The sequence below is a fragment of the Rheinheimera riviphila genome, assembly GCF_004005945.1.
Classification (GTDB): domain Bacteria; phylum Pseudomonadota; class Gammaproteobacteria; order Enterobacterales; family Alteromonadaceae; genus Pararheinheimera; species Pararheinheimera riviphila.
On the sequence record NZ_SACS01000020.1, the window covers coordinates 1 to 57,671 of the forward strand.

The 57,671-nt window shown below is 50.3% G+C and carries 49 protein-coding genes; 28 read left to right on the forward strand and 21 right to left on the reverse strand.

The window, feature by feature from the left end; genetic code table 11:
* Positions 1–622: 622 nt before the first annotated feature.
* Positions 623–1,075 (reverse strand): DUF4826 family protein, encoded by a 453-nt coding sequence (locus tag EOE67_RS16005; protein ID WP_127700346.1) that lies wholly within the window; start codon positions 1,073–1,075, stop codon positions 623–625.
* A 266-nt stretch (positions 1,076–1,341) separates the two neighbouring features.
* Here EOE67_RS16005 and EOE67_RS16010 point away from each other — a divergent pair, with 266 nt between their 5' ends.
* From EOE67_RS16010 to EOE67_RS16035, 6 genes are all read left to right on the forward strand, one after another.
* Positions 1,342–1,581, forward strand: coding sequence for a DUF2798 domain-containing protein (locus EOE67_RS16010; protein ID WP_127700347.1), 240 nt, complete (start codon positions 1,342–1,344; stop codon positions 1,579–1,581).
* Positions 1,582–1,633: 52 nt separating this feature from the next.
* Positions 1,634–2,146 carry a DUF2938 family protein gene (locus EOE67_RS16015; protein WP_127700348.1) on the forward strand — a complete coding sequence of 171 codons (513 nt, stop codon included), beginning with the start codon at positions 1,634–1,636 and terminating at the stop codon, positions 2,144–2,146.
* A 73-nt stretch (positions 2,147–2,219) separates the two neighbouring features.
* Positions 2,220–3,104 (forward strand): LysR family transcriptional regulator, encoded by an 885-nt coding sequence (locus EOE67_RS16020; protein ID WP_127700349.1) that lies wholly within the window; start codon positions 2,220–2,222, stop codon positions 3,102–3,104.
* A gap of 97 nt (positions 3,105–3,201) precedes the next feature.
* The gene (locus tag EOE67_RS16025) at positions 3,202–3,870 is read left to right on the forward strand and encodes a TetR/AcrR family transcriptional regulator (protein WP_127700350.1); all 669 of its coding nucleotides are present in this window, start codon (positions 3,202–3,204) and stop codon (positions 3,868–3,870) included.
* A 72-nt stretch (positions 3,871–3,942) separates the two neighbouring features.
* Positions 3,943–4,650 carry an SDR family oxidoreductase gene (locus EOE67_RS16030; RefSeq protein ID WP_127700351.1) on the forward strand — a complete coding sequence of 236 codons (708 nt, stop codon included), beginning with the start codon at positions 3,943–3,945 and terminating at the stop codon, positions 4,648–4,650.
* 152 nt (positions 4,651–4,802) lie between these two features.
* Complete coding sequence (locus EOE67_RS16035) at positions 4,803–5,267, forward strand: GNAT family N-acetyltransferase (protein ID WP_127700352.1); 465 nt, start codon at positions 4,803–4,805, stop codon at positions 5,265–5,267.
* Position 5,268: 1 nt separating this feature from the next.
* On the opposite strand, the gene trpD is transcribed toward EOE67_RS16035, so the two are convergent.
* The gene (gene trpD, locus EOE67_RS16040; protein WP_127700353.1) at positions 5,269–7,974 is read right to left on the reverse strand and encodes an anthranilate phosphoribosyltransferase; all 2,706 of its coding nucleotides are present in this window, start codon (positions 7,972–7,974) and stop codon (positions 5,269–5,271) included.
* Positions 7,975–8,170: 196 nt separating this feature from the next.
* On the opposite strand from trpD, the gene EOE67_RS16045 reads away from it, so the two are divergent.
* Positions 8,171–9,154, forward strand: a complete 984-nt coding sequence (locus EOE67_RS16045; protein WP_127700354.1) for an SPFH domain-containing protein — start codon at positions 8,171–8,173, stop codon at positions 9,152–9,154.
* Positions 9,155–9,278: 124 nt separating this feature from the next.
* On the forward strand, positions 9,279–9,734 hold the full coding sequence (locus EOE67_RS16050; RefSeq protein WP_206099631.1) for an NfeD family protein: 456 nt from the start codon (positions 9,279–9,281) through the stop codon (positions 9,732–9,734).
* A 179-nt stretch (positions 9,735–9,913) separates the two neighbouring features.
* Here the strand turns inward: EOE67_RS16050 and EOE67_RS16055 are convergent, their stop codons facing one another.
* On the reverse strand, positions 9,914–10,735 hold the full coding sequence (locus EOE67_RS16055) for a hypothetical protein (protein WP_127700356.1): 822 nt from the start codon (positions 10,733–10,735) through the stop codon (positions 9,914–9,916).
* 554 nt (positions 10,736–11,289) lie between these two features.
* On the opposite strand from EOE67_RS16055, the gene EOE67_RS16060 reads away from it, so the two are divergent.
* Complete coding sequence (locus EOE67_RS16060; protein WP_127700357.1) at positions 11,290–11,445, forward strand: NfeD family protein; 156 nt, start codon at positions 11,290–11,292, stop codon at positions 11,443–11,445.
* 292 nt (positions 11,446–11,737) lie between these two features.
* Here the strand turns inward: EOE67_RS16060 and gorA are convergent, their stop codons facing one another.
* Complete coding sequence (gene gorA / locus EOE67_RS16065; RefSeq protein WP_127700358.1) at positions 11,738–13,084, reverse strand: glutathione-disulfide reductase; 1,347 nt, start codon at positions 13,082–13,084, stop codon at positions 11,738–11,740.
* 191 nt (positions 13,085–13,275) lie between these two features.
* Between gorA and EOE67_RS16070 the strand changes: the two genes are divergently transcribed.
* The 3 genes from EOE67_RS16070 to EOE67_RS16080 are packed head-to-tail and all read left to right on the forward strand — an operon-like array spanning position 13,276 to position 15,946.
* Entirely contained in the window at positions 13,276–14,634 is a 1,359-nt protein-coding gene (locus tag EOE67_RS16070) for a DNA recombination protein RmuC (RefSeq protein ID WP_127700359.1), read from the forward strand.
* Positions 14,634–15,461, forward strand: coding sequence for a substrate-binding periplasmic protein (locus EOE67_RS16075; RefSeq protein ID WP_127700360.1), 828 nt, complete (start codon positions 14,634–14,636; stop codon positions 15,459–15,461). Before EOE67_RS16070 ends, EOE67_RS16075 begins: the two co-directional genes overlap by 1 nt.
* Entirely contained in the window at positions 15,458–15,946 is a 489-nt protein-coding gene (locus EOE67_RS16080) for a hypothetical protein (RefSeq protein ID WP_127700361.1), read from the forward strand. Before EOE67_RS16075 ends, EOE67_RS16080 begins: the two co-directional genes overlap by 4 nt.
* 33 nt (positions 15,947–15,979) lie before the next feature.
* Here EOE67_RS16080 and EOE67_RS16085 read toward each other — a convergent pair whose 3' ends face one another.
* The 11 genes from EOE67_RS16085 to EOE67_RS16135 all read right to left on the reverse strand — a co-directional run bounded on the left by EOE67_RS16085 (position 15,980) and on the right by EOE67_RS16135 (position 30,702).
* Positions 15,980–16,666, reverse strand: a complete 687-nt coding sequence (locus EOE67_RS16085; protein WP_127700362.1) for a hypothetical protein — start codon at positions 16,664–16,666, stop codon at positions 15,980–15,982.
* A 109-nt stretch (positions 16,667–16,775) separates the two neighbouring features.
* Positions 16,776–17,315, reverse strand: a complete 540-nt coding sequence (locus EOE67_RS16090) for a hypothetical protein (RefSeq protein WP_127700363.1) — start codon at positions 17,313–17,315, stop codon at positions 16,776–16,778.
* Between the two features lie 63 nt (positions 17,316–17,378).
* Positions 17,379–17,903: a DUF1993 domain-containing protein gene (locus tag EOE67_RS16095; protein WP_127700364.1), complete on the reverse strand. Its 525-nt coding sequence runs from the start codon at positions 17,901–17,903 to the stop codon at positions 17,379–17,381.
* A gap of 91 nt (positions 17,904–17,994) precedes the next feature.
* Positions 17,995–18,525 carry a P-loop nucleotide/nucleoside kinase family protein gene (locus EOE67_RS16100; RefSeq protein ID WP_127700365.1) on the reverse strand — a complete coding sequence of 177 codons (531 nt, stop codon included), beginning with the start codon at positions 18,523–18,525 and terminating at the stop codon, positions 17,995–17,997.
* 558 nt (positions 18,526–19,083) lie between these two features.
* Entirely contained in the window at positions 19,084–19,380 is a 297-nt protein-coding gene (locus EOE67_RS16105; RefSeq protein WP_127700366.1) for a hypothetical protein, read from the reverse strand.
* Between the two features lie 72 nt (positions 19,381–19,452).
* On the reverse strand, positions 19,453–19,770 hold the full coding sequence (locus EOE67_RS16110; protein ID WP_206099632.1) for a hypothetical protein: 318 nt from the start codon (positions 19,768–19,770) through the stop codon (positions 19,453–19,455).
* Between the two features lie 27 nt (positions 19,771–19,797).
* Entirely contained in the window at positions 19,798–20,358 is a 561-nt protein-coding gene (locus tag EOE67_RS16115; RefSeq protein WP_127700367.1) for an RDD family protein, read from the reverse strand.
* 40 nt (positions 20,359–20,398) lie between these two features.
* Positions 20,399–20,848 (reverse strand): hypothetical protein, encoded by a 450-nt coding sequence (locus EOE67_RS16120; protein WP_127700368.1) that lies wholly within the window; start codon positions 20,846–20,848, stop codon positions 20,399–20,401.
* Positions 20,849–21,207: 359 nt separating this feature from the next.
* On the reverse strand, positions 21,208–23,073 hold the full coding sequence (locus tag EOE67_RS16125; protein ID WP_127700369.1) for a response regulator: 1,866 nt from the start codon (positions 23,071–23,073) through the stop codon (positions 21,208–21,210).
* Between the two features lie 2 nt (positions 23,074–23,075).
* Entirely contained in the window at positions 23,076–24,008 is a 933-nt protein-coding gene (locus EOE67_RS16130; RefSeq protein WP_127700370.1) for a GGDEF domain-containing response regulator, read from the reverse strand.
* A 109-nt stretch (positions 24,009–24,117) separates the two neighbouring features.
* The gene (locus EOE67_RS16135) at positions 24,118–30,702 is read right to left on the reverse strand and encodes a trifunctional serine/threonine-protein kinase/ATP-binding protein/hybrid sensor histidine kinase/response regulator (RefSeq protein ID WP_127700371.1); all 6,585 of its coding nucleotides are present in this window, start codon (positions 30,700–30,702) and stop codon (positions 24,118–24,120) included.
* 338 nt (positions 30,703–31,040) lie between these two features.
* Between EOE67_RS16135 and EOE67_RS16140 the strand changes: the two genes are divergently transcribed.
* From EOE67_RS16140 to EOE67_RS16150, 3 genes are all read left to right on the forward strand, one after another.
* A complete protein-coding gene (locus tag EOE67_RS16140; RefSeq protein ID WP_127700372.1) occupies positions 31,041–33,281 on the forward strand; it encodes a TonB-dependent receptor in 2,241 nt (746 codons plus the stop codon).
* 242 nt (positions 33,282–33,523) lie between these two features.
* Complete coding sequence (locus EOE67_RS16145) at positions 33,524–34,666, forward strand: hypothetical protein (RefSeq protein ID WP_206099633.1); 1,143 nt, start codon at positions 33,524–33,526, stop codon at positions 34,664–34,666.
* Between the two features lie 144 nt (positions 34,667–34,810).
* Entirely contained in the window at positions 34,811–36,982 is a 2,172-nt protein-coding gene (locus EOE67_RS16150; protein ID WP_127700374.1) for a prolyl oligopeptidase family serine peptidase, read from the forward strand.
* Positions 36,983–37,052: 70 nt separating this feature from the next.
* Here EOE67_RS16150 and EOE67_RS16155 read toward each other — a convergent pair whose 3' ends face one another.
* Complete coding sequence (locus tag EOE67_RS16155) at positions 37,053–37,898, reverse strand: polysaccharide deacetylase family protein (protein WP_127700375.1); 846 nt, start codon at positions 37,896–37,898, stop codon at positions 37,053–37,055.
* 77 nt (positions 37,899–37,975) lie between these two features.
* Positions 37,976–39,874, reverse strand: coding sequence for a winged helix-turn-helix domain-containing protein (locus EOE67_RS16160; RefSeq protein WP_127700376.1), 1,899 nt, complete (start codon positions 39,872–39,874; stop codon positions 37,976–37,978).
* 215 nt (positions 39,875–40,089) lie between these two features.
* Between EOE67_RS16160 and EOE67_RS16165 the strand changes: the two genes are divergently transcribed.
* Both EOE67_RS16165 and EOE67_RS16170 read left to right on the forward strand, forming a co-directional pair.
* Positions 40,090–41,631 carry an amidohydrolase family protein gene (locus EOE67_RS16165; RefSeq protein WP_127700377.1) on the forward strand — a complete coding sequence of 514 codons (1,542 nt, stop codon included), beginning with the start codon at positions 40,090–40,092 and terminating at the stop codon, positions 41,629–41,631.
* 1,431 nt (positions 41,632–43,062) lie between these two features.
* Entirely contained in the window at positions 43,063–44,283 is a 1,221-nt protein-coding gene (locus tag EOE67_RS16170; RefSeq protein ID WP_127700378.1) for an HD domain-containing phosphohydrolase, read from the forward strand.
* Between the two features lie 121 nt (positions 44,284–44,404).
* On the opposite strand, the gene EOE67_RS16175 is transcribed toward EOE67_RS16170, so the two are convergent.
* Entirely contained in the window at positions 44,405–45,130 is a 726-nt protein-coding gene (locus EOE67_RS16175; protein WP_127700379.1) for a DUF445 domain-containing protein, read from the reverse strand.
* A gap of 468 nt (positions 45,131–45,598) precedes the next feature.
* Here EOE67_RS16175 and EOE67_RS16180 point away from each other — a divergent pair, with 468 nt between their 5' ends.
* Entirely contained in the window at positions 45,599–46,366 is a 768-nt protein-coding gene (locus tag EOE67_RS16180) for a hypothetical protein (protein WP_127700380.1), read from the forward strand.
* On the opposite strand, the gene EOE67_RS16185 is transcribed toward EOE67_RS16180, so the two are convergent.
* On the reverse strand, positions 46,316–48,478 hold the full coding sequence (locus tag EOE67_RS16185) for a tetratricopeptide repeat protein (protein WP_127700381.1): 2,163 nt from the start codon (positions 48,476–48,478) through the stop codon (positions 46,316–46,318). The two genes, EOE67_RS16180 and EOE67_RS16185, sit on opposite strands and share 51 nt — an antisense overlap.
* A 445-nt stretch (positions 48,479–48,923) precedes the next feature.
* Between EOE67_RS16185 and EOE67_RS16190 the strand changes: the two genes are divergently transcribed.
* Together EOE67_RS16190 and EOE67_RS16195 are read left to right on the forward strand one after the other, a co-directional pair.
* Positions 48,924–50,153 (forward strand): MFS transporter, encoded by a 1,230-nt coding sequence (locus EOE67_RS16190; RefSeq protein ID WP_127700382.1) that lies wholly within the window; start codon positions 48,924–48,926, stop codon positions 50,151–50,153.
* A 267-nt stretch (positions 50,154–50,420) separates the two neighbouring features.
* Complete coding sequence (locus EOE67_RS16195; RefSeq protein WP_127700383.1) at positions 50,421–51,446, forward strand: GNAT family N-acetyltransferase; 1,026 nt, start codon at positions 50,421–50,423, stop codon at positions 51,444–51,446.
* A gap of 18 nt (positions 51,447–51,464) precedes the next feature.
* Here the strand turns inward: EOE67_RS16195 and EOE67_RS16200 are convergent, their stop codons facing one another.
* Positions 51,465–52,490, reverse strand: a complete 1,026-nt coding sequence (locus EOE67_RS16200; protein ID WP_127700384.1) for a hypothetical protein — start codon at positions 52,488–52,490, stop codon at positions 51,465–51,467.
* Positions 52,491–52,595: 105 nt separating this feature from the next.
* Complete coding sequence (locus tag EOE67_RS16205; protein ID WP_127700385.1) at positions 52,596–53,480, reverse strand: hypothetical protein; 885 nt, start codon at positions 53,478–53,480, stop codon at positions 52,596–52,598.
* A 384-nt stretch (positions 53,481–53,864) separates the two neighbouring features.
* Here EOE67_RS16205 and EOE67_RS16210 point away from each other — a divergent pair, with 384 nt between their 5' ends.
* The 8 genes from EOE67_RS16210 to EOE67_RS16245 are packed head-to-tail and all read left to right on the forward strand — an operon-like array spanning position 53,865 to position 57,511.
* Positions 53,865–54,866: a sigma 54-interacting transcriptional regulator gene (locus tag EOE67_RS16210; protein ID WP_164852391.1), complete on the forward strand. Its 1,002-nt coding sequence runs from the start codon at positions 53,865–53,867 to the stop codon at positions 54,864–54,866.
* Entirely contained in the window at positions 54,863–55,255 is a 393-nt protein-coding gene (locus EOE67_RS16215) for a hypothetical protein (RefSeq protein ID WP_127700387.1), read from the forward strand. The genes EOE67_RS16210 and EOE67_RS16215 overlap by 4 nt, the downstream gene beginning before the upstream one ends.
* Positions 55,230–55,610: a hypothetical protein gene (locus EOE67_RS16220; RefSeq protein WP_164852393.1), complete on the forward strand. Its 381-nt coding sequence runs from the start codon at positions 55,230–55,232 to the stop codon at positions 55,608–55,610. Before EOE67_RS16215 ends, EOE67_RS16220 begins: the two co-directional genes overlap by 26 nt.
* 18 nt (positions 55,611–55,628) lie before the next feature.
* Positions 55,629–56,021 (forward strand): hypothetical protein, encoded by a 393-nt coding sequence (locus EOE67_RS16225; protein WP_127700389.1) that lies wholly within the window; start codon positions 55,629–55,631, stop codon positions 56,019–56,021.
* The gene (locus tag EOE67_RS16230) at positions 56,014–56,304 is read left to right on the forward strand and encodes a hypothetical protein (RefSeq protein WP_127700390.1); all 291 of its coding nucleotides are present in this window, start codon (positions 56,014–56,016) and stop codon (positions 56,302–56,304) included. Before EOE67_RS16225 ends, EOE67_RS16230 begins: the two co-directional genes overlap by 8 nt.
* 44 nt (positions 56,305–56,348) lie before the next feature.
* On the forward strand, positions 56,349–56,561 hold the full coding sequence (locus EOE67_RS16235; protein WP_127700391.1) for a RebB family R body protein: 213 nt from the start codon (positions 56,349–56,351) through the stop codon (positions 56,559–56,561).
* A gap of 3 nt (positions 56,562–56,564) precedes the next feature.
* On the forward strand, positions 56,565–56,906 hold the full coding sequence (locus EOE67_RS16240) for a hypothetical protein (protein ID WP_127700392.1): 342 nt from the start codon (positions 56,565–56,567) through the stop codon (positions 56,904–56,906).
* A gap of 11 nt (positions 56,907–56,917) precedes the next feature.
* Positions 56,918–57,511 (forward strand): hypothetical protein, encoded by a 594-nt coding sequence (locus EOE67_RS16245; RefSeq protein WP_127700393.1) that lies wholly within the window; start codon positions 56,918–56,920, stop codon positions 57,509–57,511.
* The last annotated feature ends 160 nt before the right edge of the window (positions 57,512–57,671 follow it).

Consider the following 57,671-nt stretch of genomic DNA (forward strand, 5'->3'; position numbering starts at 1 on the left):
CGAGTTGAGCAATGAGGCGGGGGGCTACTCTACATACGAGGTCAGATAATGCTGCCTCTAGGGCGGAACAGCCTCCCCGGTAAACTGATAAAATTATTAACTCAATAAGATTCAACATACAAGGGCGGATCAGCGCAGCGCCATCCGCCGTGGCGGCATAAAACGAATGCCTTTTGATGTATCGGGCGTTGCCGGTGGTGGATGGGGCTACGCTTATCCACCCTACGCAATTAAAGTTAAATGAGCATTCATTGAAGGCACCGCACACAAGGGCGTACTCGCCGAATACAGTACGCTGCAGGGCAATTTCCACCACCATCTTCAACAAATTTTAATCAACATTTCGGCGCACTACCGCTTGCGCGGTGAGTGACGCCCTACGGTTTTTTTATTTTTAAAACAATAGCTTAAGCGGGTTTTTGTAGGGCGTACTCGCCGAATGCAGTACGCCGCAGCGCAATATCCACCACCATCGTCAACAAATTTTAATCAACATTTCGGCGCACTATCGCTTGCGCGGTGAGTGACGCTCTACGGCATTTTTATATTTTAAAACAATAGCTTAAGCGCATTTTTGTAGGGCGGATAAGCGAAGCTCCATCCGCCGTGATGTGAGATAAAACTAATCCAGATCCCACAGCTCATCATCGGCCGCCCACAGCGTCAACAGCTGTGCCTGGCGGCTGAGTTGTTTCGCCTTCACGGCTAATTCGCCGGTAAGCTCGGGGCTACCTGACCAAGCCGTCCCTTTATTGGCCGCTGCTGCCAACGCCGTCCATTTACGGGCAAAGGCAGCCATCGCATCACGCGGTTCGGGTAAATCGCTGGCGCTGAGATGGTCAAATGGTACAGGTTGTGGTTGTACGCCGGTGCTATCACCAGCCAAAATCCAGTGCCCGACAAACCCCGGATCGTCCGGGTTTTCCACCGCCCATAATCCGACATAAGGCGCGGTATACCACTCCGGCCAGTCGCAAATCACGCCATGCGGAATTTGCTGGGTTTTGACATAACTTTCAATTGCCACAAACTGACTGTCGCACCAAGCCCAGTCTTCTGCTTCGTCCATATCCATTTTTGCGTCTCCGAATCGTTGCTGAAAATACCACGGCATGATAGTGCAGGTATAAAGTTGTTATTGTCGGTGACACAGGCCGTTACGGCAATTTTTTTAGCCAACCATCCCAACACTCATATTCACTCAAAACATCTGCCCTCAAAAAAGCTGAGGTCAGCCTTCCAAAGATGCAATTGGATCCTAAAACCATCCGGGTTCAAAATTCGCATCAAGCCGCGCGACGGGGTGAAACACTTCACCGGCGCGGTTACTGGAGTTTGCAGATGATCCCACAACGTTTTAGTCCTTATGTGTTTTCGTTTTTTATGTCGTTGCTGATGTCCGGCATCATGTCCGGTTGCATCACGGTGTTGAACCTTGGTTGGGTTGACGGCCTGCTGCATCTCTGGTTACAGGCCTGGGCGGGTGCTTTTGTGATCGCCTTTCCGACTATTGTGCTGATCACGCCTTTGGTGCGGGCATTGGTGCTGGCGGTGGTGAAACCTAATCTGGTTCAGAGTTAGGTGTGAAGCGTGTTGAGATGGCAGGATGTGACAGGAAATTTGGAGAAACAAGATGATTGATTTATCACCCATATTAGCCGCCATGGTGATTGGCGCAGGCGCTACGGCGCTACTGGATTTATGGTCGCTGCTGCTGAAAAAAGTAGGGAACATCCCATCACTAAGCTTTTGCCTGGTGGGGCGCTGGTTCAGCTTGATGCGGCATGGTCAGTTCCGGCATCCCAAAATTGGCAGCGCCCCAACGCAGCCTTTGGAGTGTGCCCTTGGCTGGACAATCCATTACCTGACAGGCATGCTGTTTGCGCTGCCGCTGGTGCTTTTAAACGGCGGCCAATGGCTGGTTGAGCCTAGTTTGCAGTGGGCGTTAGTGCTGGGGATTTGCACCGTATTATTCCCGTTTTTGTTGATGCAACCGGCTTTTGGTATGGGCATCGCAGCGGCAAAAGCACCAAAGCCCTGGTCAGCCAGAACAAAAAGCCTGCTGAGTCATACCGTGTTTGGCGGTGGTTTGTATGTGGCGGGTATGGGTTATCAATGGGCTGTGACTCAGTTCGGGTTTGCGTAAAACGGCGCACGCCACACAAGTACGAATACGAGTACCCAAATATCACTGAAGATTTCAGCAAACAGGGCAACGGATGGACATTTATCAGCTCAAAACTTTTGTCACAGTCGCACGGCAGGGCAGTATCACCCGAACCGCGGAATTGCTGTTCCTGAGCCAACCGGCGATCAGCGCCCATATCAAAACGCTGGAAGACGAGCTAGCGCTCACGCTGTTTGAACGCACGCCACGTGGCATGAGTCTGACTGCGCAAGGGCTGGCATTGTTAGCTAAAGCGGAACAACTGCTGGCATTACATCAGGAAATCAAAACCGATGCCCGGCAATTAACCGGGCAGCTCAGTGGGCGAGTCCGGTTGGGGTCGAATCGAACGCCAAGTGCGCAGGTACTGAGCAAACTGTTGGCACAACTGGCGGAAACTTGTCCGAGGCTCGAAGTGAGTCTGGAATATGGCAGTGCGGCTGAAATCATCGAAGCTATTGATAAAGGTCGGATTGACGCCGGTTTTTACACTGCCGATCCGTCGCCTGGCGGTTTAATGCAGTTGCCGGTCGATAGTTTTGGCGTGTATCTGGCGGCGCCGGTCGGTTGGGTTGATGTAACGCAGTCGCCAGACTGGCAGCAACTCAGTCAGTTGCCGTGGATTTGTCCGGCCACCAACACTTGTTGTGGTCGACTGGCCGAGCAACTGTTTACAGAACACAACTTTCGGCCGCTAAAAACCATTCATGTTGATCAGGAGCATGTCACCCGCACCTTAATTGCCGGTGGTGTCGGTTTAGGTTTGTTGCATCAACCGACGGCGTTGGATGCACAAAGCAAAAACGAATTAGTATTGCTTGGCCCGGCGTTGCAACAGGTGCAGGTCTGGTTTGGGGTATTGGCACAGCGCCAGTCAGAACCCTTATTACAAGCGGTATTAGCAACGATGCAGCAAGTAAATCCCAGCTCTTTGTAAATCAATCCACACTTTCAACTGCTGTGAAAATAAAGGTTGCTTTTTATATAAAGCTAAAATATGATGTTCATCATATTATCTGGCAAGGTAAATAGCGATGGCGATTTCAGGCAAAGCAGTTGATGCAAAAAAAGAAAGCAAAAAGGAACTGACCCATCAGCGGATCCTGGCGACTGCTGCCAAGATTATTCGTCGCGACGGCTTTGAAGCATTGGCGGTGGCTGATGTGATGAAGCAGGCCGGGTTAACTCATGGCGGTTTTTATGCGCACTTTGCCAATCGTGATGCGTTGCTGGCAGAAGCTTTGGCTTATGCCGGAACAGATAGCCAAGGCGCGATGGAGAACGGCTTAGCGCTGCAATGTTTAAGCACGACTGCGGCAAATCAGCCAGCCAGCGAGCTACAAACCTTTATTGAACTGTATCTGTCAGAGCAGCATTTATTCGCCGCCCAAAGTGGTGTCGGCTGCCCGGTCGCGGCGCTTGGTGGTGAGTTTCATCGGCTGGACGAGCATAGCCAAACCGTGGCGGCAAAAGTGGTTACAGCGCTGGTGGAGCGATTGGTGCAGCTGGGCGAGGGTAACATCAGCAAACAACAAGCATTTTTGTGCAGTAGTGCGATGGTTGGCGTGATCCAACTGGCGCGGGCGCTCGATCGCAGCGAAGCATTAGTTTATTTAGACAGCAGCCGGCAGTTATTGCTGGAACAATTTTTAACGCCAGCTGTTATGAACAGCAGCATTGAATTCCTGAACAAAACGCCCTAAACATCGACGGGTTCGCCCATTTTTTTAAACTAAAATATGATAATCGTCATATTGAATTGAAAGGATCGACCGATGAAACTTGAAAATTCCGTGGTATTTGTCACAGGCGCCAACCGTGGTTTAGGTCTGGTCTTTGCAAAACAAGCACTGGCGCAAGGTGCCCGCAAAGTGTATGCCGCAGCCCGTAACCCCGACAGCATCACGCTTCCAGGCGTGATTCCGGTGAAACTTGATGTCACCAATGCCGATGATATCGCAAGGGTGGCGCGCGATTATCCGGATGTGACCTTACTGATTAATAATGCGGGTGTCGCTGAAATGGGCCCGATGCTGGCGGCTGATGCCGAGGCGATGTTACGCCGGCAAATGGAAACCAATGTGTTTGGCCCGCTGCGGTTAAGTCAGGCCTTTGCGCCAGTGCTTGAGCAAAATGGCGGTGGTGGCATTATTAATGTGCTGTCGATTGCCAGCTGGATCACCGGGCCACTGCTGGCGACTTATTCAGTCACAAAATCAGCGGCCTGGTCGATGACCAATGCGCTGCGTCAGGAATTGCAGGCACAACAAACCCAGGTGCTGGGGCTGCATGTTGGTTTTATCGATACCGATTTAACCCAAGGCTTAGACGTGCCAAAAGTATCGCCAGAACTGGTGGTGGCTGAAACTTATGCCGGTCTGGAGCAAGGCGCGCACCAGGTACTGGCCGATGACGTCACCCGTCAGGTGCACGGTTCCTTATCGGGATATCCGGATATTTATCTGCAGGCGATTAATCATTAATTTACCGCTGGCTTGAATTGGCAGTGATTCTCAGTTGAAATACGGCGTGATGGCAGCGGATCTTTAACGAACCGCTGCTTTTTCGCTTTGCTCTGCGTATTTTATCGCAGTGTATTTGCAACAGTTTTTCCAAGCTATTTAAGGACAGCCAGATGCCCGCCGACTATCAGCAAACGAATGATCTGCCAGCCAACGATCTGCCCGCTAAGTACCAGCTCGAACTCAAAACACCTTCGGTCACCGATTATTGTCATTTACGCCTCGCCAGCGGCCTATCGGCAAAAACGATTGAGGCCGCCACTATTGGCCTTGCCGCTACATTATTTGCGGTGCAAATCACTTTGGCAGAGGAAGTGGTGGCGATGGGGCGGTTGGTTGGCGATGGTGGTTGCCATTGCCAGGTCTGTGATATTGCGGTGCTGCCGGAACATCAGGGCCAAGGTCTTGGCAAAATGGTGATGCAGGCGCTGATGGATTACATCGGGCAACAGCTGCCTGCGAGCTGTTATATCAATTTAATTGCCGACGGTGATGCCCGTTATCTTTATGAAAAATATGGTTTTACCGATGTAGCACCGGCTTCAATTGGCATGGCATTACCACTGAAAAGTCGCTGATCTAGCTATGAGTACGATAACCCGGTGCGACCAAAGGCATCGTCAGGGTGAAAGTGCTACCGACACCGGCTTGTGAACTGACGGTCAATTCGCCGCCCAGCACACCACTGGCCAGGCGTTTGCAAATAGGCAGACCAAGGCCAGTACCGTTACTCATATTGGCGCTGAAAAACGGGTCAAACACCCGGATTTGTTGGGCTGTGGTCATGCCGCAGCCGTTGTCGCTAATGCTCAGTTGCAGCTGTTTTTCTTCCACTAAAGCCTGAACAACCACCTGGCCATTGGATCTTTTGACAAACGCATGTTGGGCGCAATTTTGTAGCAACTGACCGACAATTTGCCCGACCGCTGCCGGGAAGCTATCGCAGCCAATCGGCGCCAGCAACTGGTTCTGCACGGTGAGCGATAGCGTCTCAAAAATGGGTAACATCGCCTGTACTTTTTGTTCGACAAGCTCGTTGAGCGAAAAATGGCGGCGCTGCTCGGCAATTTGTGCTGTGGCAACCTGTTTAAAATTGTTGATGAGCTGCACTGTTTGCTGCGCCGAGCGTACCGCTAGATCAAGCATTTGCGCGCTGTTTTGCAAATGCGCGGCTAAGGTGGTTCGGGACAAAATGCCACCGGCCAGCTGTCCGGCAATGGTGGCGACATCCCCTTGCAACGCCGTCGTTGCGGTCAGAATATTGCCTACCGGCGTGTTCATTTCATGGGAAATACCCGCGACAACGGTGCCCAGTGCCGATAGTTTTTCGGCTTCGATCAGCTGATTTTGCATCTGCCGTAGCTGTGTCACCGCTTGCGACAATCCCTTGGTGCGCTCGGCGACAATCAGTTCCAGTTGATCACGATGCCGGGTCAGCTCATCGGTGGTGGTTTTAAAGGCGGTGACATCGCGGGCAATCCCCATCACACCATTTAAAACGCCATGGTGATCAAAAAAAGGTGTCTGAATAATTTCGACATATTCCTGATGGCCATCACCGGCAAAGGTGATCCATTGCCACGACAACACCGCGCGCTTTTCGCGCAGCGCCAGTTCAAACGACTGAAACAACGCTGCCGCTAGTTCTGCCGGCAAAAAATCAACGTCACGCCGTCCTTTAATCAGGGCTTCCGGGGTGCCAAAAAACCGTTCAAACCGGTGATTACAATTCAGGTATCTTCCGGCTTTGTCCTGCAGCCAAATCAGATCCGGCAGGGTTTCGATCAGGGTATGCAAGCGGGCGCGTTTGTTTTGCTCTGATGCTTCCAGCCGCCGTTGAGCTGTGATGTCGCGGCTGATCAGCAGGATATTATCGCCATCGTTAATCGGGATCAGTCGCTGCGCCAGTTGTAAATCGTGCATGCGCTCTTCCCATTGCGCGATATGGGCTTGTTGTTGCACGGCCGCCAATTGCTGCCGATGCTGCAATTGCAGATCCGCCGGCAATAAAGTGCAATAAGGATGACCAAACATGTGCGCCGGTGACAATTCAAATAAGCGGCCAGCGGCGGTATTGCTAACTAACACCAAACCTTGTTGATTCAAAACCAGAATGCCGTCGGGGGCCGATTCCAGAATGCCTTGCCAGATCCGCTCGGCAGAAGGCGGCACCAGCGCCGGATCCGCTGCTGCAAGTGGCGCTACTGTGGGTGATTCCACCCCTGTTGCAACAACGTTTTTCACGGCAGGCGTCGCTGGTTGTGCTGCTAAATCGTGCGACATCATCACCAGTTCACGTAATTTGCGGGTAACTTTACCTTCGTCAATCAGCTGGGCGGCAAGTTGAATGCCCTCTGCAAAATTGGCAGCACGATGGCCCATCATCAGTGCGCCAGCGCTATTCAGTAAGACCGCATCCCGGGCCGGCCCATGTAGTTTGCCGGCGAAAATCGCCCGCAGTAATTCAGCACTCTCTAATGGCACCTGGGAGCCAATATCCGCCAGTTTGCAGCGCTGCAAACCAAAATCTTCCGGACAAATCTGATAGCGTGTTAGTTGCCCATTTTCCAGCTCCAGAATTTGCGTTGGACCGAGCAACGACAGTTCATCCACGCCATCCAAACCGTGCACGATCATCGCCCGGCTAAATTCAAGCTTATCAGCGACATAGGCCGTGGGTTCAACTAAATCCTGGCGAAATACGCCTAGCAGGTGGCGCCTGGCTTGTGCCGGATTGATCAAAGGCCCAACCAGGGTATAAAAAATAGTTTTGATGCCAAGGCTGGCTTCCACTGGTAATACCCGGCGCATTACCGGGTTAAAATCGGGTGCATGAATAAAACCGATGCCAATTTGTTCAATCATTTGTTCAATCGCGCGCGGCGCCTGTTTGAGCACCACGCCCAGCGCCTGCAACACATCGGCGCTGCCACATAAACTGCTGATTGAACGGCTACCATGTTTTGCCACCGGAATACCGGCCGCCGCACAAACAAAAGCGCTGGCGGTGGAAATATTAAAAGTGCTGAGACCACCGCCGGTGCCGCAGGTATCGAGCAAATCTTCCGGCACTTTGGGCTGGATCGGCACCGAATAATGACGCATCGCTTGAACGATGGCGGTGGTTTCGGCTGGTGTGACGCCTTTAAGTAGCAACCCCATCAGAACTGCGGCCAACTGGGTGTCGTTCAGTTCGTCGTTGGCAATGGCGCTGAGAAGTAGCGATATTTCAGCGGCGGTGAGTTCCGCTTTTACTGAAAGTTGCTGCAACAGGTGTCGAAACATGGAGGGTCCTTGTGTTTGATCAAACCGCTGATCGATAGCGGCTATCAGCCACCTCAGTATAGCCAGCGCCGTGCTGACGGATAAATATTCTGTTGCGCTGGCATTGTAAAGAAGTTGTTGAAATCAAGAGGTTTTACCGTTAGGGTGACGCTGTTATACCGATACTTTAACCCGTCCAAAAAATGAGGGACTTTAAATGGAATTTCCATTGGATTTATTGACCAGCCCGGCACTGTGGCTAACGCTGGTGTTGATTTTCACCATGAAGAAAGGCATTCACTTTGTGCCGCAAAACCGTGGTTATGTGATTTACCGCTTTGGTAAATACACCAAAACTTTAAGTTCCGGCCTGAATTTTATTGTGCCTTATATCGAGTCGATTGAAGCAGACCGCAATTTGAAAGAACAAACGCTGGTCATCCCACAACAATCGGCCATCACCAAAGACAATATCGCGTTGATGATCGACGGCGTGTTGTTTATCAAAGTGATTGATGCCGCGGCAGCAACCAACAATATTACCGATTACAAACTGGCCTGTACGCAGCTGGCGATGACGTCGATGCGTAACGCCATCGGCTCGATGGAACTGGATGACTGTTTCCAGAATCGGGCGGCGATTAACGCCAAAATTCAGGAAGCGATGCAAGAAGCGACGCAGCCTTGGGGTTTAATCGTGCTGCGTTTTGAATTGCTGGAAATTTCTATTCCGCCTTCAATCAAAGAAGACATGGAAAAACAAATGACCGCTGAGCGGCAAAAACGCTCGGCCATTCTGACCGCTGAAGGTGTGAAGATTGCGGCGATCACCACGGCTGAAGGTCAGAAACAAGCCAGGGTTTTGGATGCAGAAGCGGCGAAATCGGAACAGGTTTTAGCGGCCGAAGCCAGCAAAGAAGCACAAATTCTGGAAGCGACCGGTAAAGCCGAAGCGATCCGGTTAGTGGCAATTGCCGAAGCGGAAGCTTTGACCACCATTGGCGCATCAGCAGCCACCAGCGAAGGCCAGAAAGCCGTCGCCTTGACGCTGGCACAGGGCGCGATTGAAGCGCATAAAGCCATTGCTCAGGAAGGCACGATCGTGCTGACCGATGGCAAAACCGGCGACAATATTGCCAATACAGTCGCGCAGGCGATGGCGGTGTCAACGGCAGTGAATCAATCGGCTTCACGTCAGTAAGTAATTGTTTGTCAAAGCTTTATAGTGAGTTAAATCGATGATTGGTTACTGTGGTGGAACATCTTCGCCACAGTGACTACTTCGACCGCCCAACCAACAGAGTGACACCAGCATGAACAGCATCATGGAATACTTTTCGCAGCATCACGACCAGTTGTTGTACGCCATTGCCGCCATTAGTTTGTTATTAGAGCTTGGCGTATTAGGCATGAGCGGCCCGTTGTTATTTTTTGCTTTTAGTTGCCTGATCACGGGGTTGTTAGTCAGCGCTGGCCTCATCAGCGGCTGGGAAACCGAACTGTTGCTGGTTGGCGTGTTGTCGTTCGCCAGCGCAGTATTGCTGTGGAAGCCCTTTAAAAACTATCAAAATGCCAAAGAAGCCCCTAATACCAGCAGCGACATGATTGGCCGCCAGCTATTGGTTTCAACGGCTATCAGTCAGGATGCCGGTAGCGTCGCTTATTCAGGTATCGAATGGCAAGCAAGATTAGCTGCTGGCGAAACTGGCAATATAGCTGCTGGCACCCGCGCAGAAGTGGTGGCTGTGGATGGGTCTTTGTTGTTGGTGAAGGCGGTTTAATTCAAGGTTGCAACGAACAGTAGGGCGTCACTCACCGCGTAAGCGGTAGTGCGCCGGAGTTGTCCATATCGGTTGCTCTAGAGTGATTCTTACAAACGGCGGACCCGGTGAGTCCGCCCTACTTTTTCACATATAATCAGATATTTACCGTAGGGCGTCACTCACCGCGTAAGTCTTGGCTAACAATCAGATTGGTAAGATCCAGACCATACGCCATTACTGTAGACATCCCAGGTGCATTGCACAGGCAGACCGCCATGGTTGCCTCCCGTTCCAGGCTCACCCGGTTCACCATAGCCACCACCAGGGGCAGTTGTTGAAGGTCGGATATCCACCAGCTTTTTTAGCTCTTCATGCACACATTTACTGACTGAAAGAGGCGTGCTTGCTTTGGTATTGATAATAAAGCGCAGCGCTACACCTTCAATTACAGTTGCATTATCCTCTACAGATGCTACGGGGATTCCACTGCCGTAATCAATCTTATCGACTACTTTTGAAAAAGTGGCCGATGTTGAAGTGAGTCCTGCTGTGACGCTGTCATGATTTTGATTCGGGTAATAGGTGCGGGTAATATATTGCACATTGGATTCTGAATTGACTTTAAACGTACCACTGGCGGATACACTACCAAACTGGCTGGATGGCGAAGTAAGACCAAAAGAAACCGCATCCAGGCTGAACACACTGAGCCCGTCTTTATTTTTAAACCAGCTCACAGTTTCGGTTCTTTTATGAATTAAACTGTTATTTGCGGCAATTTGCAAAGTGTTTAGCCTGCCACTGCTATCCAGCGCATCCCTGATAGCTCTGACGTGAGGGTTCTGACTGCACTGATCTGCGCTCTGAGCCTGTGCACTGAGTCCAGATGGCGCGGCTACGGCATAAACACCCAGTTGCTGAATCAGCTCCGCCGGAATTTGGCTAATCCCTTGCTTCAAATGATTTCTGGCTTCAGCAGCAACTTTGAGTAATCTGGTTACTTCGGCTTCTACCGACACATTACTGGCAGCCAGAGTCAGGTTGTAAGAAGGTCCTCCCTGATTAGTGTGATATAACCGAAAACCATAAACCTGCTGGCTTGCAGCGCTATAAACGACATAACGTGTTTCAGTACTACGGCACTGCTCAGAGGCCGGATCCGGTACTTCAGTGGCATAACTACATTGGATTTGCGGCGCAGCCTGCTCTTTGGCATCACTGAGCGCTTGCTGATAAGAACAATATTCGCAAATAGTTGCTTTCGCGCTAATAGCCGCTTGGGATCCTTCAGCCCAACCTAACCCTGTTAACAGCAAAAAACTCGTTGCACCAAGTTGCATCCTTTTCATGTCACTATCCTGTGTTTAGATACAATATGAATTATTGACGCACAGATACCGCCAGAAAGTGGCGATATAAATTCACAATAATGCAAATTAACATGTATGCATACCTAAATTTAGTACAAGTTTTGCTTTGGTCTCTGCAAAAGAAATTTAACCAGCGCAGTCCGGTAGTCGAGGCGTTTGCAAACTAACAAAATGTTTAAGAAGCATCGAAGCCTGGCAGCGGCATGATTGGCCGCCAGTTATTGGTTTCAACCGCCATCAGTCAGGATGCCGGTAGCGTGGCTTATTCAGGTATCGAATGGCAAGCAAGATTAGCTGCTGGCACCCGCGCAGAAGTGGTGGCTGTGGATGGGTCTTTGTTGTTGGTGAAGGCGGTTTAATTCAAGGTTGCAACGAACAGTAGGGTGTCACTCACCGCGTAAGCGGCAGTGCGCCGGAGTTGTCTGAAAATATTGTTAAGGATGATCCTGGCAAACGGCGGACCCGGTGAGTCCGCCCTTTCACATATAATCAGATATTTACCGTAGGGCGCTACTCGCCGCGTCAGCGGCAGTACGCCAGATGTTGAATTGATATTGCTTTGCTTGACGGCGGACCCGGTGAGTCCGCCCTTTTTGACTAAAATTCATAGAGTTGCGTAGAGTAGTCGAGCTCCCGAATCCGCTGTAACACCTACCTCATGGTCACAAATTCCTCAGCCGAAGTCGGATGAATCGCCACGCAATTATCAAAATCAGCTTTGGTCGCGCCCATTTTAATTGCCACCGCAAAGCCTTGCAGCATCTCATCCGCGCCAAAGCCAATCACATGTAAACCAACAATTTTTTCATCACTTCCTGCACACACCAGCTTCATCCGTGTCGGTTGGCGGTGGCTGGTCAGTGCGCTGTACATGGCGGTGAATTCACTTTGGTAAATCTTCACGCCATCACCAAACTGCGTGCGGGCTTCCGGCTCCGTCAGGCCGATGGTGCCGATGGCCGGGTGCGAAAACACGACTGTGGGAACCAGTTCGTAATTGAGGTGCAAATCGGTTTTGCCGTTAAACAAGCGCTCGGCCAAACGTCGCCCTGCAGCCACTGCGACCGGTGTTAAGGCCAAACGGCCGGTGTTGTCACCAATGGCGTAAATGCCCGGCACATTGGTATTTTGGAATTTGTCAGTAGGAATAAAACCTTGCTCGTCAGTAGCGACACCAGCGGCTGGCAGATTTAGTTTGTCGGTGGCAGGCGTGCGGCCAATCGCCCAAATCAGGCAATCAACTTCCAGGGTGCGGTCATCGCTCAGCTGCAGCAGCAAACTGCTGTCGGCTTGTTGCGCTACCGAAAGTACTTGCGTCTGTGGATGTAACGTCAGGCCATCGCGCGCCATTTGCTCCACCAACGTATCGCTAAGGATGGGGTCGAAGCTGCGTAGGGGTTTGTCGTGGCGCACCAATAAATGGGTTTCAGAACCTAAAGCATTCAGTACCCCGGCAATTTCGACCGCGATATAACCGGCGCCGACGATGGCAACGCGTTTTGGCTGTTCGGCCAGCGCAAAAAAACCATCACTGTCGATACCAAAACGGGCACCTGGGATTTCTAGCCAGCTTGGCCGGCCGCCGGTGGCAACACTAATATGGTCGGCGCTGTATAAAGTACCGTTCACATCGACGGTGTTTTTATCAATAAAACGGGCAAACCCTTGAATAACAGTGACATTATTTTTAGCCAAAACTCTGTCGTAAGACGCATGAATACGACCAATATAAGCTTCGCGACTGGCCACCAGCTTGTTCCAGTCCAATGCCGGAACATCCACCGGATAACCGTAGTCCGGCGCCAGTTTTAACGCTTCGGCCACTTGTCCGGCAAACCACATAGCTTTTTTCGGTACGCAACCGACATTCACACAAGTGCCACCCAAGGCTTTGGCTTCGATGATGGCGCATTTTTTACCATGGCTGGCCGCGCGATTAACGCTGGCAATACCGCCGCTGCCACCACCAATGGCTATATAGTCAAAATGTTGGGTCATAAGCTGTGTCCTGTGTGAATGCGGCAATAAACAATGAAGATTGTTATATGGGGTCGGGCGGGCATTTACAAGAGCTGGCAGGTGCAGGGCGCGTAACCACGTCCCACTGGGCGTTTTTCGTTGATCGCTGTATAGTAATACAGTGCTGCAAAATGAAAGTGCAAAATACGACTTGAGATCAGGAGCTTAGAATGGATGTGATCGGCAACAACCCGCTGGCCGGGTGGTTGGTATTAACAGTCCTCGCGCTGCTGGCGCTGTTATGGCAGCTGTGGTCACGCCAGCGTCAAACGGCATTGTTGCATTTAGACCAAGCCAGAACGGAAACCCAACTTGCCGCCGCCGTGCAGCAATTACAAGAACAAAAACATCAGAATTTTGCGCTCAATGACGAGCTGAAACAGCAGGCACAGCATTATCAGCACCTGAAAGAAAAATACGACCGGCTGACGGTGTTATTGCAAGAACGGCAAAGCCATTACCAGAGCCAGCTGGCGTTATTAAAAGACAATAAACAACAGTTAAAACAAGAGTTTGAATTGCTGGCGAATGAAATTTTGCAGCGCAAGGGCGAAGACTTTAAGCAGCAAAGCACTGAAAGTTTATTGCAGCTATTACAACCACTGCAGGCCGATATGAAAGGTTTTCGCGACAAAGTGGAATCCATTCATACCGAAGAGTTAAAACAGCGCTCTGAGCTGAAAACCGAGCTGGTGAACCTGCAAAAACTGAATTTTGCCATTACCGACCAGGCCGCCAGACTCACCAACGCCTTGCAGGGCCAGAAAAAAGTGCAGGGCAACTGGGGCGAACTGATGCTGGAAAACGTGTTGGATAATTCCGGCCTTCGCGCCGGCGTCGATTATCAGCGTGAAGTCAGTTTTCAGACCGAAGAAGGCCGTCGTCGGCCGGACGTGATTATTTACCTGCCACAACAAAAACATCTGGTGGTTGATGCCAAAACCTCGCTGGCGGCCTATACCCGTTATGTCAATGCCGAACAAGATGACGAGCGCTCGCTGGCGCTGGCCGAACATTGTCAGGCAGTGCGCGATCGGATTGTTGAACTGGCCGATCGCAACTACTATCAACTCAATGGCTTAAATTCACCGGAAGTGGTGTTTATGTTTATTCCGATTGAATCGGCTTATGTTGAAGCACTGAAACAAGACCCCATGTTGTACCAAAAAGCGCTGGAGCGTAACGTACTGGTGGCAACACCAACTACTTTGTTGACCAGCCTGAACATCGTGCGGCAATTGTGGCGGTTTGAAGATCAGAATAAACACAGTGCAGAGCTGGCCAATAGAGCGGAGAAATTCTACGCCAAATTGACGTCTTTTCTCGATAGTATGCAAGGCGTAGGTAAACAACTCGACAAAGCGCGCGAAAGCTACGATAAAGCCTTTGGGCAACTGTATAGCGGCAAAGGCAATCTGATTAAACAAGCGGCGGAATTTAAAGAACTAGGAGTCGCAGTGAAAACTGAAATGGCGGCAGATTTGCTGGAAAAAGCCAATCTGGAATTGCCGGGGAGCATCGAACCCTAATGTTTACCTTGCTGCTTCGCCGGTTGCAGATCGCATCGTCCATCGGTTTGCTGTCCTGTGGCTTGATGTTCGTCATGCTGTCAACTCCGGCGCAGGCCGTCGATCGCGCCGTTGAACCGGCCTGCCATTTATTAGCACATCTCAATGAAAACAAAGAAACGGTGGCCAAAGAAGGCCTGACGCTGCCGCGTTGGTATGAATTACATCACCGTTTGCTGACCTTATTAACCGACGAAGCCGGTTGTACCCTGGAAGTGATCGGCAGCCCCTGGTCACGGTCGTTGACCTTGTTACAGCAGGGGAAAATCGATTTGATGCTGACCATGTCCTATACCGAAGAACGCAATCAATACGCCGATTTTATCGGCATTCATTACATGGAAGAATCGGTGTTGGTGCTGCATAAAGATCAGCTCGCCAAAGTGAAGCAACTGGCGGATATTAAATTATTACCAGGCCCGATTGGCGTACTGCGGGATGCTTTTTACGGTGCTGCTTTTGAGCAAATGAAAACAGAACCCTCGTACCAGCCATTTTTACAATACGCCAATAGCCTGACGCAAAAGCTGAATATGTTACAGCGCCATCGGGTACTTGGCATGATTGAAGACAAAACCCAGTTTTTAGAATGGAGCAGAGCCTATCCGGACCTGGCGGCTACCTATCAATACAGCCTGACCTTGCACCGCGCACCGGTGTATATAGTGGCCAGCCGCAGCAGTTTAACCCCAGCTCGCCGACAGCGGTTGCACCAAGCCTGGCAACGGGTGTACGGCAAACCGGCGCATCTGGCGATCCTGGCTGAGTTTGGCTGGTCGTTAGAATGAAACACGGGAACCCGCTGTCGTTGCATTACCCAACACAACGTCCAGTCGCCTGGGTTGGCGGGGCTTTAGATCCGACAACCCGGCTGTTAAAACGTTTTGTCCGGCCAGGTCAGCAGTATTTCCGCTGGACTGAACATAGGGCGCTGAGCCGCTGGCTCGATGCACACCGCGATCAGCAGGCGCTGGTGATTGCGCACAGTTACGGTGCCAGCACTGCGGTTACCGTAATTGCTGCCGGTCATCCGGTGGCGGAGTTGATAACGATTGACCCTGTCGGTTGGCGTAAGCCTAGAGGTGCTGCGCTTCAACTATATTGCCAGCGTTGGAGCAACTATCAGGCAGTCGATACCAAATTCAATGTTGCCAATCTGGTGGCAACTGTTGGCGGTAGCTGGCGCCGATGGCCAGCGGCATTTGCGCATCAACATTTGGAAATCCCCGCGGATCATGCAGAAATTGTGGTGAAAGTGCTGCGGGGGTTGTGACTTCGTAAGTCCGGATTAATTTGCTTGTTAGTTTTACAACCCAAAGACTTCTTCGAATTTTTCACCATTATTTAAACGTTCCAAACCAAAATATAGAGATTTTGGCTCTAAAGCTTCAATCGCTATTCTTGAAGCTTGATATGATTTAACACTGGTATTAGGAAAATTATGAAAAAAGAACACAGACTTTATCTGCTCCACGTCTTCTTTTGATACACTAATGTTTTCGATTAGGAAAGGTATCCGATAATCTACTTTAATTCCTGTGCCTTCAATAAACCAAGCTGGCAATTCAGTATGTTCAACAAGAAAGTTTGTTCTATACCTCACCTCGGCGTGCACTAGTCCATGAGCAATAACATCAACATTTAATCCTTTAGGGCCTAAGAAAATGCATTCCCTAAAGAACCCAGAGTTCTGCATGCCTGTAGGATTTAATCCAAATTTTTTATATTCAAGATTATTCGTAGCGATTATTCTAGGAGAGGCTTTTGTTACACCATATACCTGTTCTATACGGTCGTGCGCTTGATTAATTGTATTTCTAAGTGACGAACGTTGTTCACTGGTTAAGCTAGAGTCCGAATACACATTAGAGTGTATCTCTTCAAAACCAATTAAAGTTATAGCTTCGCACGCTATAGCTTCTTTCTTAAAAAAAAGAAAAGAAGAGATTAATAATGATAGAAAAATAATGAAGCTAACGTTCAGGACTCGCACATACTCTCCTTGTAAAAATAACGTCCAAATAATGTGCTAAAAATGATTGACTAAATTCGCGAAGCGACAGCCAATCGTTTTAGTCCTGATTAATTTGCTTGTTAGATTTTTACTTGATAACTTTCCTGAAATAATTATCGAGGGAAATAGAGGAATGCCTTGTTTCAAGTGTTTTTCCAGAATTTTTAGCAGACTTTTGTCCAAAATATAATTTTTCACTATCAATGTATATTAAAGTGTAATTCGGAGGAAGATCTCGATTACCTGAATTGTAATTAAAAATTTCATTTAGACCGTTAGCATCAATACTCTCTTCACTTATTACTTTACCTCTAATATCAAATTTAGAGATATCCAGAGCATCAAACATCATTGAGTTACATTTTGTATCGTTTGGATGGAAATATTCTGTTCGATAAGTGGAGTTCAGTGAAGAATCTATACTTAGTTTGATCTTGACGTTCCATGCATCTTTTAAATCGTCACTCGGAAATTTATTGTAAGCAGAACATTCTTTTACCCAAGATGTATTGGATAATTTTGTTTGAAAGTCACTTGTTGACGTTTCATTAGCCGAACCTCCTTCAGAACCACCACAAGAAGACAAGACCATTGATGAAAAGACTATAACTATCCATAAATTTTTCATTTGCACTCCATGTTTTAATAAAAATTGTCCAGCGCACGAAGTGCGCGATGCTTCAGCGACTTGTTAGGTACCACCACGCTCAAATGAAAAACCTGGAGGATACTGATGAAGCCCATCAAAGTCCCCTTTTGTTAGAGGTACGCCTCGAGATCGAGCAATGGCATAAACCATACCTAGGTGGAAATAGAAATTTGGATACGCAAAACGCATTAGAAAATCCTCTGCTTTCATTGAGATTGGCGTCGGGCCAGCCATATCTTCAATGACGACTTCGAGGTCGCTCTGCTTTTCATCCAAACTTGTAATGTAGTTGAATGTATCCTCAAGTTGAGCCCTTAGATTTGCAAATGACTTACCCTCACGGGAGTACGAATTGACTTCTACGCCCGCAATTGGACAACAGGATCTTAAGGCGAAACTTGCCACAATCTCTACTTGAACACATAGAGGGAACATATCAGGACTAAGTCTTTGATGGAGAATACTTTCATCACCACCAAAATGTTCCTCGACCTTTTCGAGTAAGCTCGAGAGTAACCTCAGGTATTCAACAAAAATTTCAATATGCTTGTTTTTCACTACAGACATTATCTACACCTAATGACCAAGTTTAGCGCGACGACCGCGCACGCGATTGGCGTCGAAGCCTACACTGTTTGCTGGCAATAAAATTTGTTTGTTATGTGACGATGTGCTTTTCAATTTCAATCGCCGACTCTTGTATGCTTAATTTAGTACTGTTGAGATGGAAAGTTTCAAATCCGGCAATATCTACTGAAAAATCAAACCTGTTTAGATAATTTTCTAGATACTCTTGGGACTGGATTTTGTTTGTATTTTTCCGACTTTCACTGGTGACTCTGCGAACATGCTCATCAAAATCGCAGGATAACCGAACAAAATTGGCATCTAGTTGGTATTTTCTAAGTAATTCACACAGGCCATCTATAAAATAACTGCTGGCTGGGTATACATAACAAAATGTAAAAACAACCCCGGAGACGTTCTTTTCAATCAGTGCCTCGAATGCGTCCAGACAAATTTTTCGCTGGTATTTCTCAAAACCATTATTCCCGAAACCGACAACGGCGCAGGCTATATCAAAGGCCAGATGCTGTGGGAACAAATGCCAGTCATTTCTCTTTGCCAGTTCACGGGCCACACTTTCTTTTCCAATGCCCGACGGGCCGTAAATCATTACAAATTTCACGCGGATCGTCCTTGAGTTACATAACTATTTGCTTTGGGGCGACCAACAGCAACTTGTTATGTTTTTTTGTGAAATACAAATCAATCGGATCTAAATAGTGCATTTGAAACTGCTGTATAAATAAATTTTATTATTACGAAAAATAGTAGAGCACAAAAAATAAATAGCGCTAAACTCAACACTTGTACCAAGTAACCCAAAGAAGTTAGTAGAACAGCAGTTGCAAGTGAGATACTAAAACTATATCTCTGCAATATACTGCCGCTTTTAAAAGCGATATATGTGCAATAGCTTAAACTTCCATAAAACCCAACCACAGCACCTATTAGCAAAGCTAAACCAAACACATGGTGATTTGCTTTAAACAATAATGATCCAAAAAGAGTGACTGCACAGCTTACGATTGTACATTTAAACAAAACTGCTAAATATTGCTCAATTGAGATCAAGTCGAATTCTCATGATGTTTAGACATAACTACCAAATTTAGCGCTGGAAAACGTGCACGCGTTTTGCCGTCGCAGGCCATGCGCAGCATGGGCGATTAATATTTGCTTGTTATGTTTTAGTTGCTGAACTCGTCTCTATAGATTCAGCTTCTAGCGCTTTACTCTGAGCTGAACTGTAAAAAAACCAACCTACTAATGCAAAGAGCGCAGGAACTAAATAAAACCCTGTTTTTCGACCGGCGGCTTCCATACTAGTCTTCGCTGTTTCAGTGTTGGGAGATGAGATTCCGAACATGGAAGCAATTACAATCAATGCAGCTAAAACAAAAAGTACAATCGCAACTCGCTTTCTGAAATGTGCTTGCTGTCTAGATTTATTCATAGTGACCTCAATTAAACCGAACATAACGCTCGCCGCACAGGCGAGCCACGTAGTGGCGAGTCCAGCCGCCGAAGGCGGCGCTTGTTAAGTTTTTGACTATTCATCGTACGACGTGAAATTGATGCCATAGCCAAAAGGGTTGTCTTTTGGTGGTTGCTCAGGCTCTGTTTCATATACCTGGATTTCACCGGTAGCCTCAAAGCCAATTTGCGCACCGATAACCCTGAGCATATCAGCAGACTCACCTGCATCAGTCGCCCAGGTTTTCATTGCCATTATCGCTGGGCCCTTTGGGCACTCGAAGCCACCTACCATGTCGCCAACTAGCCCATCACTTAAAGCAGTAAAATGCTTATAAGGTGTGGTTTCTTTTCCATACCTTAATTTCAACTTCCAGTTTTTTCCTTCTTCCATGATATTCCTACTTGTGAACTTAACGCTTCAAGCAGCGGCGCCGCTTGACGTGTTAAGCGATTCTTTATTAATTACAACAGTGCCAGCAATAAAATCATGTAAAGATCTACGCTTTTTATTAGTGAGCATGACAATGAATTCACTCCATATCCATATGTTCATAAATACATTTGCAACGTTGAACCAGTTCGGAGCATGCTCGACCATATAAAGAGCACGCTCTTGCCAACCCATTGAAAAATAATAAGTGTCAGTCATTTCCAATGTAACTGGTATTAGCGCACTGGACATCACTACTGAAATAACAAATAGTACTGAATAACGAAGCATAGCCTCTTTATACCCAACATCGCTGCCATCAACTTTAGCAACCTTTATTTTTAGGAGTAGTTTCCCCGGTGTACCGCCATACGTTTTAACAAGATAGACATGAAACCATAGGCCGATGAATAGACCTGGAACAAACCAGTACAATTGAAATAAGCGCGATTGTTCATCGCCCCATATAGATAAAACCATAATCGGAAGGAATATGATTACGTCTATCCAATATGCTCCAAATCTTTTCCAAAATCCTGCGTACTGCATTGATTCTCCTAGGCACCTAACGCCCAAAGCTGGGGCGCATTTATGCGTCCGCCTGCCTTTGATTGTTAGTGCTGTTTTCTACAGTATTAAAAATATCAAAGCCCCAGCACAATGCAGCCAAGTGCCAGTAAGCTATATTTTTGACTATGGGCATTTCTTGCTTAGTTGCAATTGCCTCAATGTTACTACCAAGCCCTAATAAACCAAATGTTAGGAGGCTTAGCGCTAAGAAATAAAGAAACGGTTTATGGCCGAGCAGGAAGCTATTAAATGATATAAACACAAAAGCAACAGCACCTACGCATACGAAAAAAGCAATCGCTTTTGCTGCAAGCGAAACAACTCCGTAATCGGACGAAATATATTCATGCCAAGATTCTGATAGCAAAACAACCCATAAACCAAATTCCAAATATATTGCGGCGGCGATCATCGGAATAACCAATATCGCACTTAATTTACTGATATTTCCAGCGTCTCCAAGATTCATACTTTTCAATATCCATTAGAGCATAACAGTATTTTTTCAAAAGCAAAGAACCCGCAAACCGCAAATTCAGCTGCCTTCTTTCACGAATTCCACTCAATGCACGTTAACTTTTTAAGTACATTAAATCAACCACTTCTTTGCAGTCGCAATAGTACAGGCGAGCTCCACAACGGTTCCGTGCCCGCCAGACGGAAGCAAAAAACTCAGTGAAACCACTGCGGGTAAAATCAGGGAGGTATCAGGGGATAGCGCCGTCTTTTCCAGCTTTACACGTCATGTTTGGTACCAGCAGCACGCCATCACCCGATAAAGTGCTCATTCGGGGAACATAGCTGCAATGTAGGGTGCATTTGCGTTGGTTAACCAACGGCCAGCTGTTTACTTTGGTCCTGTAACCGCTGACACAGCTGTTGCACTGTGGTTTTAATTTCCGGTTGTACAGCGCCCGATTGCAGCAGCTGTTGTTCCAGTTCGCTGGCCAGTAAACTTAAGTCGGTCAGACCAAATAACGCGGCTGTGCCTTTGAGCGCATGCGCCTGATAACGGGCGGCGGACCAGTCGGCTTGCAAACAGTTTTGTTGCAGTTCCGCCATTTGCCCTGGCAAGGTTTGCACAAAACGCGCAGTCATGGCTTCGAGTTCTGCTGCGGGTAACTGCAATTGCTGGCGATGATGCTGGCCACCCAAAAAGTGACTTAACACCGCGGCGAATTTATTGCGATCAACAGGTTTCGCCAGATGGGTGGCAAAACCAGCCGCTAAATAGCTTTGTACTTCATGGGTCATGGTGTTGGCAGTCAGCGCTACGCACGGTGTATCAATACCAGCCGCGCGCAGCAGCGCAATAGCAGCGACCCCGTCCATTTTTGGCATTTGAATGTCGGATAGGATCAAATCAAAATCACCGGTTAGCGCCGTTTCGACCAATAACTCGCCGTTTTCTACCGCAGTCACATCCAGTCCGGCGTGTTGTAACATCCGCACCAGCAACTGGCGGGTGTCATTCTGATCTTCGGCCAGTAAAATCCGGCCACGCATTTGTTGCCGTGGTAAGGGGGTGGGGGCGGCGCGTTGTTGTTGCTCAAGAATATCGCTTGGCTGCTGCAGCCAGATGCTGTCTGGTAGCACGTCCAGGTTGATGGCGGCGACAAAACAGCTGCCGGCTGGCGACGAGCTTTGAAGTTGCAACTGACCACCGAGTTTTTCACAGAGTTGACGCGCAATCACCAGCCCCAGGCCAGTGCCGCCGTATTGCCGCTGTACGGACACGTCCGCCTGACCAAAAGCATGAAACAGTTTTTGTTGTTGATCCGGTGCGATGCCAATGCCACTGTCGCTGACGGCAAACTGCAGTTGGCCGTCGGTGCGGCTGATCAGCACTCTCACAAAACCCTGCTCGGTAAATTTGATGGCGTTATTACACAGATTCAGCAGAATTTGCTTCAGCCGGGTCGGATCGGTTTTCACCATCGCCGGTAACGGCAGCTGATAGTCAAACTGGAATTCCAGCCCTTTCTGGCGGGCTTTATCCTGCAATAAAGCGCTGATTTCCGCGGCCAACTGACATAAATTCACCGGCAATAATTCGATGTCGAGTTTGTTGGCGGCAATTTTTGATAAATCGAGTAAATCGTTTAACAGCGCCTGTAGGTGTTTGCCATTCTGACAAATGGTCTGGATGGCTTGCAGTTGTTCGTTGGCAGCAAACTCACCGGCCAGAATGGCTTCGGCGTAACCGATGACTGACGCCAGTGGTGTGCGGATTTCATGGCTGATGGTCGCCAGAAAGCGGCTTTTCGCTTCGTTGGCCTGGGTCAGTTGTTCGGACAGCAGCTGTAATTCCTGGCGTTGCCGGATCAGTTTGAGCTGAGTGGCGACGCGGGCTTTCACCACTTCGGCATGAAAAGGTTTGTGAATGTAATCCTGCGCGCCCAGCTGTAGCCCTTGCTGCTCGTGGTCGGCGGATTGCAGGCCGGTAATAAAAATCACCGGAATTTGCGCGGTTAAGGTATCAAAGCGCAGTGCTTTTAGCGTTTCAAAGCCATCCATGCCGGGCATCAGCACGTCCATCAGGATCAGATCCGGCGGTTGCTGGCGACATTTCTCCAACGCTTGCTGGCCGTTCTGCGCCAGGCGGATCCGGTAATCTGACCTTAATAACTCGGCCAATACTTTGAGGTTGGTTTTTTCATCATCAACCAACAACAGATGAGCACGTTCCGACATGGTTATCCCTGAATTTCAATAGCCGCTGTAGTCCATAACACCCGGTTTTTGCCTTGCCGCTTCGCTTGATACAATAAATCATCCGCTTGTTTTAAGGCGAAGGCGGAAATCGACTCATCAGGTTGTTCCGGCCAGCAGCTATAACCGCCAGCGCTGATGGACAGACATCCGCCGGTGGCCTGATGCGGAATTTGTAACTGCAAAATGGCTGCCCGGCAACCTTCAATAATACGGAAACTATCGTCAGCGGGGGTGTCGGGCAGAATGATAACAAATTCTTCACCTCCGTAACGAGCAATAAAATCGTAAGGACGACGTAATTCTGCGGCCAGCGTCAGTGCAACCTGCTGCAACACCCGATCACCGGCGGCATGGCCATAATGATCGTTGTACATTTTGAAGTTATCGACATCGACCATCACCAACGACAAACAGCTGCGTTTACGACAGGCATCCCGCCACTGCCGGTCCAGCACTTCCTGATATTTGCGTCGGTTGGCCACCGCCGTTAACGGGTCGATGTTGGCAAGCTGCTCCAGCATTAAACGTTGCCGGGCCAGTTGCAGATGCAGTTTCACCCTGGCCATCACCACGGCGGCATGAAAGGGTTTGTTGATATAGTCGCAGGCGCCCAGCAACAACCCTTGTTCTTCATGCGCGACGTCGTTCAGCGAGGTAATAAAAATCACCGGGATCAGGTAAGTGCTGGGGTCTTGTTTCAGCTGCCGGATCACTTCAAAACCATCGATGCCGGGCATCACCACGTCCAACAAAATTAAATCAGGTGCAAATTCAGTCGCTTTACGGATCCCTTGTTCACCATCCTGCGCCAGGATGAGCTCAACCTCATCCCGCAAGATATCGCTCAGGATTTTCAGGTTCGATTTTTGATCGTCAATGATCAGTACCCGCTGTTTTAGCTGCGACGCCGCCATAACACTCCTGCCACATGGTGGCGTTTTAAAACAGACCCAACTGACTCTATTAAGCCTGTTTCAGTCTTTGCAATAAACCGCTGCTTGTCAACTTTGCACCTCAGCGCAGTTACTGCAGCAACTGTTGTAATAATTGCACCGTTTGACCGGCGGCTTTTTCATATTCTACCTGGCGGATATCGGCGGCAATCTGTTCGACCACCAGCGCGTGCCGATGATTGTTGGCCACTTCCAGCAAGGCCGGCAACAAATCTTCGGCAGCAAAATCAGACTCCTGCAATAACGGCAACAAAGTGGTTAAGGCTTCGGTTAAATGCTGGAACTGGATTTGTTGTGGCGCGGTGGGCGACACTTTGCTCAGTTGCTGCATCAGCAGTTGCAGTTGATCACAGAGTAGTTGTAATGCTTCAGCGCTGGCAGTTTGCTGCGACAAGGTTGTTTCAAACTGCTGACAAAGCTGCGAGAACTCAAAGGCGCCAACATATGCACTGGTTGATTTGAGCGAATGAATGTCCAGATAGAGCGGCTGCCATTGCTGATGCCGGAACATACTCTGCAGTTTGCTGCTTTGTTGCTGATGTTCCAATTGGAAATCGTCAATCAGTTTCAGATACAACGACAACTTGCCACCGAGGTTTTTCAGCGCCCGCTCGGCGTCGATGGCCGAACATTCACTTAGCTGTTGCCATTGTTGCTGCTCGGCCAGGGTTGGCCCTGTCACAACCATTGGCGCGGGCCGTCTGGTTTGTGGTTCGGCCGGTAAATATTGCAATAAGGTGCTGTAAAGTTGTTGTGGATCAATAGGTTTGGTCAGATGGTCGTTCATGCCGGCGGCTTTGCTTTTGGCAATGTCACTGGCCATCGCATGCGCCGTCATCGCAATCACCGGCAAATCGGTCAGCAGCAGTTGCTGGCGAATATGCTGACAGGCGGTCAGACCGTCCATTTCCGGCATCTGAATATCCATCAGCACCAGATCATAACGTTGCTGTTGTAGGCGGTGGATTGCCAGCAAGCCGTTTTCAGCAATATCAACCTGCACCTGACTGTCTTTGAGCAGCCCCAGCGCGACCTGCCGGTTGATGGCATGATCTTCTACCAATAAAATCCGGTATCTGGCCAGATCCGGAATATCGTTGATGTCGGTGCTCTGCCGCCGTGGCATGTCCTGCTCCAGCATGGTGTAGAGCGCATCGAGCAGAATCGACTGATTCACCGGCTTTTCAATAAACTGACTAATTTTGACGTCCTGCAAACTGGCGCGGGCTTGTTCCCGATCATAAGCGGACACCATCAGAATATGCGGCGCATCGTCCAATTGCTGAATACGGCGTGAGGTTTCAATGCCGTCGATACCGGGCATCCGCCAGTCCATCAGCACAAAATCATAAGGTTGCGCGGCAGCTTTAGCCTGACGCACCATTTCAATCGCCTGATAACCATTGTCGGTCTGATCGGCACTGATCCCCATCTCGCCGAGCAGGCTCAACAACACCGTTCTAGCGAGCGTGATATCGTCAACGACCAGCGCTTTGAGCGAGCTGATATCCAGCGGTAACAACGCCGTTGATTGCTGGATGTCGGCCGATTGCACCTGCAGCTGACAATAAAAAGTGGTGCCGTGACCATACTGACTTTCCAGCCAGATTTTGCCGCCCATCAGTTCACATAGCTGTTTACAGATCGCCAGACCGAGCCCGGAGCCACCATATTTACGGGTGATCGAATCATCGGCCTGACTAAAGGACTGAAACAACCCTTGTTGCTGCTCTGGGGTAATGCCGATGCCATGGTCGCTGATCGCAAGTTGCAGACTCAGCTGGTTGTCTTGTTGTTGCAGCAGTTTCACCTGAATACCGATGACCCCACGATCGCTGAACTTCACCGCATTACTGATTAAATTCACCAAAATTTGCTGAATCCGCAGCGGATCGCCCATCAACATGGCGGGGAGCGCCGGATCGACATTACAAATCAGCTCTAAGCTTTTGGCATGGGCTTTGAGCGCATTCAGGTTTACTGCCCGTTGCAGCACTTTGTCCAGGCTAAAGCGGGTAATTTCCAGCTCCAGTTTACCGGCTTCAATTTTAGAAAAGTCCAGTATGTCGTTGACCAGACTGAGCAGCACTTCACCGGATTCCTGAATTTTACTCAGATAGTCCTGCTGCTCTAACGTCAGGCTGGTTTTGTTGGCTAACCGGCTTAAGCCAATCACTGCATTAATTGGGGTGCGGATCTCATGACTCATCCGCGCCAAAAACGATGATTTGGCGGCAGTGGCCGATTCAGCTTTAATTTTGGCCGACGCCAGTTCCTGGGTGCGTTCCCAGACTTTTTGCTCCAGATTTTTATTGGCTGCAACCACCTGATGATACAAGCGGGTGTTTTCTGACAAAATCGCCGTCTGATTGGCGAGCAACTGCAGTAAATTGATGCGATCTTCGGTAAAAGCACCACTCAGTTCAAAATGTTCCAGATAGAGCAAACCACAGAGCTGGCCGCTGACAATCACCGGAATACATAACACCGCGGCGGGCAGCGGTTGGGGTAAATCCTGGAACAAGCTGCCACTGCCGGCAAGGTCGTTCACCAGCCTTGGTTGCAAGGTGCGACTGACCAACGCCAATAACTGGCTCGACATGGCGCGGCTGGCGCTGCTGGCCGGGGCGCTGGCTTTCAGTTGCAACTGTTGCTGCTCATCCAGCAACCACAAGCGGCCAGCCTGGGCGCCGGCGTTTTCGACAATCAGATCAATCATTTGCTGCAAAAAGGCGCTTAAGTCAATTTGACCGCTCAGCGTTTCCGCAGCTTTGAGTACCGAAGCCATATCCAGTAACTGGTTTTGCGGTTTGGCTTGCAGCTGCGGTTGTAACTGTTGCAACTGCGCCACTTTGCGATGCGCCTGCCAGTTCTGATATTGCTGCAGCGCCTGTTGCCAGTGCAGATTGGCAAAATCGGCTTTGCCGAGGCGTTGCCAGTAACCGGCGGTTAATTCGGCGGCAATCGCGTGATGCTGACAAAAACCGCTTTGCTGCGCTAGTTTCAGTGCCTGATCATAAGCCTGCCAGGCCAGCGGTTGCTTGGCGATTGCAGCAAGCTCGGCTTCCAGCAGCGCCACTTTGTGCTGATGGTTGGCCGAAGCGCGATTGGTCCATTGCCGCAATAGTTGCAGATATTGCTCGGCCAGCGGTTGCCATTGTGATTGCTGCTCCGGCTGTTGTTGGCAGAGTCGGGTGGCCAGCAGCGCCGCGAAAAAATAGAACTCGGTCTGGTGATATAACGACATCGCCACGCCGGTCAAAGGTAACGCGGCCTGATAATGGCGAATGGCGGCTTCGTCATCATTAAACAAATAGGCCAGCATCAGTTTAATGCTGTGATAGCAAAATAAAATCGTGACGTTGTTGGTTTGTTCCAGCAGCGGTAATTGCTCAGCTTCATGAAAAGCTTCACCACACAGCAGCAGCGGGTTCCCGGCATGCACTGCAACATCGCTCGTCTGCAAGTTCAGTACATATTGTTGCCACAACCGGATAAATTCGAGGTTATAAGCGAATTTTTTCTCGCTGATAAACTGGCGGTACTTCTGTAGATTGGCGGCAACTTCATCCAGCGACGTGCCGCTCAGACTCTGATAAAAACTGAAAAACAGCGCCGAATGCACCGAATATTCGAGGTTGCCCTGACCGAGCGCCAGATAAATGTTTTGCTCCAACGCCTGCAAACTGTTTTGCAGCGGCGCATTCCAGTGCAGTACTGTGGCAGCGCGCTGGAAATTCAGCTCCGGGGCAAATTTCCCTTGATATTGCTGGTTCACGACGATGGCTAAGTCGGCAAAATCCAGCGCTTCTTTGTACTGACCAAAGGCGCCGCTGAGGTTCATCGCATGGGTGGAATAGGCTTTGCTGGACGCCGCACAATGGCCGTTTTGAATACTCAGACTGACCAAAGCATAACTAACCGCCAGATAATGCAGCGGGCTCACCAGAAAGGCCACCGTCAGCAGGGTATTCAAAATTTCCATCGCCATCAGCAATTCAGCGGACGTCAGCGCCGGTTGCTGCACTAAATCGCTGATGCGGGTTTTATCATACAGTTGCTCAAGCTCCAGATAACGCACCGGAATGTCATCGAGCTGGCTGATGTCAACGCCAACCGGCTGCAATACTTGCTGCGCCAGTTCAAAGGCCGGGGCAAAGTTGTTGCGGGCGAATAACAATAAAATTTCCAGCCTGGCCACCTGCATTCTGGGCAGTGGTTGATCTGCAGCCTGATGGAGCTGCAAACAACTTTGGTCAGCGGCATCATATTGTTGCGTCAGGTATTGGCAATTGGCCATGCCAAGTAAGCTGTCGAAACTCAGCTGCTTAATGGGGATGTCATCGGTGTGAACAGCGCCGCCACTGAGCTGATAGGCCCGCTGATAATAAGCCGCCGCTTCATGCCAGGCATTGCCGGCATGGGCTTGCCGTGCCGCTGCTAGATTCAGCCGCGCCACGGCCAAAGCACCATAATGGCTGACGGCGCTAGCACCGGCGGCATTCAGGTGGTCAATATAGGAGAACAAATGTTGTTGTTGCTCTGCTTCGCTGCGCCCTTGCAGATAATCATCAGCAATTGCACGGTGCAGCGCGGTGGCGTCGTCCTGCAGCAGCGCAAAAGCCGCTTGTTGCAGCCGGTCATGCACAAAGCGCAGACTGGAAATTTGCGCGCCATGTTGCTGGCTGTAAGCCGTCATAATGCCGGCGTGGACCACTTCGCCAATCACCGGTTGCAGCGCCGGATAGCTTTGTTGCAGCACCGCGGCCACCACCTGCAGATCGGCGGTTTCACCTAACAAGGCCGCAACTTTCAGTAGTTGATGCGCGCCAGGCGACAGCGTTGCAAAGCGCTGCGCGGTCAGTTCCACCAGATTGTCGGTGATATTTTGCCGGGCGATGGCGCTGATGTCCCAACTCCAGCGGCCCTTGCCATCGCATACCAGTAAATTTTTTTGCTGCAGCATCAACAAAAATTGTCTTAAAAAGAACGGGTTACCACTGGTTTTTTCAATTAGTAATTGGCTGAGGCCGGTAAGCTGCGTTGGTGGCTGGCGCAAGGTGTCGGCGAGCCAGGCGGTGACGGCAGGTTGATCCAGCGATTGCAGCGCAATCCGCTCTGGTTCGATCCCGGCTTGCTGCAGTTTTTGCAGGATATGACGCAGCGGGTGGACTTCATCCATTTCATTATCACGATACGACAGGATCAACAAAATGCCACGCACGCCGTCGTCCGTCAGTAAAGACTGTAATAAGCGCAAACTGGAATTATCCGCCCATTGCACGTCGTCGAGCAGCAGCACCAATGGCCGCTTCGATTGGCTGCAAATTTGCCCCATTACCCGGAAAAATTGCAGCAGTAGCTGGTCGAAACTCGGGTCAACACTGGCATTAAAGCCGCTTTCAGCACCTGGGGGGACCGCTTTGGTCTGCGGTTCGCCCAACAAGGGTTGCAGCGATGGGATCAAGGCCTGCAACTCCGAAATCCGGCTGCCTAATACCTGGTGCAACTGCTGTTGCCAGGCCTGCAACTGTGCCGCCGGTTCTTGCAGCAATTGTTCCGACAGATCCGTCAGCAGTTGCTGCCAGGCGCTATACAGCTGGTTGCGTTGGTACTGATCAAATTTACCGCGGCAAAAATGTGGCCGTTCGATCAAGGTGTGACGGTACAGCTGGTCAATCAGCGCCGTTTTACCAATGCCGGAATAACCTTCAATCAGCAACAGCTGATTTTGTTGCTGTTGCCGCACCTGCTGATACAGCGCCTGTAACTGTGCTTGCTGCGTCTCGCGGCCGTACAATTGACTGGAAAAATGCAGTTGTTGATCGCCCAGCCGCAACGACAATTCCGGCAGTTCCAGCTGCTGCTGTTGTTGCCACTGATTCAGTAACAGTTCCAAATCATGACGCAAGCCACTGATCTGACTGTATCTTTGATTCGAATTTTTTTGCAGCAAGGTGCTGATCAGCACATTCAGCGGCGCCGGGATCAAAGGCAAAGGCGGCGGTGTCAGTGCGATATGCGCATGCACCAGTTCAATCGGTTGTTGTTGTTCAAACGGATAACGGCCGGCAACGATGGCGTAAAATAATACCCCGAGACTATATAAATCGGTGCGTTGATCCAGCGGCGCATTGACCCGACCTGTTGCTTCCGGCGCAATGGTGCGCAGGGCGTTTAAGTCGTCGTGTTGATGCAGTTTCAAGCTATTGACGCTACTGATCGCCGCCGCTTGTGACGCATCCAGTAGCACCAGGCTCCGACTGTTGGCGCAGCGGAAAACGGCACCAGCGCGTAAATCGCCCAGCACCAATTGCCGCTGATGCAGCGATTCTAATAACAAAGTGAGCTGCAACATCCATTGTAGTTGCACGCCAAGATTGGCCGCTGCCAGATTGCCGAGCACCTGGCTCAGTTGTTCTGGCAACGCCGTGGCAGGGAAACTTTGATAATCATCCTGATTATCCGACCAGCTGTGGACCGGCGCCGGGAGCTGCGGTTGTAGTTCCTGTAAATCGAACTGTGGTTGCGGCCGGTTTTTATCCATTTGCTTAATCAGCAATGGCTGACCTTGCAGGCTGGCGCTGTATAATCTGACATAAGCCGATAAGGCCGGCTGTTCCTGAACATCGGTAAAATTTTGCAGTGACAACATGCCTGGCACTTCCCCACAGACCCGAAGTTCGATTGACTTTGTCGGGTAACATCAATGTTTTTAGGTATAGACTGAGCTTATGCATTAACTGTGAAAGAATAAAGGGCAAAACCGGTGTTGGTTATGCTTTCGGGAATATTTTTCTGCCGCGTTGCCCGAACCACCTCAGATCCTTGTTCGCTTTGGTGTTTTTTCAATATTTTTCAGGCTATTTTCAGCGCCGTGCTGGCTGGAATAGGTCGTGGCAGGCTATGCTTACGCCACTTCAATAGGTTCTCTTCACGGACGATTTCAGCGGCAATTGACTGCCAACATTCAATTTCTGATTTGGATTTGTGATGACAGACTCAGTGTTCGCCACCATCGCAGCCGCAGTGCTGCTTGTTCCTTCTGCTATGGCTACGGCGGCAGAGCCGGTAACGCCTGACGCGAACGAGCGGGAAACCGCTATCGAAGTGATTGAAGTTTATGCACAAAAACGGCCACAGCCAAAATCTGAAGTATCGCTGGCGGTCAGTAGCCTCGATGGTGAAGCACTGGCGCAGCGCCGGATCGCAGATACCACGCAACTGTCAGGGCTGGCGCCGAATTTACTGGCGTCGACTGTGGCCGGTGAAGGCACCACACCGTCCTTTAATATTCGTGGTGTGGGCATGTTCGATTACAACACCACCACCATTTCCCCAATTGCCATTTATAGCGACGATGTGGTGAGTGGCGGCGCCAATTTTTTAAGCAGCAGCCTGTTTGATTTAGAGCAAGTCGATGTTCTGCGCGGGCCGCAGGGCACCTTGTTTGGCCGCAATACCACCGGCGGCGCGATTTTACTGATGTCGAAACAACCGGACGCCGAATTTGGCGGTTATGCCAGTGCTGAAATTGCTGAACACGATACCCGGCAGTTGACCGCAGCCGTGAATATGCCGTTGACCGAACAAACCTCGGCGCGGCTGGCAGTGCAACATAAAGATTATCAATACAGCATGCAAAACCTGTTTCCGCTGGGGCAGGACGGTGGCATGCGCCATAACAATGTGCGGTTGATCGTGCGCACTGAGCTGGAAAACTGGGTGGTCAGCAGCAAATTGACGCTGGAAGATATTGAAGGCGCGCCAAAACCTATTTATAGCGCAGGCATCATGGCTGCTGATGGCTCAGGTACGCGGTGCCCATTGTCGCAAGTGGGCAGCAGAAACTGCGTCGATAGTTTTGGTCTGTCGGGCCCCAGCGATGATTTCTGGCAGACGGTGGCCGACACTCATGATAAAAAACATGATACCGAAGGCTGGACTGGCTCGGTCAATGTCAGTGGTGAACTGGCGCCTGGTTATCAGTTTAAATCGGTGACGGCAGTCAAAGATCTACAACGTTTTCATTCGTTTGATTCAGACGGCCCGGGTAATTTTATTGAAGGCAGTTTTGATTCCGACAACGAATTTTTTAGTCAGGAATTCAGTCTGGCGATTGAGCAGGATGGCCGTTACTGGATTTCCGGTTTGTTTTACCTGAATGAAAGTCTGGATCAGCAAAACGATTTAGATCTGTTCCGTGATTTTCGCGCTATTCCGGCGCTGGCGGCAGTGCCGGCACAATTTTTCTATTTTAATCAGTTAGATAATCAGTCATTTTCCGCCTACAGCCAGCTGGATCAGCCGTTATCCGACGCCTGGACTTTGACGGCAGGTGTGCGTTTCACCCGTGAACAAACCGATTATGTCGCGCGCGCCGATTTAGACACGGTGCCGGTTTATATTCCAAAACTGTGGGACCTGGCCGGTGAAGTGGCGGACAGCGAATGGTCTGGCAAGCTGGCGCTATTGCAAAAAATCAGCAGCAACTATAACCAGTATTACAGTCTGTCGCGTGGTTTTAAAGCCGGTGGTTATAACGGCGGCTATTCCACCAGCCCGCAACAGGCGGCGGATTCTACCTACGCACCGGAGCGGCTGACCGCATGGGAAGTTGGTGGTCACTGGCTGGCACCGCAACAGCAGCTGAGCTTCGACTGGGCGGCGTTTTATTATGATTATCAGGATCAGCAGGTGTTTGTGAATCAAACTTCTGGTCCTGCGCCTTATCACGTCCTTAAAAATGCCGGTGAATCAACCATCTATGGTGTGGAAGCTGAAATGAGCTGGCGGCCGGTCGCGGCGATGAAACTGGATTTGGCGGTGGGGCATATTCCAAAAGCTGAGCTTGGTTCCGATCAAAGCAATGCGTTGTTTGTCGCGGATAACCGTTTGCCGTTTACCTCCGAATGGATGGCCAGTGGTCAGCTGGAATATGATTTGTCCGCAGTCGTGAATCATTTGTTGGTGCAGCTGGGTTTTGTCTATCAATCAGAATTCTTTTTTGACCAGTATGAAAACCCCTATATCCGGCAGGATGGCTACACTTTATGGCACGGTCGTATCGCTTATCAGCCAACACCAGAACTGGAACTTGCTGTTTTTGGTAAAAATTTATTGAATAAAGAGTATACCGAGCTTAAATTTGATTCGATTGCTGCATTATCAGCAGTCACTCAATTGCGCGGTGAAGCTCGTCAGCTTGGGGTAGGTGTGACCTATCATTTTTAGGGACACCATTTTAGGTAGGAAGCCAGCTAAAAGCCGCGTATTACGCAACAATAACTAACATCATTGCTGTTGCAGCCAAGCTGCGGCTTCAAAGATGAAGGTGATATACCCAAAATCATTGGTGGTGTGGCGCGAAGACGAGTGAGTGAGTCTCCAGGAGCATAGTTCACTATGTGACTGGAGCGAGCAAGCGAAGACGACAAAGCCACAGCGACAAGGATGAAGGGGATAAGGAAATGCTTATGCGCTTTCAATTGCTGTGGCCGGTACTTGCCACTTTGCTCGTCCCGTTAATCGTATCCTGGTTTGTTTACCCCACCCATTTACCCCCCGGTTTTGGCGAATTTCCGCCGCAATTTGTGGCGCAGGCGCCTGGTTTTAATCTGATTTATTTTATTCTGGTGGCTATTGGCGCGGTCTGGATCAGCTGCATGATGTTGATTCCGCAAAAAATGGGCTTTAAAGGCGGTACGCCGGCGCCGGCTGCTGATCGCAAACCTTTGCCCTGGTGGTTTTATGCCGGGTTGGTGGTGAACCTGTTTTTCTGGTGGCTGATGTGGTCACACTCGATGGCCTTCGGCGATTTGGTGTATTGGTCCTTTACACCGATGTGGTGGGGTTTTGTGTTTGTGCTGGATGGGATTGTTTATCAGCGCAATAACGGGGCGTCCTTGGTGTCAAAACAACCGGTATTGATGGCGCTGGCCGGTCTGGTGTCGATTGGTGGCTGGGCTTATTTTGAATATTATGACTACTTCGTACTCGCCAACTGGTTTTACCCTGATTCGGCTGCCGCACCCTGGTCAAAAACCGTGCTCACTATTGAGTTTTTACTGACTTACAGTACGGTCACGCCAGTGATTTTGGAGTGGTATTGTCTGCTGCAAACCTTCCCGAAACTGGTGGCGCGTTATAAAAATGGTCCGGTGTGGAATTTAAACGGCAATTATTTGATTGGGATCGGTGCGCTGTTAATTGGCCTGATGGTGTTCTATCCGTATCCGCTGTTCTGGGTGGTGTGGATTGGGCCTTTTGCGGTGATGACCGGCGTGCTATTGCGGCTGAATATCTGGAACCCTTTCACCGATATTGCCAAAGGTGATTGGTCAGCGGGTTTGTTGATTGGGATGGCGTCGTTGCTAAATGGTTTTTTCTGGGAGTTCTGGAATTTTGGCAGCCATCACTTCGTCGGAGAGCCGGTGACGAACCCGAATTATTGGGTGTACAACATCCCATACGTGGACGTTATTCACCTGTTTTCGGAAATGCCGTTGTTGGGTTATTTTGGTTATATCCCGTTTGGTGTGCTGGTGTGGCAGGTGTTTATCTGGTGCGGCAAACTATTTGGCTTTAATACCGATATTAAATTGTTCCCAAGTTCTTAAATAATCTTCTACCACGAGCGATTGGTCGTATTTTTGTTACGACCAATCGCAATCTGTTTCCTGGAGTTCTTCTGCCGTAGCTTTTTTGTTATGCTCGGCACAAACCAAAAACACTCTGCCTCTTTGCTTTAGGGAAACTATCTGATGAAATATCTCGCTTTAAGTGCCATCACATTGGCACTGTTAACTGCTTGTGGTCCAAAACCTGATACCGCTGCTGCGCCTGCCGTGGCCGCCGCCGCAACTCCAGCCGCTACTGCCGTCACCTATGCCGTGACCAACAAGGGTACCGTGATCGATACTTATTTTGAAACTCAGGTGGCGGACCCATACCGCTGGCTGGAAGATGACCGCAGCGCTGAAACCGGCGACTGGGTGAAAGCGCAAAACAAAGTGACTTTTGATTACCTGGCGCAAATTACTTACCGTGAACAAATCAAACAGCGTTTAACTGAGCTGTGGAACTACGAAAAAGTCGGCACGCCAAGCACGGAAGGCGCCTACAGCTACTTCTCCAAAAATGACGGCCTGCAAAACCAGTCGGTGGTGTACCGCCAAAAAGCCGGTGCTGAAGCTGAATTATTCCTGGATCCAAATACCTTCTCGGCTGATGCCACCACGTCACTGGCTGATTTACAGTTCAGCGATGACGGTTCTATCGCCGCTTATGCCATTTCTGAAGGCGGCAGTGACTGGCGCAAAGTGATCGTGATTAACGCTGAAACCAAAGAAAAGCGCGAAGCTGAACTGGTTGATGTGAAGTTCTCTGGTATTTCGTGGAAAGGGAACGAAGGTTTCTTCTACTCCAGTTACGACAAACCAACCGGCAGTGAACTGTCGGCTAAAACCGATCAACATAAACTGTATTACCATAAATTAGGTACGGCGCAACAAGACGATCCGGTATTATTCGGTGCTGTGGATGCCGAAAAACATCGGTATGTTGGCGGCCAGGTGACAGAAGATGGTCAATACCTGATCGTAACTGCATCCAATGCCACCTCTGGCAATAAACTGTTTATCAAAGACTTAACCAAAGCCGACAGTCCATTTGTGACCGTTGACGCTGAAGGCACTGCTGATTATCAGCTGGTGACCAGCGTTGGCAGCAAGTTGTATTTTGAAACCAACCTTGATGCGCCAAATAACCGTTTGGTGATGATTGATGCCACCAAACCGGCAAAAGATCAGTGGGTAGTGATTATCCCTGAAACCAAAAACGTGTTAAGCGTCAGCAAAGGCTCTGGTTTCCTGTTCGCCAATTACATGGTTGATGCCGTATCTAAAGTGCAGCAGTTTGACCTTGACGGCAAGCTGGTACGCGACATTCTGCTGCCAGGTGTCGGTTCGGTCGGTGGTTTTGACGGCAAAGCCAAAGACACCGTGCTGTATTACAGTTTCACCAACTACAACACACCAGGCACCAGCTATGCGTTTAACCCGCAAACCGGTGAATCGACGGTGTATTTTAAACCTGCGGTGAAGTTTAACAGCGACGACTATGAGTCGAAGCAAGTGTTTTACACCAGCAAAGACGGTACCAAAGTGCCGATGATCATCACCCACAAAAAAGGTCTGCAACTGGATGGTACCAATCCAACCATGTTGTACGGCTATGGTGGCTTTAACGTCAGCCTGACACCACGTTTTAGCGTGTCGAATCTGGTGTGGATGGAGATGGGTGGTATTTATGCGGTGCCAAACCTGCGGGGCGGTGGTGAATACGGCAAAGACTGGCACAACGCCGGTATTCAGCTGAAAAAACAAAATGTGTTTGATGACTTTATTGCAGCTGGTGAATATCTGGTGGCGAACAAGTATACATCGAACGCGAAACTGGCGATCAGCGGTGGTTCCAACGGTGGTCTGTTAGTGGGCGCCGTGATGACCCAACGTCCTGATTTAGTGCAAGTTGCACTGCCAGCGGTGGGTGTATTGGATATGCTGCGTTACCACACCTTCACCGCCGGTGCTGGCTGGGGTTATGACTATGGTACCGCCGAACAAAGCAAAGAAATGTTCGAGTACTTAAAAGGTTACTCGCCAGTGCATAACGTGAAACAAGGTGTGGCTTACCCTGCGACTATGGTGACCACCGGTGATCATGACGACCGCGTGGTACCTGCGCACAGCTTTAAGTTTGCGGCTGAACTGCAGGCAAAAGCCGGTGGCAGCAATCCACAGCTGATCCGCATCGAAACCAATGCCGGCCACGGTGCTGGTACGCCGGTGTCCAAAACCATCGAGCAAGCCGCCGATGCCTTTGGTTTTACGCTGCATAATATGGGCGTGAAAGCATTGCCAGCCAAAATGTAATTTGGCAAAAAGCGAACAAGGGGCGGAGTTAATGTTTCAGACTTAACTCCGCTTTTTTTATGAGCTTTTTCTACATCTGCTGCAAATACAGGCTGATGTTGTGATAAGTATCCACCCAAAACCGGTCTCGGTGTTTGGCTAAATAAGCCAGAAATTGCTGATGCACTTTGCTGTCGACTTGCAGATGATCGCCGCCGACGCCATGAAAGGTAATGCTGGCGATGGTGCCGTGTTGTGCTGCTTGTTCTGTGTAATCAATCAGTTGCTGTAAGGTTGGTTCCACTGGAAACCAGGTCGGTAATTGTTTGCCTTCAATCTGGCTCATCGACGTCACTGGCGGACCCAACACTTTAATCCCACTAAACAGCGGCGCCACGCTCGCCAGATAATCACCATCTTTGACCTGGGTATCACCACATGGCGGGGTAAAAGTGCGGCTACTTTGTTGATCCAGCGCTTGTAACTGCTGATTGGCCTGAGTTATTTCGGCGCCGATTTTTGCCAAAGTCCACTGATCTAAATCCTGCTCTTTGGCCACCCATTCCCGATTGGCCAACGATGCCCGACAAGCATGATGCACACTGTGATTGCCAAGTTCATGACCCGCTTTCGCCAGCGCCTGCCATTCAGCTTGCCTTGCTTTGTAGGCATCAGAATTCAGCGTCAGATAAAAAGTGGCTTTGAATTTGTGCGCTGCCAACGCGCTGACCGCCTGATCCAGCTGACTGTTAAGCGCATCATCGTAAGACAAACTAACCGCAGCTTTGGCGCCATCTGGCCAGTTGAAGGGTTGGCTGGAGGTCGTTGGAATTGCTGTTTGTTGACGTGCTGTTTGCTGATCGGCTGTTTGTTGATTGGCGTTGGCGAACCCGTTGCAGCAAATCAGGATCAACACAGCACAGGCACTTTTGCTCATTTGAAATTCCTTTTACCAAAATTTTGGCCGGGAGGGGGCTGCTTAAAGTGCCAGATCCAGCGTCTGAACTCAATGGCTTAGCGGCTATCGATAGCCTGCAGTACTTTTTGCCGTTGCTGTTGGATCTGCTGGAAAATAGCCGGATCCAGTTGCCGCCATAACGGATGTTGTTCGGCGAGGTAATAATTGTCGTGCGGCGAAGGCAGCCAGTCTTGTTGCAGCAGCTGTATTGCCAGTTGATTGGCCTGGTCGGTTAAACCCACAGCGCACAATAGTTGCAAGCTCAGGCCATCGGCTTCGGTTTCTTTTGCCTGTCCCTGCGCCATTTGCGCTGCGACAAACCCGGCAATCAGCGGTTGATATTGTGCGCGTTCAGGTTCGGACACCGTCAACAGCCAATACAGCACCAGTACCTGTTGTTTTTGTGCCAGCGCCTGACGGGTGGCGGCCAGCGGATCTTTGGCAAAATCCGGCAACAGCTGCAAAACCTGCGGTTGTAGTTGCTGAAAATCAACGTCATCGGCCAATAGTAAGGCCTGTAGCTGAAACATTTTGTGGTCTGGCCGGCGCTTTGCCCGTTCGATCAGGAACTGCCGCGCCTGCTTCGGTTGGCCATTGGCTTGCGCCAACATCGCTTTGGCCAGCAGCACAAACTGATGTTGTGGGTACTGCGCTGCCGCTTGCTGCAGAGTTTTTTCCGCGGCAACCTGCTGATTTAAACTCAACTGCACCAATGCCAAATTGACCAAGCGTCCCGGATGTTGCAACCGATCCGGAAAGCGTTCGGCCCATTGTAAATAAGCGATGGCACGCGTGGCGGTTAGCGGTAACATTTCCAACTCGTCCAGCGCGCGGTCGGAATAATCACTATCCAGCAGCAGCGACTGGTGAAACTGATCCCGGGCTTCACTCAGCATGCCGTTACCAATCAGGCTATAGGCATAATGGCGTTTGAGCAGGCCAGATAACGGGTCCAGCCGGATTGCTTGTTGTAGTAAATCAATGGCGGCTGGAAATTGATCCTGACTGCGATACAGCATCGCGCGCCAGAGCAAAGTGTTGCGATCCTGCGCATCTATCGCCAGCGCCTGATCCAGATACTGAGTCGCCGCCGGGATATTCTGTTGCGACAGCATTAAAGCGCCAAAACTGGCCAGCGCCGCCGCGGATCCTGGTTGTAATTGCAGCGCTTGTCGCAATAACGGCTCGCACAACGCTAGTACTTTTTGTAGCGGCCAGTCGCTGTAGATATGCAGCAAATGGTAGCTATTACAAAGGTCGGTTAACAGCGGCGCATAGTGCTGCTGGGTTGGCAATAACGCAGTCAACAGCGCAATCGCCTGTTGTACCGCTGCTGCTTTGGGCTGTTGCGCCAGCCATTTAGCTTGTTGATATTGTTGCCACTGTGCATTGGAAAAACCGGCAGCTGGCGCCAGTTGGGCAGGTGGGGGCTTAGCTGGCTGTTGCTCAGCTGCTGCAATCTGGGGAGGATGGTTTGCCGCTGGACTGGGCTTGGTTGGCGTTTGCCATAACCACCAGCCAAAACCAGCCAGCACTATCAGTCCGATAGACCATAAAGTAGGGAAGGCTTTTTTAGCTGCGGCCGGTTGCGGGTGGGGAAATTCAGTCTGGATTGGGATTGTCTGCTTTGGGGGTGTTTGCTCTGTGACAGTCTGCTCTGTTGCTTCCTGCTCTGTTGTCGCCTGAATACGCAGCGCCGGTTGCAGCAGCCGGTAACCTTTACTGTGTACCCGTTCAATCAGCTGATAAGGTTTCTGCTGATCCTGCAAAGCTTTACGCAGCTGCGCCACTACTTTATACAACGAAGCATCTGACACCACCAAACCCGGCCACACGCCTTCGAGCATCGCCTGGTCGGTCACCGTCTGACCATCGGCCTGCAGTAATAACACCAACGCCGTCATCACCCGCGGTTCGAGCAGTTGTTGGCTGTGTTCTTTGGTTTGTTGCAGCAAATTACTGGCCGGATCGATACGCCAATCAGCCAGTTGCCATTGTATTGCCTGTTTTGCTGCTGAAGAAATAACGCCACCTGCTGTTCAGAATGTTAGTTAAGGCATTGATATTGAAATAATAAAATAACTTCAGAAAAACTTCAGACTATCTTCAGGCTTTGCTGCCGGCATTTTGGCAAGCTGCAGGTCGAATCTTGCAAAACCGGAGTTACCTGATGAAATCACCCAATTGTGTTGCGCCAAAAACCTTGTTATTGGCGCTATTCTTTCAACTGCTTTATGCCAATCCGCTGCAAGCAGCAACTGATACCGAAAGTCGTGACACTGAAAGTCTGCTGATTGAGCATGTTACCGTATTGTCACCCGAACGCGACAGCGCCTTAACCGATCAAAACGTGTTGATTAAAAATGGCCTGATTGTCAGTATCAGCAAGGCCAACTCCAGCCAACATTTTCCGGCAACGATCAAACGTATTAACGGTCGTGGCCGCTTTTTAACACCTGGACTGATGGACAGCCATGTGCATGTCAGCAATACCCCGGGTTTGTTACCTCAGATGCCAGGCGCCGCAGAGTTGCACCAGGCATTCGCGCAACAACAGCCCCGCAGTTATTTGTATTTTGGCGTGACTCAAGTACTCGATACCGGCAATTCAGTCGAAGGAGTCAGCGAATTTAACGCCCAGCCGCAAAAACCCGATTTATTTCGCTGCGGCGCGGCGCCGGTGATGGATGGTTATCCAAATCATCAGTTACCTAAAGCCAAACGTTATCAACAACGGCCAGATTTTATTGTCGAAGCTGCACATCATCATCCACTGCCAGCGGCCGTTGACGCGAAGCAGCAAACACCAGAAATGGTGGTGGCGCGGATTGCGCAAAGCGGTGCCGACTGCCTGAAAATTTTTATCGAAAATGGCTTTGGCGACGCTGATCATCTGCCGGTTTACAGCAGTGACAGCTTACAACGGTTGCGCGCTGCAGCGACCAACCATGGCTTGCCGTTACTGGCGCATGCCAATGCCTACGATATGCAGTTGCAGGCGGTAGATGGCAAAGTGGATGTGATTGCCCACGGCTTGTGGAACTGGAGTGGTATCGATCGCAACATCCGCAAGCAAGCCGAAGCGAGCAATCAATTGCCAGCAGCAATCATGCAACATTTGGCCAAAGTGCATGCGTCGGGCATTGGCTATCAACCAACGATTCAGGTCATTTCGCGGATGGGCGCCTTGTTTGAAGCGGATGCGCTGGCCGATCCACAACTGAAAAAAGTGGTGCCAAAAAGCTTGCTGGACTGGTATCGAACGCCGGAAGCCCAATGGTTTCGCGATGAATTACAACTGGATTTTGGCGACATGCCGATGGAGCAAGTCGCGGCGGTGTTTAAAAAAGCCAGCTTGCAAGGCGCGAAAGCGGCCAAAGTACTGGCGGATCTTGGTCACCCCTTATTGCTGGCCAGCGATACGCCATCTTCTCCAACTTACACCCAACAGCCAGGTTACAGTACTTATCTGGAAATGCAGGACATGGCAGCCGTTGGGATCTCGCCACGCGCTATTTTTCAGGCGGCAACGATCAACAATGCCAAAATGCTCAACATCGCCCATAAATACGGCACTGTCAGCATGGGGAAAGTGGCTAACCTTTTGTTACTTCAGAAAAATCCTCTGGAGAATGTGCAAGCTTGGGACAGTATTGAATGGGTGATTTTACATGGTGAGGCATTGCCAAGAGCCGGGCTAGCGGCGCCTTAATCGCCAGTTTTGTGGTGATAATATCCAGCTTCAAAACCATAAACAAAACAACGGCGGGACTCCGCCATCAAGCTGGTTCGCGTCAAATCACCATCCGGCGCACTGCCGCTGCCGCGGCGAGTGACGCCCTACGCTGGGCGAGGATTTTTATCTTGAGCAACCAGCCGTAGGGCGCGACTCAGCCGCAGGCTAGTCCGCCATCAAGCTGATTCGGGCAAATCATCACCCGGCGTACTGCCGCGGCCGCGGCGAGTAGCGCCCTACGCTGGGTGAGGACTTTTATCTTGAGCAACCAACCGTAGGGCGCGACTCAGCCGCAGGCTAGTCCGCCATCAAGCTGGTTCGGGCAAATCACCATCCGGCGCACCTGCCGCGGTGAGTGACGCCCTACGCTGGGTGAGGACTTTTATCTTGAGCAACCAACCGTAGGGCGCGACTCAGCCGCAGGCTAGTCCGCCATCAAGCTGATTCGGGCACATCATCATCCGGCGTACTGCCGCTGCCGCGGTGAGTAGCGCCCTACGCTGGGCGAGGATTTTTATCTTGAGCAACCAACATACAAGGGCGCGACTCAGCCGTAGGTTAGTCCGCCATCAAGCTGATTCGGGCACATCATCATCCGGCGTACTGCCGCTGTCGCGGCGAGTGACGCCCTGCGCTGGGTGAGAACTTTTATCTTGAGCAACCAACATACAAGGGCGCGACTCAGCCGTAGGCTAGTCCGCCATCAAGCCGGTTCGGGCAAATCACCATCCGGCGTACTGCCGCTGCCGCGGCGAGTAGCGCCCTACGCTGGGCGAGGACTTTTATCTTGAGCAACCAACCATAGAGCGCGACTCAGCCGCAGGCTAGTCCGCCATCAAGCTGATTCGGGCAAATCACCATCCGGCGCACTGCCGCTGCCGCGGTGAGTGACGCCCTGCGCTGGGTGAGGACTTTTATCTTGAGCAACCAGCCGTAGGGCGCGACTCAGCCGCAGGCTAGTCCGCCATCAAGCTGATTCGGGCAAATCATCACCCGGCGCACCTGCCGCGGCGAGTGACGCCCTACGCTGGGCGAGGACTTTTATCTTGAGCAACCAACCGTAGGGCGCGACTCAGCCGTAGGCTAGTCCGCCATCAAGCTGGTTCGGGCACATCATCATCCGGCGTACTGCCGCGGCCGCGGCGAGTAGCGCCCTACGCTGAGTGCGGGCTTTGCCTTGAGCAACCAGCCGTAGGGTGCGACTCAGCCGCAGGCTAGTCCGCCATCAAGCTGATTCGGGCACATCATCATCCGGCGTACTGCCGCGGCGAGATGTGACAAACTTTTTTAGTTTTTTTATTTTCGGCTTACTTGGGTTTAGAAGACCGCTGTTATCTGCAGACGAAATCCGCAAATTGCCGTCGTTTCGGTATAGACTGAATCGAACCATTCAAAAGAAGTAGCCTTATGAGCCAGCTAAACCTGAACCGTCCTGATGAATTACAACGTGATTGCGTCGATGACTTTTTTGAAGATTTTCGCGACGCCTACGAGCAATGCGAAACCACGCTGATTGAACTGGAGCAAAATCCGCAGCAGTCGGAATTGCTGCACGGTATTTTCCGGGTGGTGCATACCATCAAGGGGAATTTGGGTTTTATCGGCTTGTTTTCGCTGATCCCGCTGCTGCAAAGTCTGGAAGATGTGCTCGATGATATCCGTAAAGGCCGGATGGCTTATGACAGTGCGCTTTGTGACGTCATCCAACTGACATTGGATCGTACCCAACAATGGGTAGAAGCCAGCATTGCCAACGAACCTAAACCTTTGTCGACCACCAGTTTACAGCAGATTTGTCAGCGACTGACCGGCCTGGCCAGTACCGACGAACGCTCCCGCGAACAGCGCATCCGGCATATTCTGGGATTGCTTGACCCAGAACATCCACAGGGCCTTGCCATTACCGCTGATGTGTTGCCGGATACAGTCAGCCAAAGTACGGTTGATGACGCGGATCTATCGGCCTCTTCAGCCATCGCAGCTTGTCGGCGGTTATTACAGTATTACGGCATCCGGATGGATGCTGATCTGGAGTTTTTTATTCAGTTGATCCCCGCGCTGGAGCAACGCCATCCACGTTGGCTCGGCCGCACCGCGCGGCAGTTGTTTCTGGTGCTGGAAATGAACCGGCTCGCTGGTAATAAAGAGTCTGCCAATAAAGAACCCGGAAACAAAGTGGATACGCTACAACTGGCGGTCGCCGTAATGCTGCATGATTTGGGCATGTCGTTTTTACCGCTGAATATGCTGGACGCCCAGGGCCTGGCCGATCCGGCGCAGTTGACAGTGTGGCTGCGCCATGCCGATATGGGCGCCAGTTTAGTCGCCAGTTCACCGCGCTGGCAGGACGCAGCAGCGATGATTTGGCAGCATCACGAACATCATGATGGCACTGGTTTTCCGGATGGTTTAGACGGCGGCGATATCAGTGAAGGTGCCAAGTTGCTGCTGATTGCCGATGCTTTTGACAATATCGCCAATGATGGCGATCGGTCTGAGCAGCGCAAGATATCGTTGATCAAAGCGCTGCAGCATATTAATAGCGGTTCTGGTACCCGTTATGATCCGGATTGGGTTGGGATTTTTAGTGAAGTGATTAAGCTACACCGGCAGCATTTTCAGCGCTGAGGTGGCCATCAATAGCGTTGAATAATGACGCGTAGCAACAACGGTAAAGAATATTGCATGGCACACAGCAGAGAACTTCTATCTTTGCTGTGTGCTGTTAAAGTCATGCAGAAGTTAAGGTTTAAACCGCCGGCAACAAAGCGCTGACCAAACCAATCACCCCACCAAATACACCACCCCAAACCACCAACCAGCCGAGATGTTGTTGAATCAATTGTTGGATCAGCTCTTTCACCAGTTGCGGCGTCAGTTCATCCAAACGGGCTTGCACTAACATGGCAATTTTTGGCTGCAATTGACTGATGTTTTCACCGCTGGCCAACTGTTGTTGTAATTGCGCCTGCACTTCCGGGCTATCGGCCAGTTCAATCAAGGATGTGCGTAATTTAGTGATAAAAGGCTGTTCCAGTGGCTGCAGCATCGCCGGGCCACCAAACATCGCTAACATACCGCCCAATGACGATTGTTGTACTGTGTCGAGCAGGGCAGCAAAAGCGGGTGATAAATCGATGGCTTCGATCACAGGCGCTAATTTGAGTTGCATTGCCGTTGAATCTGCTTCAGCAGCTTGATTGCCAGTGGCCAGGCGTTGCAGGTTTTGGGTGCTGAAAAACTGCTCCATTACCAATTTATGCAAAGCGATTTTAATTTCGCTAAACCGGGCAGGGATCACGCCTGAACCATACAGCAGCGGCACTTTTTCAAATAACATATGCACGGCCAGCCAGTTGGTAATGGCACCAGAAAAGGCAAATAACCCGGTGGTCCAAAGCCAGGGCATGGCGGCAAACCAGCCAATGGCCATAGCCACTAAAGACACGATATTTGTAATCAGACTTTTATTCATCACTGCTTCCCATAACTACTTTCTATACCCAAAATCATTGACGATTCGGGTAGGCGACAAGTAAGTGAGGCCCCAGGAGCATAGCTGTTCTATGTGACTGGGGCGAATGAGCGAAGTCAACAACCCCGAATCTTCAAGGATGAAGGGTATATAACTGCTTCGACAAAACGCGCATTGTAATCAGACTGCCGGCCAGCGGCAAATCCCAAACTCAGGCTGCAGCCTAACAGACTTTGCTGACTGTTTACTAATAGCGTTAACTCAGTAGATTAGATTTAACTGAATTATGAAAGTTCTGCGATTTTATGTTGAAGTTGCCCGAACTTAGCAGCGAAAACTCGCTATTTGTGCGTATTCTGCTTGAATTAAAAAGCTTTGGGGCCTGGTGGTTTTTGTGGTCTTGCCGAAAATCAATTGGTGGGGGAAAAGTTGTACCCGTATTTATAACGTATTACGAGGTTACACCAAATGAACAGGATGTTTTATCTGCTGCTGGTCAGCATATTGTTTTTTAGTTTTTGTGCCGATGCGGCGTTGATTCGTGGTGGTGGGAAAGGCACTGAATCGTCATCCGAAGCGCAGAATTTTTACCGAATTGCGGATACTTATATTGATGCTTTAGGGGTTAAACCTGGCTTTAGCGCTACCGACCGGGAAACTCTAGTCAACGGTAATATATCGCTATTCGCAGTACCAACTGATTGTTACGTCGACGTCACCATCATGCCGCCGGATTTTGAAAATGATCCCTGTTATTACCAGTTTTATCAAAATGAATTACTGCAGTTTGAAGGATATATGGCGATGTATTTTGAAAATGCTCCGCTAATGGATTTAGTTTGGACCTTATCTGGCGGTGGCTACAGCCAGTCATTTTCTGGCACCAATGAGGAGCGGAAGGCATTTTTAGACACTACCATGCCTATTTTAGCCGCTGGCGAATACCAGATTAGCTTGATGGTGACCTTTTATGCTGGTACTGGTTACAAGTTTTATACCGACCCTACAGTGCATTCTGATAACTTAAACTGTGGTGAGTTAACTCCAGGTGACCAAAGCAGTTTTAGTTGCAGTTATAACTGGGGCGCAGCAGAAAGCTTAAGTTTTAGCTCTAACTTGGAAAAAGTGGTAATTCTGGCTGGCGATAAACCTTTAGGTATCCCGCTACCAGCCACTGCGGCGCTTTTAATGTTGGGTGGCGGTTTGTTGCGTTGGCGTATCCGGAAACAACAATAATGCCTGTTGTTTTTCTTTGTCCAATAGACGCGACAAGTTCATATGGAGTTGCCTGAACTTGTCGTTGTCTTTTAATGCCTGCATCAGCGGGTCTTTGCTCAGCCACCATTCACGCCAACCATGACTGATTGCCAGTTCCAATTGCTGCAGAGCGCGGTCATGCTCGCCTGCTAAAACGGCCAGCCTTGCAGCTAAATAAGCCAAATCGTAGTCGACTAGTTTGCCTTTTCTTGAATCCTCTAGCTGTAGGCGACATTTTTGAATATATGAACTTGCCGTTACGTCATCACTTCGTTGTTGTAAGGCCCAAGCTAATTCAATTGCTGGGCTGCACATTGGCATTGCGTAAAGCTCTGTATTGTTTATCAGCTTGTGTGCAGCAATAAGTAACTCAATACCTTTGGTTTTGTCGCCGACTAGCAATTGATACCAACCTGCTTCGAAAGCAATCCAGCCATCGTCTGGGTTGGCCGCTAGTTGAAAATCCATACTTTGAAATAGTTCAGTATAAGCGCCACTTAATAGTAATAAGGTGGCCTCATAAAATGGTTCTGTGGCCATTGGCTTCGCCTGCTCAGCCATACCCAGCCTAAGCATTACGCTTACATAGTCACTTTTAATCTGTTTATTTTGTGGAGACAACAAATGTGCCTGTTGCCAAAATTTAATGCTCTGAGCGAGATTTCCTTGAATTGCAGCTACGCCACCAAGTCCAGCAACACCCCAAGGCGACTCTGGAAAATCAGCAATCAACTGCGTAAATCGTTGCTCAGCTTCAGCGTACTCACCACGTAGTGACATCTCCAAACCAGTATTGTAAAGAGTAGTCACTGATACTGGGTCCAATCGGTAAGACTGCTCCAAAGAGATTAAAGATTCGTCATATCGACCTTGCATTTTTAAAAGGATATATCGCCACATATAAGCAATCGCTAGGTTAGGATTGAGACTAATCGCCTTATCGTAAGCTGCGAGCGCTTGGTCATTTTGTTGCTGGATTTCAAACACCTTGCCCTGAATCGCAAAGGCTTCAGCTATTTCTGGCTGGCGCAAAAAAGCTTTTGTTAGATTTTCGCTGGCAAGTTGTCCGGCAATATCCGGTTTAAGTACGCCAAACTCTCTTTTACCGTCGCTGAGCAATACAAAGGTATCAGCCAAGGCGACATAAGCCTGGGCATATTCCGGGTCCAAGGCAATGGCTTGTTCAAATAATTTGCGTGCTTCTTTAATCGCTTCAGTCGTTTGCAACCGATATTGCTCGCGGCCTTTGAGGTACAACACATAAGCATCAACACTTTGGGTATTGGCGTGGTTACTGATATCAGTTTGATCCAGATAGTTATCTTGCAGCAAGTTGACCACAGCGCGGGCGATTTGGGTTTCCAGCGCAAAGACGTCACTTAAACTGCGTTGCAGGGTTTCGGTCCAGAGGGTGTGGCCTTTTTCGGTTTCTAACAGTTCCAGCCGGACTTTCAGCTGGTCGCCAGTGCGGCGGACGCTGCCGGTGAGCACGGTTTTCACTTCAAGCCGACGGCCGATGGCAACAGGGTCGAGACCTTGTTTACTCAGCACTAAACCCGAGCCGGAGGCGGCCACCGTCAGATTGGGCATTTTACCGAGCAGACTGGTGATTTCTTCGGTCAGACCTTCGGCCAGATATTGTTGATCCTGCTCCGGGCTTTGATCTTTAATACCAACTACGGCGATGGAATCGGCAATTTGTACCGTTTTGATCCCTTCTTCTGCTTTGAGACTGTTACTGCGCACTTGCTGGAAATAACTAAAACCGATGCCGCAGGACAGCAGCAGAATACCGCATAACGCAACCCAGTTTTTCCAACCCAGCGGTGTGACCGTGCCGGAATCATCGGCCGGGGTTAGCACAATACCGTTACTGGTCAGGTCATAAAACCAGGCTAAATACAGCACCACCGGGAACAAGGCGAATAACAATACCGCAGAAAATGTGCCGACCAACGGCGGTAGACTAAGCAGCGGCACTACCACTGAGATCACCTGCAGCAGCAACCACACCACACCGACATAGGGTAAAACGGTATTGATCACCTTGCGGCGTTTCAGTTCGGAGAAAAACGTTTTAAGCCCGGACACAGTCCTTTCCTTTCGCTGTTTTTTGTTGTGGGTGTTGCGGGAAATTGCCAGGCGCCAGAGGCACCTGAACTCGTGAATAAGCGTAGCCTAATAAACAAGCACTTGGTAATGAATCAGTTAGCGAATTTTATGGTGTTTTTTGGTTGTCGCAGTCGGTGCTGACGACGGTCATAGCCTTGTGTGGTCTGGCTGGTGTTCGTTTATAAATTGTCATGATCAGCAGGCTCAATAGTTGCAACTTAAACGATTAAGGTGTAGGTTTAGCTTGACGTGAAAAGATGAAATTTTAAGCAGTTTAGGCGGTGGTTTTTAAACTGCTTCGAAGTGTTGTTAAAAAGTCGACAGGTTAAATTTTTAGAATACCAAGTAAAAAAATAATGAGTGCTGCTGGCTATTGGCCGCTGACCCTCACATGATAAAAAAGCTTCAAAGACAGGACAGACAGATGCAACAAATTCAAAAAGTACCGGCAGCACCTGTGCTGGCGATGGACAATCATACCCAGGTCAAGTGGATGACTTGCCTGATGTTTTTTGTGTTTGCCATGACCACCGATGCGGTTGGGGTGATCATTCCCAAAGTGGTCGAGCAGTTTCAGTTGTCGTTGACTGAAGCAGCGGCTTTTCATTATGTGCCGATGATTTTTATTGGTTTGTCCGGGTTGTTTTTAGGGCGACTGGCCGACAAAGTCGGGCGGAAAAAAGTGATTCTGGCGGGTTTGGCTTTATACACGCTGGCCTGTGTCGCCTTTGCCTTTGGCGATAACTTTATGTTTTATCTGCTGTTACTGGGTGTTTGTGGTTTAAGTATTGGTTTATTTAAAACCGGTGCGCTAGCGCTACTTGGCGATATCAGCAGCAATGCCGATGGTCACACTAAATTAATGAACCGGGTGGAAGGTTTTTTTGGGCTGGGCGCTATTGCCGGACCAGCGTTGGTGGGTATTTTGATTGCCGCCAATATGGCCTGGACTCAGCTGTATCTGCTGGCGGGGCTGATTTGTGCGATCTTGCTGGTACTGGCCTGGCGGATGGACTATCCGGCTTATCAGCCACAGCAGCAAACTTCGTTGTTTCAGAGTCTGGTGCTGGTGAAAGATAAATATGCGCTGGGCTTTTCACTAGCCATTGCCTGTTATGTCGCCACTGAAGTGGCGATTTTTGTCTGGTTGCCTACCTTATTGCAGCAGTATCAAGGCGATTTCACCACTTTAGCCGCACATGCCATTACGGTGTTTTTTATTCTGCGTACCGTCGGCCGTTTTCTGGCGGAATGGTTGCTAAGCCGTTTTAACTGGACTGTTTTATTAGCCTGGTTTGGCAGTGCGATTTTTATCTGTTTTGCGCTGAGTATGCTGGGTGGCGTGGATTGGGCGTTATGGTTAATGCCGTTATCCGGGCTTTTTATGTCGATGATGTACCCAACGCTGAATTCCAAAGGCATCAGCTGTTTTGAACGCCACCAGCACGGTGCAGTTGCTGGCTTAATTCTGGCCTTTACCGCATTAGCCGCAGCATTAGGTCCGCTATTGATGGGCTTGGTCGGCGATGTATTTGGCAATGTCCGTTACGGCTTTTACCTCGCCACCGGTTTTGCTTTGCTGATGGCGATTGGTTTGTGGTGGAATCATCTGGTGCAGCCAGCAGCGAAACGTCTTGCTGCGGTGTCCCACTAAGCAGTTCTGGGTACCAATCAACCCGTCACCTGGCTGAGATGAACATCAGCTTTTCGCCGGTCGGATTCAACCAGTGTGTTGTAGCGCAGTGGTTGAGTCCGGGCTATGGCGTCGCTGGCATTGACCCCACAGCTTGACTCCTCCTCAACTGACTGCTGCGACAGTGCTGGCTGATGGCGGCTTTTACAGCCATCAGCACACTGGCATGTCCGTTGCTCCTTCTGCCTGGCGCCACTACTAACGCCGTTTACCAGGCAGGGATGTTTTATGTCGTTGACTCAACACACCAATCCAGTCGTCAGTACCATCATCACGCAGGACAGCCATCGCATTGCGGTCGCCAAGCCTCTGCCAAGCTTGTCGTTGCGCCAGTTGTGTCAGTTGCCGCATGCGGCAGTGCAGCCGCAACAGCGCCTGGCAGTGATGTGTGCAGCAAGAGTGGCACTGGCAGATCCGGCGGTGGTATCCGCCACTGATGCGGACAAACTGGCGGCACTGGCACATTACCTCTGTGACTGGCCGTTGCTGCAGATGATGCAGGACCGCGGCTTGTGGCATCCCGCCCCGGCGGAACAAGTGCGGCCGGCGATTCAGTTTGGTCAGTTTGCCCGGGCGCTTGGTGTGCTGGAACAGTCGTCGGCTGCAGGCGCTGCAGCACTGCGACTGCAGCCGCTGCGCCAGGCATTGCAACAAATGCTGCATCAGCAGGCGTTTCCGCTTACAGCATTGCAGCGGGGAGCTGTTAGTCTGACCCCATTGCAGTTTCATCACGTGGCGGATTTTATCTGGCAATATGCCGATCCAAACATCAGCCGGCTCTGTAATCTGCCGGCCTTTCCATCCGCAGAACACTGGATGACCTGGTTATACCTGTGTCAGCAGGAGCCGGCGCGCCAGCTGTTTGCGGTGATGCATGCCGATTATGGTTTTATTGGTTCAGTTAGCTTGCAGGTCTTTGATGGCATTGGTTTTTTCTACTATTGGCTCGGGGCCGATTTTCAGGGGCAGGGCTTTGGTCCGCTGGCGGTTGAGGTGCTCATGCAGCTGGGCCGGCAGCATCTGGGGATGGATTGCTGCTATGCCAAAGTGTTTGATTACAATCTGGTGTCCAATAAGGCCATCAGCAAGCTGGGATTTCAGCAGCTGGCGCTGCGGGCCTTGCCGCCGTCGGAAGCTGAAGTGTTTTATTATCGGGGGGCTGCACTGAACGACATCGCTCATCATTCCAGCCTCGGCACGCTGTTACAGCAAATGAATTCCGGCATTGAGCTGGCAGAGTTGCCGCCACGGTAAAGCGTGGCGGCCTGGCGCTTATGAATTCAAACCATTACTTTTTGATTGCTGTAGTGATGTGATCAGGTCATTGACGCCCGTAGCGGCATAGGTATCGCGGTTCTGGCTCACCAGCAGCCGGTGGATCTCCGGCTCGTTCTGCTGAAGTTCGACCGAGGCTTCAATTTTCTGACCCAACCCGGTCAGATACTTGTAGAGGATCAAGCCGGCAAACACCGTCGGGTTATAAAACACTTTCACCGGCGGTTTGATCACAAACATCCGGATCGGCAGACGAAACATAAACGGCAGGTAATTAACCAATAATCTGGATGACCAGCGTTGTGTAGCAACTCTGGTGCGGGTACGGACAGATTTCGGCAGCGTAAAAGCGAGCACGCCGATACCAACCCAGCCAGCAATTTCTGCAAACCGATCGGTGATAACATCAAAATAACCGCCGGCAAGCTGTTTGGATTTGTCCATAATCAGCCGGTTCGGCTGCAGAATACCGTACTGTGAAGTTAATTTGTTATCCCAGATATATTTTTGCACAACAAAAGATTGTTTCATCTGTTGCAGCCAGATCTGCTGTAAGCTCCAGCCGGTACTGAGGAAACTGTTAAAATTAATGGCGTCATAATAACGCTGATAAAGCGCTTTGCGCTGAGCGAAATATCTCCAGGTCAAATCCGAGTGTTGAAAAATAGTCCATATATTCGCCGGATGTGCTGATCGGTAGGTGCAGCCAACTACTTTATCCATTGTCGCGCCAATACCGCTGCCAATATGATAAATGGCCGGACGGGTTAGTTTAGAGAACTGGTCAAAAACATAGTTTTCCACACGATATTTGGGGCGCATGAAAAAATAGGCGTTTTCAATGTCTTTATGTTTTACAAAATCATAAATCCAATCATGACCATATAAAACTTTATTTAGTGCAAGATCGCCATATAACCGACGTTGTTCAATCAACGTATTTTTGTAAACAGTCAGCGAATTGCTACCGCTTTGTATTCTGTCTTTGATCTGATCATAAATTGTTCTGCTGCCTTCGCTCATGATATCCCTCGATGTTGAATGCAGGAAGCGGCTGAGCCTGCGATATATGCTGCAAAACCAGTGCTTCACCGCTGAACTGAAAAAAAATGGCCGGAATGGGCAGATTCACAGGCTTGGAGGGGGCATCTTGACCTTGGTCAGACTGCGTCGGATCGGAATTTGCTGGTAATACTGCCGGTCTTTGGTGAGCACGCTGACCATCGCCGTCATGCTCAGCGATTTGTAATCGGTCAGACTCTGAGTTTCCTGATCCACGCCATAGGATTCAATGCCTTGGGTCAGGCAAGGGAATAAATAGCCATAGACTTCTGTGCTGGAAAAATCGTGTTTGGTCGCCACGCTTTTGTTCAGCAGAGATTTTTGCAGTTCAGCCGCCAGGCTGCCTTGCGTACCAATCGTCAGCAGTAAAAATGCATTTTGCGATTCGAGGTTGTTGCTGAACTGCTCACGCAGCTGCTCCATACTGCTGAAGCTGTACTGTTTCGAGGCTGCACTGGCATTGCTGGTCAAATACAGCTTCAATGTGGCCGGATCCTCGATTTGCAGCGAATCCAGATACTTTGCTAGCTGCGTGCTGTCCAGCCACTGGTTCACACCGTTATACAGCAACGGGACACCGGCATTGCCTAACCCACAGATTAATAAGGTACATCCGCTGCCTTCCAGCTTCATTTGCGCAGCTGATTCTGTCAGAAAAGTTTCAGTGTCCTTGCGCAGTTTGTTCAGTACCGCCAGCGTAATGCTGTAATACATATCACTGGTCATCAACTCCGTTTCAAGCTTGTCGACGGAGCTGTCGTCAATCGATAACCTGCCGATCAAAATATCCTGGAAGATCAGCGCGTCAGTCCGGCTGGAAAAAAATGGCTGGATCCATTCACTGGCTTTGGGCTTTTCTGCACTGATCACGGCCCGGGTAAAGTTTGCCCCAAATACATTGTCAAACAGTGTGGCCATGTCACTGAGCGGGCTGCAGATATATTTCTTCATGATGGTCTCCAAATGATGAGAGGGTTTTAGTCGTCAGACTGTGATGCACAGGCCAATCAATTCAAAAATCCTGCCACTGTGTTTTTCGTATTGATTAAATGCTGTGGTGCGCATTGAATTTCAATGTAATCAGGTGTTTGTGTTTTGTTTGTAGCGTCCGCTGACATTGTATGACTTTAATTCAAAGGATTATTGTTGCGGTGGGCGTTTTTTATATGGCCGGAATTGTCCATGTTTAGCAGCACGCTGGATGATTTAGTCTGGTCATGCGCTGGGGTTTAAATTGAAGTAGTGACAAATTCAAAAAAAATAAAGATGAATTCAAAAGCGGTACGCCGCTCGGCGGTGCTAGCATCATTTTCATTTGGACATGGAGAGCCGTTCGTGAATGCTGCAAATAATTTGACCATGATGTGTTCGGAGGTTTTACCGGGCGTCATCAGCCAGAATAAAGCGATGAAAACGCTGGCGGCGTATATAGCGAAAATTGCGCTCAGTGACGGGGCTGTGTTCCTGCATGGCGAAACCGGTACCGGCAAAGATCTGATAGCCCAGGCCATTCACCAGAAAAGTGGCCGGTTGGGGCGCATTGTCAGTGTGAACTGCGGCGCTATTCCGGAGAATTTATTTGAGTCGCTGTTTTTCGGCCACGAAAAAGGTGCTTTTACCGGCGCCGACAAAAAGCAACAAGGTTTTTTTTATCAAGCCAATTACGGCACTTTGTTCCTGGATGAGATTGCCGAATTGCCGTTGGTCCACCAAGCGAAGTTATTGCGGGTGCTGGAAAGCCGCCAGTTCAGCCGGATCGGCAGCAGTGAAACCGAAGCATTTACCGGGCGGGTTATCAGCGCTTCGCATGTCAATCTGGCCGGGCAGGTGCAGCAACGGCTGTTCCGCGAAGATTTATGGTATCGCATCAATCTATTTGAGATCACGGTCCCGGCGCTGCAACAGCGTCGGGATGATATTCCGCTGCTGGCGCAGTATTTTGCCCGTCTGACCAACCGGATCCGTTTCAGTGGCTGTGCGCTGAAATTGCTGCAGTTTGCCGAATGGCCCGGCAATATTCGTCAGTTGAAGAATTGTGTCGACAAGCTGGCTGTACTGGCAGACGGACCTGAAGTGACGGCGCAAAGCATCCAGCAACTGGCGATGTGTGAAGAACATGTCGATTGGGCGGTGCGGGTAGCGCAGGAAATTATTGAAATGCCGGTCAACAACAAACTGAAAACCATTTATGACGCGCTGATTGCCCAAGCGGTTGAACGCAGCAATGGCAATAAAACCGAAGCGGCGCGGCTGCTGGGCGTGCACCGCAAAGTCATTGAGCGTCGGCTGGCGCAGATCCAGACCCGCGGCGGTGTGGCGCACGAGGTGATGCTATGAGCCAGACCGTTCAACCGATGGCGCCAGGAGATGCCGCCCGTCAACAACTGCAACAACTGAAAACTGATTCCAGCCAGCAACTGGCACAACTGATGCTTGAGCAGCAACACAAGCTCAGCCAGATGGTACAGCAGTTGCAGGTGCAGCAGTTACAAGAGCAGCAGCCGGTGGCCGCGCCCGCGCCGCTTAGCAATGTAAAAGGCAGCGCAGAAGGCAGTACAGCAGGCCGTACACCAGCGCTGGCAGATGCCTTACAGTTGCAGCAGAGCAATATTGGCAACATGGACCTGTTGCTGCAGCGGATCCACACGACGATGCACAGTACGCTGGCAACGTCTGGTCCACAGCGAGGAGGGGGAGATGATGACAAAAACGGTCCAGCTGTTTGAAGCGGTGAAAACTGCAGACGGCGACTACCAATGTCAGCCGATCAGTGCCGCAGCATTTGACGGGCCGGTGGAGGCGACGGTATCGGATGCGGCGGCCAGCGCTGCGGCAGATCCAAATGGGGCAGATCCCAGTGCGGCAGATCCCACGGCGCAGCCGATGTTTTTTATTGACAGCAACATCATGCAGTCCATATGGCCGGACTGGGCAGCCGAGGCCCAGGCAGTGTTTCTGCAAAGCCTGCACAGCAACGCGCTGGGTGGTCATACCCCGTATTTTCAGGAAGTGCACGCGCGTTTTGAACAGATGCGGCAGTCCTTGCAGCAGCAACTGGACCAATACAGCCGCTATGGTTAACTACGATGGAGTCTGCATATGAGTGTGTCGATTGCCGCGATCGCAGAAGCCACAGCCCGGTTTGCAGCGGATGAGCTGAAGGCATTTCGCGCATTTATTGATGTCAGCAAAGCGTTAAAAGGTGCGGTGAAAACTCAGCAAAACCAGGCCGCCGACACTTTTAACGCGATGCAGGCCGCGCTGGACAGTCTGCAACAGCCGGTCGCTGCCAATGGGCTGGCAGTGATTGCCGTGCTGGAAGCGGATGCCGCTTATCTCAAGGCACTGCAGGCTGTGACGCTACTGCCGGCTGATGTGAATCAACCCGCGGTCTCGCTGGCTTATATGCAGGAATTTTTGCAGCAAGTGGATACGACGATGGCGCATCAGATACAAAGTGCAGACAGCGAGGGAGCACAGGGCGATGAGTGAAAGCAATACTGCGACCAGTTCAGCCCAGCAACTGATCCAGCCGTCGGTGAATCAGTCCATTGCGCTCGCCGTACAAAGTGCGGTCGATCTGATGCGAAATCTAAACACGATTGAGACTACGGTCATCGGTGTGGCGTCGGCCGCCTGGCTGGCCGAACCAGGAAATACGGCGTACAAAGACATTATCGAAAATGCCACCAAAACCATTACTTTTGCCGTGGAAAACCTGGCAAAAGTGGGCACAGTCGGTGCAGGGGTCCTGACGGATCTGAAACCGGATTGATTGGAACGGCTGCCCGCGCAGTCACCTGAAAACAAGGAGAATCTATGACCGAGATCAATCATGCTGTGGCGCAAAGTGTTGCGCTGGTCAATGCGCTGACCGTGGGGATGGCGCCAGCGATGGCCATGGGTAGCCAGTATCAGCATCTGGCGTATAACCTGGGTCTGGCAACGCTGAATCAGGTATTTGCCCAACAACAGGCCAACATCACGCATCAGGCAACGGCGGTAGCCGGCGTGTTGCATAGCTGGCGCTAAACCATGATGCAGCCGGATAAACCCGAAAATAGACCCGAAAATAAACCCGAAAATGCAGTGGCGCAGCAGACAGTCGCCAGTGGCCAGGACTTATTGCAACAAGCCTTGGCGCTGTTTGATTTACAGCCTGTGCAGCCGGTGGCGTTGGTTTTCCCTAATGTGATTGGCGAACCGGGTGTTTTATCTGCTGGCCAGATGCAACACTATGTCGGCCAGCTGTTTGCACAGCAGGAACTGTTATTTGCCGCGGCAGACGTGACAGAACCCGCGCCGGAAGCGGATGCTGAGCCGCTGGCCGAATCTGCCGAGCTGCAGGCGATCCGCCAGATGTATGCCGGGGACTGAGCCACCCGGGCATGAGTTTGCTGACCCGCCAAAGCCTGTTGCCCAAAGCCCGGCTTGAACAGGATTTACAGTTGACGCTGGGCAGTCGTATTGCAGCCCAGTTGACGCCGTTGCAGCAACAGCGACCCCGTATCTACCGCGATATGCAAAGTGACTGGCTGACGCCATATCAGCCGCCGTTATCGGCCGACCATACCAGCATGCAGCAACCCACACCTCTGCCATCGGATCTGTCCTGGTACTGGCAGCAACTGATACTGCCAGACCAGTCGATCTGCTCGGAACTGGTGCTGATGCGCCGTGACCACATCCTTTACCTGACTTATCTAAACATCTTACCGGCGGACTTTGGCTTGTTCAGTCCGCTATGGCCACAACAGGCGATGCGATATGCCGACCAGCTGATTGCCGAAACACTTGGCAATATCGCCGCTTTTGCACGGGCACAGCATGATCTTGCCATTGTCACCACCCTGACCAATCCGAATCTGGCGGCCATTTTTGTGCATCAGCATTTCCAAAAAACGCCCAGCGGCAGCCAGATCGTCGGTTTCCCGCTGCCCGCGCGTTATGTCCGACTGCTGGCGCCGACGCCGCATGGTTGAGTGCGATTTTCCGACCGGCTGTTGTCCGGTAGCCGGATCAGACCGCCGGAATTTCTGAACTGGATGAAATGAACCGCTGCTTGGTAGTGTCAGATCGTTCTGTAACCACAATGAAAGTTAAAAATATATATAAAACATATAGATATGTATTTGTGTGGCA

Excerpts from the sequence above, each read along its gene's own strand:
- EOE67_RS16015 (WP_127700348.1), top strand. The coding sequence starts at position 1,634 with ATGATTGATTTATCACCCATATTAGCCGCCATGGTGATTGGCGCAGGC.
- EOE67_RS16200 (WP_127700384.1), bottom strand. The coding sequence starts at position 52,490 with ATGAGCGAAGGCAGCAGAACAATTTATGATCAGATCAAAGACAGAATA.
- EOE67_RS16045 (WP_127700354.1), top strand. The coding sequence starts at position 8,171 with ATGGAATTTCCATTGGATTTATTGACCAGCCCGGCACTGTGGCTAACG.
- EOE67_RS16195 (WP_127700383.1), top strand. The coding sequence starts at position 50,421 with ATGTCGTTGACTCAACACACCAATCCAGTCGTCAGTACCATCATCACG.
- EOE67_RS16020 (WP_127700349.1), top strand. The coding sequence starts at position 2,220 with ATGGACATTTATCAGCTCAAAACTTTTGTCACAGTCGCACGGCAGGGC.
- EOE67_RS16180 (WP_127700380.1), top strand. The coding sequence starts at position 45,599 with ATGAACAGGATGTTTTATCTGCTGCTGGTCAGCATATTGTTTTTTAGT.
- gorA (WP_127700358.1), bottom strand. The coding sequence starts at position 13,084 with ATGACCCAACATTTTGACTATATAGCCATTGGTGGTGGCAGCGGCGGT.
- EOE67_RS16120 (WP_127700368.1), bottom strand. The coding sequence starts at position 20,848 with ATGAATCTTGGAGACGCTGGAAATATCAGTAAATTAAGTGCGATATTG.
- EOE67_RS16245 (WP_127700393.1), top strand. The coding sequence starts at position 56,918 with ATGAGTTTGCTGACCCGCCAAAGCCTGTTGCCCAAAGCCCGGCTTGAA.
- EOE67_RS16215 (WP_127700387.1), top strand. The coding sequence starts at position 54,863 with ATGAGCCAGACCGTTCAACCGATGGCGCCAGGAGATGCCGCCCGTCAA.
- EOE67_RS16235 (WP_127700391.1), top strand. The coding sequence starts at position 56,349 with ATGACCGAGATCAATCATGCTGTGGCGCAAAGTGTTGCGCTGGTCAAT.
- EOE67_RS16060 (WP_127700357.1), top strand. The coding sequence starts at position 11,290 with ATGATTGGCCGCCAGTTATTGGTTTCAACCGCCATCAGTCAGGATGCC.
- EOE67_RS16050 (WP_206099631.1), top strand. The coding sequence starts at position 9,279 with ATGGAATACTTTTCGCAGCATCACGACCAGTTGTTGTACGCCATTGCC.
- EOE67_RS16110 (WP_206099632.1), bottom strand. The coding sequence starts at position 19,770 with ATGGAAGAAGGAAAAAACTGGAAGTTGAAATTAAGGTATGGAAAAGAA.
- EOE67_RS16070 (WP_127700359.1), top strand. The coding sequence starts at position 13,276 with ATGGATGTGATCGGCAACAACCCGCTGGCCGGGTGGTTGGTATTAACA.
- EOE67_RS16090 (WP_127700363.1), bottom strand. The coding sequence starts at position 17,315 with ATGAAAAATTTATGGATAGTTATAGTCTTTTCATCAATGGTCTTGTCT.
- EOE67_RS16010 (WP_127700347.1), top strand. The coding sequence starts at position 1,342 with ATGATCCCACAACGTTTTAGTCCTTATGTGTTTTCGTTTTTTATGTCG.
- EOE67_RS16025 (WP_127700350.1), top strand. The coding sequence starts at position 3,202 with ATGGCGATTTCAGGCAAAGCAGTTGATGCAAAAAAAGAAAGCAAAAAG.
- EOE67_RS16240 (WP_127700392.1), top strand. The coding sequence starts at position 56,565 with ATGATGCAGCCGGATAAACCCGAAAATAGACCCGAAAATAAACCCGAA.
- EOE67_RS16145 (WP_206099633.1), top strand. The coding sequence starts at position 33,524 with ATGCGCTTTCAATTGCTGTGGCCGGTACTTGCCACTTTGCTCGTCCCG.
- EOE67_RS16165 (WP_127700377.1), top strand. The coding sequence starts at position 40,090 with ATGAAATCACCCAATTGTGTTGCGCCAAAAACCTTGTTATTGGCGCTA.
- EOE67_RS16150 (WP_127700374.1), top strand. The coding sequence starts at position 34,811 with ATGAAATATCTCGCTTTAAGTGCCATCACATTGGCACTGTTAACTGCT.
- EOE67_RS16080 (WP_127700361.1), top strand. The coding sequence starts at position 15,458 with ATGAAACACGGGAACCCGCTGTCGTTGCATTACCCAACACAACGTCCA.
- EOE67_RS16030 (WP_127700351.1), top strand. The coding sequence starts at position 3,943 with ATGAAACTTGAAAATTCCGTGGTATTTGTCACAGGCGCCAACCGTGGT.
- EOE67_RS16175 (WP_127700379.1), bottom strand. The coding sequence starts at position 45,130 with ATGAATAAAAGTCTGATTACAAATATCGTGTCTTTAGTGGCTATGGCC.
- EOE67_RS16105 (WP_127700366.1), bottom strand. The coding sequence starts at position 19,380 with ATGTTCGGTTTAATTGAGGTCACTATGAATAAATCTAGACAGCAAGCA.
- EOE67_RS16115 (WP_127700367.1), bottom strand. The coding sequence starts at position 20,358 with ATGCAGTACGCAGGATTTTGGAAAAGATTTGGAGCATATTGGATAGAC.
- EOE67_RS16205 (WP_127700385.1), bottom strand. The coding sequence starts at position 53,480 with ATGAAGAAATATATCTGCAGCCCGCTCAGTGACATGGCCACACTGTTT.
- EOE67_RS16095 (WP_127700364.1), bottom strand. The coding sequence starts at position 17,903 with ATGTCTGTAGTGAAAAACAAGCATATTGAAATTTTTGTTGAATACCTG.
- EOE67_RS16005 (WP_127700346.1), bottom strand. The coding sequence starts at position 1,075 with ATGGATATGGACGAAGCAGAAGACTGGGCTTGGTGCGACAGTCAGTTT.
- EOE67_RS16135 (WP_127700371.1), bottom strand. The coding sequence starts at position 30,702 with ATGTTGTCACTGCAAAATTTTACCGATGTTCAGGAACAGCCGGCCTTA.
- EOE67_RS16125 (WP_127700369.1), bottom strand. The coding sequence starts at position 23,073 with ATGTCGGAACGTGCTCATCTGTTGTTGGTTGATGATGAAAAAACCAAC.
- EOE67_RS16190 (WP_127700382.1), top strand. The coding sequence starts at position 48,924 with ATGCAACAAATTCAAAAAGTACCGGCAGCACCTGTGCTGGCGATGGAC.
- EOE67_RS16220 (WP_164852393.1), top strand. The coding sequence starts at position 55,230 with ATGACAAAAACGGTCCAGCTGTTTGAAGCGGTGAAAACTGCAGACGGC.
- EOE67_RS16155 (WP_127700375.1), bottom strand. The coding sequence starts at position 37,898 with ATGAGCAAAAGTGCCTGTGCTGTGTTGATCCTGATTTGCTGCAACGGG.
- EOE67_RS16225 (WP_127700389.1), top strand. The coding sequence starts at position 55,629 with ATGAGTGTGTCGATTGCCGCGATCGCAGAAGCCACAGCCCGGTTTGCA.
- EOE67_RS16130 (WP_127700370.1), bottom strand. The coding sequence starts at position 24,008 with ATGGCGGCGTCGCAGCTAAAACAGCGGGTACTGATCATTGACGATCAA.
- trpD (WP_127700353.1), bottom strand. The coding sequence starts at position 7,974 with ATGTTTCGACACCTGTTGCAGCAACTTTCAGTAAAAGCGGAACTCACC.
- EOE67_RS16075 (WP_127700360.1), top strand. The coding sequence starts at position 14,634 with ATGTTTACCTTGCTGCTTCGCCGGTTGCAGATCGCATCGTCCATCGGT.
- EOE67_RS16140 (WP_127700372.1), top strand. The coding sequence starts at position 31,041 with ATGACAGACTCAGTGTTCGCCACCATCGCAGCCGCAGTGCTGCTTGTT.
- EOE67_RS16035 (WP_127700352.1), top strand. The coding sequence starts at position 4,803 with ATGCCCGCCGACTATCAGCAAACGAATGATCTGCCAGCCAACGATCTG.
- EOE67_RS16230 (WP_127700390.1), top strand. The coding sequence starts at position 56,014 with ATGAGTGAAAGCAATACTGCGACCAGTTCAGCCCAGCAACTGATCCAG.
- EOE67_RS16170 (WP_127700378.1), top strand. The coding sequence starts at position 43,063 with ATGAGCCAGCTAAACCTGAACCGTCCTGATGAATTACAACGTGATTGC.